Source organism: Streptomyces sp. NPDC102467 (assembly GCF_044765445.1).
GTDB lineage: Bacteria > Actinomycetota > Actinomycetes > Streptomycetales > Streptomycetaceae > Streptomyces.
Window position 1 is genome coordinate 22,586 of record NZ_JBIWKA010000025.1, and the last position, 55,712, is coordinate 78,297.

General features: G+C 71.6%; 52 protein-coding genes (1 of these 52 cut by a window edge). 28 read left to right on the forward strand and 24 right to left on the reverse strand.

Going from position 1 to position 55,712, the window contains the following annotated elements; genetic code table 11:
* Nucleotides 1–144 precede the first annotated feature (144 nt).
* The 7 genes from ACIREE_RS37995 to fabF all read right to left on the reverse strand — a co-directional run bounded on the left by ACIREE_RS37995 (nucleotide 145) and on the right by fabF (nucleotide 8,181).
* Complete coding sequence (locus ACIREE_RS37995; RefSeq protein ID WP_404163110.1) at nucleotides 145–2,031, reverse strand: anthranilate synthase family protein; 1,887 nt, start codon at nucleotides 2,029–2,031, stop codon at nucleotides 145–147.
* Nucleotides 2,028–2,684, reverse strand: coding sequence for an isochorismatase family protein (locus ACIREE_RS38000; RefSeq protein WP_404163113.1), 657 nt, complete (start codon nucleotides 2,682–2,684; stop codon nucleotides 2,028–2,030). Before ACIREE_RS38000 ends, ACIREE_RS37995 begins: the two co-directional genes overlap by 4 nt.
* A gap of 31 nt (nucleotides 2,685–2,715) precedes the next feature.
* Nucleotides 2,716–3,501 (reverse strand): 2,3-dihydro-2,3-dihydroxybenzoate dehydrogenase, encoded by a 786-nt coding sequence (locus ACIREE_RS38005; RefSeq protein ID WP_404163116.1) that lies wholly within the window; start codon nucleotides 3,499–3,501, stop codon nucleotides 2,716–2,718.
* 48 nt (nucleotides 3,502–3,549) lie between these two features.
* Entirely contained in the window at nucleotides 3,550–4,764 is a 1,215-nt protein-coding gene (locus ACIREE_RS38010; RefSeq protein WP_404163119.1) for a 3-deoxy-7-phosphoheptulonate synthase, read from the reverse strand.
* 249 nt (nucleotides 4,765–5,013) lie between these two features.
* Nucleotides 5,014–5,631 (reverse strand): FMN reductase, encoded by a 618-nt coding sequence (locus ACIREE_RS38015; protein ID WP_404163121.1) that lies wholly within the window; start codon nucleotides 5,629–5,631, stop codon nucleotides 5,014–5,016.
* Nucleotides 5,628–6,716, reverse strand: coding sequence for an LLM class flavin-dependent oxidoreductase (locus tag ACIREE_RS38020; RefSeq protein WP_404163266.1), 1,089 nt, complete (start codon nucleotides 6,714–6,716; stop codon nucleotides 5,628–5,630). Before ACIREE_RS38020 ends, ACIREE_RS38015 begins: the two co-directional genes overlap by 4 nt.
* 226 nt (nucleotides 6,717–6,942) lie before the next feature.
* Complete coding sequence (gene fabF / locus ACIREE_RS38025) at nucleotides 6,943–8,181, reverse strand: beta-ketoacyl-ACP synthase II (RefSeq protein WP_404163124.1); 1,239 nt, start codon at nucleotides 8,179–8,181, stop codon at nucleotides 6,943–6,945.
* Nucleotides 8,182–8,564: 383 nt separating this feature from the next.
* On the opposite strand from fabF, the gene ACIREE_RS38030 reads away from it, so the two are divergent.
* From ACIREE_RS38030 to ACIREE_RS38045, 4 genes are all read left to right on the forward strand, one after another.
* Nucleotides 8,565–8,822, forward strand: coding sequence for an acyl carrier protein (locus ACIREE_RS38030; RefSeq protein ID WP_404163127.1), 258 nt, complete (start codon nucleotides 8,565–8,567; stop codon nucleotides 8,820–8,822).
* A 20-nt stretch (nucleotides 8,823–8,842) separates the two neighbouring features.
* Complete coding sequence (locus tag ACIREE_RS38035) at nucleotides 8,843–9,559, forward strand: 4'-phosphopantetheinyl transferase family protein (RefSeq protein ID WP_404163129.1); 717 nt, start codon at nucleotides 8,843–8,845, stop codon at nucleotides 9,557–9,559.
* A gap of 177 nt (nucleotides 9,560–9,736) precedes the next feature.
* Nucleotides 9,737–10,273, forward strand: coding sequence for a DUF6879 family protein (locus ACIREE_RS38040; protein WP_404163132.1), 537 nt, complete (start codon nucleotides 9,737–9,739; stop codon nucleotides 10,271–10,273).
* Nucleotides 10,274–10,396: 123 nt separating this feature from the next.
* Complete coding sequence (locus tag ACIREE_RS38045) at nucleotides 10,397–11,065, forward strand: DNA methyltransferase (RefSeq protein WP_404163134.1); 669 nt, start codon at nucleotides 10,397–10,399, stop codon at nucleotides 11,063–11,065.
* Between the two features lie 7 nt (nucleotides 11,066–11,072).
* On the opposite strand, the gene ACIREE_RS38050 is transcribed toward ACIREE_RS38045, so the two are convergent.
* The 3 genes from ACIREE_RS38050 to ACIREE_RS38060 form a co-directional block, all read right to left on the reverse strand.
* The gene (locus ACIREE_RS38050) at nucleotides 11,073–11,804 is read right to left on the reverse strand and encodes a PIG-L deacetylase family protein (RefSeq protein ID WP_404163137.1); all 732 of its coding nucleotides are present in this window, start codon (nucleotides 11,802–11,804) and stop codon (nucleotides 11,073–11,075) included.
* A gap of 28 nt (nucleotides 11,805–11,832) precedes the next feature.
* Nucleotides 11,833–12,732, reverse strand: a complete 900-nt coding sequence (locus ACIREE_RS38055; RefSeq protein ID WP_404163140.1) for an alpha/beta hydrolase — start codon at nucleotides 12,730–12,732, stop codon at nucleotides 11,833–11,835.
* A gap of 77 nt (nucleotides 12,733–12,809) precedes the next feature.
* On the reverse strand, nucleotides 12,810–13,280 hold the full coding sequence (locus ACIREE_RS38060) for a nuclear transport factor 2 family protein (RefSeq protein WP_404163143.1): 471 nt from the start codon (nucleotides 13,278–13,280) through the stop codon (nucleotides 12,810–12,812).
* A gap of 247 nt (nucleotides 13,281–13,527) precedes the next feature.
* Here ACIREE_RS38060 and ACIREE_RS38065 point away from each other — a divergent pair, with 247 nt between their 5' ends.
* The 14 genes from ACIREE_RS38065 (at nucleotide 13,528) to ACIREE_RS38130 (ending at nucleotide 30,537) form a co-directional block, all read left to right on the forward strand.
* A complete protein-coding gene (locus ACIREE_RS38065; protein WP_404163146.1) occupies nucleotides 13,528–15,435 on the forward strand; it encodes a BTAD domain-containing putative transcriptional regulator in 1,908 nt (635 codons plus the stop codon).
* Nucleotides 15,436–15,566: 131 nt separating this feature from the next.
* On the forward strand, nucleotides 15,567–17,210 hold the full coding sequence (locus tag ACIREE_RS38070) for an acyl-CoA carboxylase subunit beta (protein WP_404163150.1): 1,644 nt from the start codon (nucleotides 15,567–15,569) through the stop codon (nucleotides 17,208–17,210).
* On the forward strand, nucleotides 17,207–17,449 hold the full coding sequence (locus ACIREE_RS38075) for an acyl-CoA carboxylase epsilon subunit (RefSeq protein ID WP_404163153.1): 243 nt from the start codon (nucleotides 17,207–17,209) through the stop codon (nucleotides 17,447–17,449). The genes ACIREE_RS38070 and ACIREE_RS38075 overlap by 4 nt, the downstream gene beginning before the upstream one ends.
* The gene (gene fabD, locus ACIREE_RS38080; protein WP_404163156.1) at nucleotides 17,449–18,447 is read left to right on the forward strand and encodes an ACP S-malonyltransferase; all 999 of its coding nucleotides are present in this window, start codon (nucleotides 17,449–17,451) and stop codon (nucleotides 18,445–18,447) included. The genes ACIREE_RS38075 and fabD overlap by 1 nt, the downstream gene beginning before the upstream one ends.
* A gap of 77 nt (nucleotides 18,448–18,524) precedes the next feature.
* Entirely contained in the window at nucleotides 18,525–18,938 is a 414-nt protein-coding gene (locus ACIREE_RS38085) for an acyl carrier protein (protein WP_404163159.1), read from the forward strand.
* Nucleotides 18,910–19,530: a holo-ACP synthase gene (gene acpS / locus ACIREE_RS38090; protein WP_404163162.1), complete on the forward strand. Its 621-nt coding sequence runs from the start codon at nucleotides 18,910–18,912 to the stop codon at nucleotides 19,528–19,530. The genes ACIREE_RS38085 and acpS overlap by 29 nt, the downstream gene beginning before the upstream one ends.
* Nucleotides 19,531–19,591: 61 nt before the next feature.
* Complete coding sequence (locus ACIREE_RS38095; protein ID WP_404163165.1) at nucleotides 19,592–20,881, forward strand: beta-ketoacyl-[acyl-carrier-protein] synthase family protein; 1,290 nt, start codon at nucleotides 19,592–19,594, stop codon at nucleotides 20,879–20,881.
* A 29-nt stretch (nucleotides 20,882–20,910) separates the two neighbouring features.
* The gene (locus tag ACIREE_RS38100) at nucleotides 20,911–22,212 is read left to right on the forward strand and encodes a beta-ketoacyl-[acyl-carrier-protein] synthase family protein (protein ID WP_404163168.1); all 1,302 of its coding nucleotides are present in this window, start codon (nucleotides 20,911–20,913) and stop codon (nucleotides 22,210–22,212) included.
* Nucleotides 22,213–22,250: 38 nt separating this feature from the next.
* Nucleotides 22,251–24,617: a beta-ketoacyl synthase N-terminal-like domain-containing protein gene (locus ACIREE_RS38105; RefSeq protein WP_404163171.1), complete on the forward strand. Its 2,367-nt coding sequence runs from the start codon at nucleotides 22,251–22,253 to the stop codon at nucleotides 24,615–24,617.
* On the forward strand, nucleotides 24,614–25,720 hold the full coding sequence (locus ACIREE_RS38110) for a 3-oxoacyl-ACP synthase III family protein (RefSeq protein WP_404163174.1): 1,107 nt from the start codon (nucleotides 24,614–24,616) through the stop codon (nucleotides 25,718–25,720). Before ACIREE_RS38105 ends, ACIREE_RS38110 begins: the two co-directional genes overlap by 4 nt.
* Before the next feature lie 63 nt (nucleotides 25,721–25,783).
* On the forward strand, nucleotides 25,784–26,788 hold the full coding sequence (locus ACIREE_RS38115) for an aldo/keto reductase (RefSeq protein WP_404163177.1): 1,005 nt from the start codon (nucleotides 25,784–25,786) through the stop codon (nucleotides 26,786–26,788).
* A gap of 48 nt (nucleotides 26,789–26,836) precedes the next feature.
* The gene (locus ACIREE_RS38120; protein ID WP_404163180.1) at nucleotides 26,837–28,045 is read left to right on the forward strand and encodes an FAD-dependent monooxygenase; all 1,209 of its coding nucleotides are present in this window, start codon (nucleotides 26,837–26,839) and stop codon (nucleotides 28,043–28,045) included.
* Nucleotides 28,046–28,086: 41 nt separating this feature from the next.
* A complete protein-coding gene (locus tag ACIREE_RS38125; RefSeq protein ID WP_404163182.1) occupies nucleotides 28,087–28,968 on the forward strand; it encodes an ester cyclase in 882 nt (293 codons plus the stop codon).
* A 363-nt stretch (nucleotides 28,969–29,331) separates the two neighbouring features.
* On the forward strand, nucleotides 29,332–30,537 hold the full coding sequence (locus ACIREE_RS38130; protein WP_404163185.1) for an acyltransferase family protein: 1,206 nt from the start codon (nucleotides 29,332–29,334) through the stop codon (nucleotides 30,535–30,537).
* Nucleotides 30,538–30,630: 93 nt separating this feature from the next.
* Here ACIREE_RS38130 and ACIREE_RS38135 read toward each other — a convergent pair whose 3' ends face one another.
* The 3 genes from ACIREE_RS38135 to ACIREE_RS38145 all read right to left on the reverse strand — a co-directional run bounded on the left by ACIREE_RS38135 (nucleotide 30,631) and on the right by ACIREE_RS38145 (nucleotide 33,120).
* Entirely contained in the window at nucleotides 30,631–31,533 is a 903-nt protein-coding gene (locus ACIREE_RS38135) for a glycosyltransferase (RefSeq protein WP_404163187.1), read from the reverse strand.
* Nucleotides 31,534–31,556: 23 nt separating this feature from the next.
* Complete coding sequence (locus ACIREE_RS38140; protein ID WP_404163190.1) at nucleotides 31,557–32,369, reverse strand: BTAD domain-containing putative transcriptional regulator; 813 nt, start codon at nucleotides 32,367–32,369, stop codon at nucleotides 31,557–31,559.
* 124 nt (nucleotides 32,370–32,493) lie between these two features.
* Complete coding sequence (locus tag ACIREE_RS38145; RefSeq protein ID WP_404163193.1) at nucleotides 32,494–33,120, reverse strand: dTDP-4-dehydrorhamnose 3,5-epimerase family protein; 627 nt, start codon at nucleotides 33,118–33,120, stop codon at nucleotides 32,494–32,496.
* Between the two features lie 339 nt (nucleotides 33,121–33,459).
* Here ACIREE_RS38145 and ACIREE_RS38150 point away from each other — a divergent pair, with 339 nt between their 5' ends.
* The gene (locus ACIREE_RS38150; RefSeq protein WP_404163196.1) at nucleotides 33,460–34,164 is read left to right on the forward strand and encodes a hemerythrin domain-containing protein; all 705 of its coding nucleotides are present in this window, start codon (nucleotides 33,460–33,462) and stop codon (nucleotides 34,162–34,164) included.
* Between the two features lie 63 nt (nucleotides 34,165–34,227).
* On the opposite strand, the gene ACIREE_RS38155 is transcribed toward ACIREE_RS38150, so the two are convergent.
* The 4 genes from ACIREE_RS38155 to ACIREE_RS38170 all read right to left on the reverse strand — a co-directional run bounded on the left by ACIREE_RS38155 (nucleotide 34,228) and on the right by ACIREE_RS38170 (nucleotide 38,254).
* Nucleotides 34,228–35,214, reverse strand: coding sequence for an aldo/keto reductase (locus ACIREE_RS38155; RefSeq protein ID WP_404163199.1), 987 nt, complete (start codon nucleotides 35,212–35,214; stop codon nucleotides 34,228–34,230).
* Between the two features lie 56 nt (nucleotides 35,215–35,270).
* Nucleotides 35,271–36,275, reverse strand: coding sequence for an NAD-dependent epimerase/dehydratase family protein (locus ACIREE_RS38160; RefSeq protein ID WP_404163202.1), 1,005 nt, complete (start codon nucleotides 36,273–36,275; stop codon nucleotides 35,271–35,273).
* A 65-nt stretch (nucleotides 36,276–36,340) separates the two neighbouring features.
* On the reverse strand, nucleotides 36,341–37,738 hold the full coding sequence (locus tag ACIREE_RS38165) for an NDP-hexose 2,3-dehydratase family protein (RefSeq protein WP_404163205.1): 1,398 nt from the start codon (nucleotides 37,736–37,738) through the stop codon (nucleotides 36,341–36,343).
* A 45-nt stretch (nucleotides 37,739–37,783) separates the two neighbouring features.
* On the reverse strand, nucleotides 37,784–38,254 hold the full coding sequence (locus ACIREE_RS38170) for a nuclear transport factor 2 family protein (RefSeq protein WP_404163143.1): 471 nt from the start codon (nucleotides 38,252–38,254) through the stop codon (nucleotides 37,784–37,786).
* A gap of 201 nt (nucleotides 38,255–38,455) precedes the next feature.
* Between ACIREE_RS38170 and ACIREE_RS38175 the strand changes: the two genes are divergently transcribed.
* The gene (locus tag ACIREE_RS38175; protein ID WP_404163208.1) at nucleotides 38,456–38,875 is read left to right on the forward strand and encodes an ester cyclase; all 420 of its coding nucleotides are present in this window, start codon (nucleotides 38,456–38,458) and stop codon (nucleotides 38,873–38,875) included.
* A 75-nt stretch (nucleotides 38,876–38,950) separates the two neighbouring features.
* On the opposite strand, the gene ACIREE_RS38180 is transcribed toward ACIREE_RS38175, so the two are convergent.
* Complete coding sequence (locus ACIREE_RS38180; protein WP_404163211.1) at nucleotides 38,951–40,120, reverse strand: glycosyltransferase; 1,170 nt, start codon at nucleotides 40,118–40,120, stop codon at nucleotides 38,951–38,953.
* A gap of 105 nt (nucleotides 40,121–40,225) precedes the next feature.
* Complete coding sequence (locus tag ACIREE_RS38185) at nucleotides 40,226–41,698, reverse strand: DHA2 family efflux MFS transporter permease subunit (protein WP_404163214.1); 1,473 nt, start codon at nucleotides 41,696–41,698, stop codon at nucleotides 40,226–40,228.
* 328 nt (nucleotides 41,699–42,026) lie between these two features.
* Here ACIREE_RS38185 and rfbA point away from each other — a divergent pair, with 328 nt between their 5' ends.
* The 6 genes from rfbA to ACIREE_RS38215 all read left to right on the forward strand — a co-directional run bounded on the left by rfbA (nucleotide 42,027) and on the right by ACIREE_RS38215 (nucleotide 48,852).
* The gene (rfbA, locus tag ACIREE_RS38190; protein WP_404163217.1) at nucleotides 42,027–42,923 is read left to right on the forward strand and encodes a glucose-1-phosphate thymidylyltransferase RfbA; all 897 of its coding nucleotides are present in this window, start codon (nucleotides 42,027–42,029) and stop codon (nucleotides 42,921–42,923) included.
* A gap of 32 nt (nucleotides 42,924–42,955) precedes the next feature.
* Nucleotides 42,956–43,957, forward strand: coding sequence for a dTDP-glucose 4,6-dehydratase (gene rfbB / locus ACIREE_RS38195; protein ID WP_404163220.1), 1,002 nt, complete (start codon nucleotides 42,956–42,958; stop codon nucleotides 43,955–43,957).
* 149 nt (nucleotides 43,958–44,106) lie between these two features.
* Nucleotides 44,107–44,460 carry a hypothetical protein gene (locus ACIREE_RS38200; protein ID WP_404163222.1) on the forward strand — a complete coding sequence of 118 codons (354 nt, stop codon included), beginning with the start codon at nucleotides 44,107–44,109 and terminating at the stop codon, nucleotides 44,458–44,460.
* The gene (locus ACIREE_RS38205) at nucleotides 44,457–46,754 is read left to right on the forward strand and encodes a TOMM precursor leader peptide-binding protein (protein ID WP_404163225.1); all 2,298 of its coding nucleotides are present in this window, start codon (nucleotides 44,457–44,459) and stop codon (nucleotides 46,752–46,754) included. The genes ACIREE_RS38200 and ACIREE_RS38205 overlap by 4 nt, the downstream gene beginning before the upstream one ends.
* Nucleotides 46,755–46,948: 194 nt before the next feature.
* Nucleotides 46,949–48,139: a sensor histidine kinase gene (locus tag ACIREE_RS38210; RefSeq protein ID WP_404163228.1), complete on the forward strand. Its 1,191-nt coding sequence runs from the start codon at nucleotides 46,949–46,951 to the stop codon at nucleotides 48,137–48,139.
* Between the two features lie 104 nt (nucleotides 48,140–48,243).
* On the forward strand, nucleotides 48,244–48,852 hold the full coding sequence (locus ACIREE_RS38215; RefSeq protein ID WP_404163231.1) for a DNA-binding response regulator: 609 nt from the start codon (nucleotides 48,244–48,246) through the stop codon (nucleotides 48,850–48,852).
* 40 nt (nucleotides 48,853–48,892) lie between these two features.
* On the opposite strand, the gene ACIREE_RS38220 is transcribed toward ACIREE_RS38215, so the two are convergent.
* A complete protein-coding gene (locus ACIREE_RS38220) occupies nucleotides 48,893–49,522 on the reverse strand; it encodes an NADH oxidase (protein ID WP_404163234.1) in 630 nt (209 codons plus the stop codon).
* Nucleotides 49,523–49,773: 251 nt separating this feature from the next.
* Between ACIREE_RS38220 and ACIREE_RS38225 the strand changes: the two genes are divergently transcribed.
* The gene (locus tag ACIREE_RS38225; protein WP_404163236.1) at nucleotides 49,774–50,712 is read left to right on the forward strand and encodes an MBL fold metallo-hydrolase; all 939 of its coding nucleotides are present in this window, start codon (nucleotides 49,774–49,776) and stop codon (nucleotides 50,710–50,712) included.
* 45 nt (nucleotides 50,713–50,757) lie between these two features.
* Here the strand turns inward: ACIREE_RS38225 and ACIREE_RS38230 are convergent, their stop codons facing one another.
* A complete protein-coding gene (locus tag ACIREE_RS38230) occupies nucleotides 50,758–52,011 on the reverse strand; it encodes an MFS transporter (protein ID WP_404163239.1) in 1,254 nt (417 codons plus the stop codon).
* Between the two features lie 107 nt (nucleotides 52,012–52,118).
* Between ACIREE_RS38230 and ACIREE_RS38235 the strand changes: the two genes are divergently transcribed.
* On the forward strand, nucleotides 52,119–52,571 hold the full coding sequence (locus tag ACIREE_RS38235; RefSeq protein ID WP_404163242.1) for an SAM-dependent methyltransferase: 453 nt from the start codon (nucleotides 52,119–52,121) through the stop codon (nucleotides 52,569–52,571).
* Nucleotides 52,572–52,621: 50 nt separating this feature from the next.
* Here the strand turns inward: ACIREE_RS38235 and ACIREE_RS38240 are convergent, their stop codons facing one another.
* The 3 genes in view from ACIREE_RS38240 to ACIREE_RS38250 are tightly spaced (at most 21 nt apart) and all read right to left on the reverse strand, a layout consistent with a single transcriptional unit that may run on beyond the window.
* Entirely contained in the window at nucleotides 52,622–54,103 is a 1,482-nt protein-coding gene (locus ACIREE_RS38240) for an FAD-dependent monooxygenase (RefSeq protein ID WP_404163246.1), read from the reverse strand.
* On the reverse strand, nucleotides 54,100–54,633 hold the full coding sequence (locus ACIREE_RS38245; RefSeq protein ID WP_404163249.1) for a truncated hemoglobin: 534 nt from the start codon (nucleotides 54,631–54,633) through the stop codon (nucleotides 54,100–54,102). The genes ACIREE_RS38240 and ACIREE_RS38245 overlap by 4 nt, the downstream gene beginning before the upstream one ends.
* 21 nt (nucleotides 54,634–54,654) lie before the next feature.
* On the reverse strand, nucleotides 54,655–55,712 hold the 3' portion of the coding sequence (locus tag ACIREE_RS38250) for a GNAT family N-acetyltransferase (RefSeq protein WP_404163252.1). It continues 34 nt past the right edge of the window; the window shows 1,058 of its 1,092 coding nt (coding positions 35–1,092); the start codon falls outside the window, past its right edge; the stop codon is at nucleotides 54,655–54,657.

Sequence of the window (55,712 nt, forward strand, 5' to 3'; positions counted from 1 at the left end):
CCCCAACCGGCACCCGACCACCGGCACTCACCCCCCGCCCCCCCCCCCCCCCCCCCCCCCCCCCCCCCCCGCCCGCGCCCCCCCCCCCCCCCCCCCCCCCCCCCCCCCCCCCCCCCGCGACCGGTTCAAGAGGGCCGCTGGGCGTCAGCCGGCCGGCAGGGACGCGAGCAGGGAGCGCAGAATGCTCACGCCGTCCTCGGTGAGGATGGACTCGGGGTGGAACTGGACCGAGGCGAAGCCGGGCCCGCGCAGCCCGTGCACCTCGCCGGTGGCCGGGTCGCGGCTGACCCGCACGGCGGCGGGCACTCCCTCGGCGGTGAACTCGTCGGTGTCGCTCCGCGCGGCGAAGGTGTTGTAGAAGCCCACCTGCTCGGCGGCGCCGAACAGGTCGATCTTCTTCTGGACGCCCTGGTTGGGCCGTTCCTTGCGGCGCAGTTCGAGACCGAGCAGCGAGCTGAGCACCTGGTGGCTCAGGCACACCGACAGGAACGGGGTGCCGCGCTCCAGCAACTGCCGGGTCGCCGCCCGCAGATGGGCGATCTTGGGGTGGTCCGCCTCGCGCGGGTCGCCGGGCCCCGGCCCGAGCACGACCAGGTCGTACCCGTCGTCGAAGGAGTACTCCGCGTCGAAGCGGCGCACCGTCACATCGAGCCCGAGCGAGCGCAGTTGGTGGTCGAGCATCGCGGTGAAGGTGTCCTCCGCGTCGACCACGAGCACCCGCCGCCCGGCCAGTGCGGGAATCTCCTGCCCCCGCTCGGCGGTGTCGCGCAGCCAGTAGCCGGAGATCGACTCGTTGCGCTGCGCGAGGGCCGCGCACACCTGGGGGTGGGCGGCGAACGAGTTCTCCGCGGCGCCGAGCGCGGCGAGCAGCCCGGCCGCCTTGGCCCGGGTCTCGGCCACCTCGGCCTCGGGCCTCGAGTCCCGTACGAGGGTGGCGCCCACGCCGATCCGTACCTGCCCGGTGGCGGAGATCTCGGCCGTGCGGATCAGGATGGACGAGTCCAGGGTCGGGCCGCCGCCGGCATCGCGGCCGATCAGGGCGACCACCCCGCTGTAGTAGCCGCGCCCGGCGGGCTCGTACTTGGCGATGACCTTGGCCGCGCTCTCCAGCGGGCTGCCGGTCACGGTGGGCGCGAACATCGTCTCGCGCAGGATGTCGCGCGCGTCGCGGGTGCTGTGGCCCTCGATGAAGTACTCGGTGTGCGCGAGGCGCGCCATCTCCTTGAGGTGCGGGCCGGTCACCCGGCCGCCGCTCTCGCAGATCCGCGCCATCATCTTGAGCTCTTCGTCGACGACCATGTACAGCTCGTCGGCCTCCTTGGGGTCGGCCAGGAAGGCGGAGACGCCGGCCAGGGTCGGCCCGGAGTCCGGGTAACGGTAGGTGCCGCTGATGGGGTTCATCACGGCGCGGCCGTCGAAGAGGCTGACGTGGCGCTCGGGTGTCGCGCCGACGAAGGTGCGCTCGCCGGTGGACAGGACGAACGTCCAGTAGGCGCCGCGTTCGCGTTCGAGCAGACGCCGGAAGAAGGTGAGCGCCGAGGCGAGCGAGTAGTCGGTGATGTCGGCGACGAAGGAGCGCTTGATGACGAAGTTGGCGCCCTCGCCGTTGCCGATCTCGTCGGCGAGTATCTGCCCGACGACCTCCGCGTAGGCGCTGTCGTCGACGTCGAAGTGCCCGTCGGCCAGGTCGATGTGCACGTCGGGCAGCCGGTCGAGGACCTCCCGCAGCGGCACCGCGTCCTGGTCCCGTACCGCGAGGGTGATCAGCGGCGCCCCGTCGTCCGCGGCGGCGAAGCCGCGCTCGGCGAGCTGCCGGTAGGGCACGACGGCGAGCACCTCGTGCTCGGCGCGGCCGGTGCCGGCCCGTGCGGCCGTGCCGCTGGTGGGCAGCTCGGCCAGGGTCTCGGCGTGCGCCGACTCGCCGATCAGTACGTCGATGATTCCCGCGCCCGCCGCCTCCGGCCGGTACAGCAGGGCGAACGGCGGCGGGTCGGCGGCCAGGACCCGGTCGAGGGCGGCTTCCTGGGTCATCGCGCCCCCTCCCGCGCCGGGGTGAGCGTCTCCAGCACCGACTTGGTGGTGACCGTCATGGCGGTGCGCTCTGCCGCGTAGGTGAGGGCGAGGCGGTGGTACTCGAGGGAGAAGTCGGCGATGGCGTCGCCGACGAGGAACGGCTGGATGTCGTTGGTGAACGCGTCCGCCGTCGTCATGAGGACGCCCACGTGCGCGTACACACCGCACACGATGAGCTGGTCGCGGCCCGACTCCCGCATCTGCTCCAGGAGTTCGGTACGGAAGAACGCGCTGTAGCGCCATTTGGTGAGGACCGTGTCGCCCTCGGCGGGCGCCACCTCGGCGCACACCTTCTTGTGCTCGGGCGACACGGACATCCCCGGGCCCCAGAAGTCCTTGAGCAGACCGCGGTCGGTCTGGCTCATGTCGCCCGGCTGGGCCGTGTAGACGACCGGGATGCCCAGCTGTGCGCAGCGCTCGCGCAGGGCCGCGGTGTTGGCGACCAGCGGGACCAGGGGCGACTCGTCCTGGGGGAACGGGGCGAGGAAGTACTCCTGCATGTCGTGGATCAGCAGTACCGCACGGTGGGGGTCCACCGTCCACTGCGCGGTGTTGTGCGGCAGATCCCCCTCGCCGGGCATCGGGTAGGGCGTGATGGTGGGCAGAGCCATCTGTGGGCTCCTCTCTCTGTGTCGTCCGGTGTCAGCGGCCGAGCGTGGCGCCGCCGTCGACCGTCAGGTCGTGCATGGTGATGTGGGAGGCGCGGTCGGAGAGCAGGAACAGCACGGCGTCCGCGATGTGCGTGGGGGCGGCGATGCGGCCGAGCGGGATGCCGACGCGGAAGGCGCCGGGCGCTCCCTCGACGGACATCCGCTCGGCGCTCTCGTCGTCCCACAGCGAGGTCAGCATCGGGGTGGCCGTGGAGCCCGGGGCCACCACGTTGCAGCGGATCCCGTACCGGGCGACCTCCAGGCCGAGGACCTTGGTGAACATGCTGGAGGCCGCCTTGGAGGCGGAGTACGCCGACATGTCGACCCGCGCGGTGCCCGCGGCGTTCGAGGCGATGGTCACGATCGCACCGGCGCCGCGCGGCACCATCCGGTTGACCGCCGCACGGGAGACGAAGAAGACGCCGGTGGTGTTCACCGCGAACGTGGTGGCCCAGTCGTCGTCGCTGAGCGACTTGGCCGGCCCGAGGCGGAGCACGCCCGCCCCGTTCACCAGGTAGCGCACCGGGCCGAGCTGCTCCTCGACGGCGTCGATCGCGGCTTCGACCTCCGCGGAGTCGGTCACGTCCGCCGGGAACGCCTCGGCCTCGGCACCCGCCGCGCGCAACTCCTTGGCCAGCATTTCGAGCCGCTCGCCGTCCCGGTCGATCAGAGCCACCGGTGTCCGCTGCGCCACCAGGGCGCGCACCACGGCCTCGCCTATTCCTCCGGCCGCACCGGTGACGAGCGCGACCCTCTTTTCCGTCTCATCGACATTCATGGGGATTCCAAATCTCGGGGCTGCGGACAATGTGCGGTGTCGGCCCGGCTAAATACGCCAGGACGCGGCGACCTCGAGCGCCTGGCCCGAGTTGAGACGGGGGTCGCAGAAACTGATGTATTTCTCGCCGCACTGCCCCATTTGCGCGACGTCGTCCACGCATTCGGTGACATCGTGCGGCGTGGTTTCCAGATGCAGTCCGCCGGCCGCGCCGCCTCCTTCGAGCACCGCTTTCTGGAAGAGTTCGACCTCGCGCAGAACGGTCGTCACCAGACGGGTCTTGAGACCGCCCGGCGCGGTGACGGTGTTGCCGTGCATCGGGTCGGTCAGCCAGATCACCGGGTGCCCGGCCTCGCGCACGGCCCTTACCAGGCCGGGCAGGACGTCGGACACGTTGTCCGCGCCCATCCGCGCGATGAGCGTGAGCCGACCGGGCGTGCGCCGCGGGTCGAGCTTCGCGCACAGGGCGAGCAGTTCGGCGTGGCGCATGCCGGGGCCGACCTTGCAGGCGACCGGGTTGGCGACAGAGGCGAGCAGTTCGACGTGCGCGCCGTCCACCTGCCGGGTGCGCTCGCCGATCCAGGGCCAGTGCGTCGAGGTGAGCAGCAGCTCTCCGCGGTCGTCGCGGCGTACCAGCGGCAGCTCGTAGTCGAGGACGAGCGCTTCGTGGCTCGTCCACACCGGCGCGTCGACCGGGGTCGCCGCGCGGGTGCGCAGTGCGTCCATGGCCATGAACGCGGCGTCGTAGCCGAGCAGCAGCCGCAGCGGGTCGGCGCGGCGGGCCTGCCGGGTGGGCTCCGGACGGTTGACCAGATGCCCGCGGTAGACGGGCAGTTCGACGCCGTCGACAATCTCGGTCGGCTTGGAGCGCGGCTTGCCGAACTGGCCCGCCAGTCGGCCGACCTGGATCACCGGACGCGTCGACGACAGCGACATGATGCCGGACACCGCGTCGAGCAGGGCGGCCTTGCGCAGGATGTGCTCGGCGGAGCACTCCTCGAAGTCCTCGGCGCAGTCGCCCGCCTGGATCACCTGGAGGGAGCCGGCGGCCACCTCGGCGAGCAGGCGGCTCAGGGTCCGTACGTCGTTGGGGTAGACCAGCGGCGGTCGCTGGCCGAGTTCATTGCGCGCCTTGTCGAGGAGTTCGGGGGCGTCCCACACGGGCTGCTGCAGCGCCGTGCGGCCCCGTATTCGGCGCAGTTCTGTTTCCGAAAGACCCTCGCCGAGCCCGGCCGGGTGTGCCGGGATCGCATTGATCGTCACCCAGGACCTCCTAGTGAATAAGACTTCCGGTTCTGCTCTTCGAGTCTGGGTGCTCTCTAATGCTCGGGCAAAGGCGGGAGTCGCACTTCGTCACGTGCCGCCGTTAAATTCCGCGTACCGGAGCAGGGAATGGGAATACGACAAAGTAAGGCGGCGAAAATGTCATATGGGGAAGGGGTCCTTTTCGGGAACAAGACGAAGCGGCCCGGCCCCCGTCAGGGGGGCCGGGCCGCTTCAGAAGTCCGTGGGTCAGGGGCGTTCGAGACCCGCCAACTGCTCGGCGAACGGGATGAATTCCGCCTGCGCCGCTGCCCGGCCGGGCCCGCCGCTCAGCAGCCGGCCGGCCAGTTCGGCGCCCGCGCGGGCGATCCGCACCGGCAGTGTGTCGGTCAGCGCGTCACCGGTGCCTCCCCAGTCCTCGGACGCGGCGAACACGGCGGTGGGCACGGGCTCGGCGCGCAGGAACGTGAAGAGCGGCCGCAGCGCGTGGTCGAGGACCATGGAGTGGCGGGCCGTGCCGCCGGCCGCCGCGAGCAGTACGGGCGTACCGGTGAGGGTGTCGGGTTCGAGCACGTCGAAGAAGGACTTGAACAGGCCGCTGTAGGACGCGGAGAACACCGGGGTGACCGCGATCAGCGCGTCGGCGCGGGCCACGCTGTCCAGGGCCTCGGCGAGCGCCGGGGAGGGGAACGCGGAGACGAGGCGGGCGGCGATGTCCTGGGCGAGGGAGCGCAGTTCGATCACCTCGACCGTCGATCCGGTCCCCGCGTCGGTGAGTCGGGAGCGCGTCGCCTCGGTGAGCCGGTCGGCGAGCAGCCGGGTGGAGGACGGGGTGCTCAGTCCCGCCGATACGACGGTGAGCCTCATCCCTGCTTCTCCTGGTGTGCGGCGGTGACCCGGGCGGCGTGCGTGGGCCCGTCGGCGACACCGGGCGGGCGGCGGTTGGCGAACTCCTTGCGCAGCTCGGGCAGGACGTACTCGCCCAGCAGGTCGAGCTGCTCCAGGACGGTCTTCAGCGGCAGGCCGCCCGCGTCGACGTTGAACAGCTGGCGCTGGTAGTCGCCGTAGTACTCGCGGAACCGCAGCGTCTTCTCGATGACCTGCTGCGGCGAGCCCACGGAGAGGGGGGTCTGGTCGACGTAGGCCTCCAGGGAGGGCCCGCCGCCCATCACCGGCGAGTTGTCGAAGTAGGGGCGGTACTCGCGGATCGCGTCCTGGGAGCGCGGCCGGATGTAGGTCTGGCCGCCGAGCCCGACGATCGCCTGCTCCTGGGTGCCGTGCCCGTAGTGGGCGTACCGCTCCCGGTACAGCGAGATCAGCTGCTTGTAGTGGCCGTTGGGCCAGAAGATGTTGTTGGCGAAGAAGCCGTCCCCGTAGTACGCGGCCTGCTCCGCGATCTCCGTGGAGCGGATCGAGCCGTGCCACACGAAGGGCGCAACTCCCTGCAGTGGCCGGGGCGTTGACGTGAAGCCCTGCAGCGGGGTGCGGAAGCGGCCCTCCCAGTCGACGACCCGCTCGCGCCACAGGCGGTGCAGCAGCGCGTAGTTCTCGATGGCGAGCGGCAGGCCCTGGCGGATGTCCTGGCCGAACCAGGGGTAGACGGGGCCGGTGTTGCCGCGGCCCATCATCAGGTCGACCCGGCCGTCCGCCAGGTGCTGGAGCATCGCGTAGTCCTCGGCGATCTTCACCGGGTCGTTGGTGGTGATCAGCGTCGTGGACGTGGACAGGATGATCCGCTCGGTGCGGGCGGCGATGTAGCCCAGCATGGTCGTCGGCGAGGACGGTACGAACGGCGGGTTGTGGTGCTCGCCGGTCGCGAAGACGTCGAAGCCCACCTCCTCGGCCTTGACCGCGATGGCCACCATCGCCTTGATCCGCTCGTACTCGGACGGGGCACGTCCCGCCACCGGGTCCTTGTGGTTGTCGCCCACGCTGAAGACGCCGAACTGCATCACTGCCACTCTCTCTTCTGTGTGTTCTGCTCAGCGCACTCGGCCCCGGATACTCGGGGCTCCTCTCGCAACGGCCGCTCGCGGGTCGGGGGTCATCGACGACTCTGCGGGGGCGGCTGCGCGGAAAACAACGTGTGCCCGGCAACCTCGTCAGCTGCCGGGCACTTCGTCACCTCTGCCGTGGCTCGGGTCCTTCGCGGTCCCTTGCCGGGTGGACAGGAACTCCTCAGGCGGCCTCGGGGGCGCTGAACACCGCGACGCAGTTCTGGCCGCCGAACCCGAAGGCGTTCGCCATCGCGGTGCGCACGGGCATCCGCCGCGCGACGTTGGCCACATGGTCCAGGTCGCACTCGGGGTCGACCGAGTCCAGATTGATCGTGGGCGGCACGACGCCGTCCCGGATGGCCATGGCGCACACCATCGCGCCCAGGGCGCCCGCGCCACCGACCAGATGGCCGACGCTCGACTTCGGGCTGCTCACGGCGATCCGGTCCGTCGCCGGGCCGAGCGCCGCGCGAATGGCCGCCGACTCGGTGCGGTCGTTGGCCTTGGTGGACGTGCCGTGGGCGCAGATGTAGTCGAGGTCGTCGGGCGTGATCCCGGCCCGCTGGACGGCGGTCCTGATCGCGGCGGTGGCGTACTCGCCCGTCGGGTTCGGGGCGGTGACGTGGAAGGCGTCGCAGGTCAGCGCTCCACCGCTGACGGCGGCGTACGCGGTGGCTCCGCGCCGGCGGGCGTGCTCGGCGGACTCCAGGACCATGACCACCGCCCCTTCGCCCAGCACGAAGCCCTCCCTGTCCACGTCGAAGGGACGGCTCGCCCGGGTGGGGTCGTCGTTGCGCCGGGAGAGGGCTCCCAGGGTGGACAGGCCGTTCATGAAGGACCGCGTGATCCCCGCGTCGGTGCCGCCGCAGACGACCACGTCCGCCTCACCGGAGAGGATCAGGCGCCGCGCGTCCAGCAGCGCGTACAGGCCGCTCGCACAGGCCAGCGCGTTGGCGTTGACCGGGCCGTGGATGCCGAGGTCGATCGCCACCTCGCAACTGGGCATGTTCGTCAGCGAGTAGGGCACGAAGTAGGAGCTCGGCACCTTGCCGTCGACCAGCAGCCGGGTGGCCGCCTCGATGGTGTCGAAGCCCGCCACCCCGGCGTTCACCACGACCGACACCCGGTCCCGGTTGTCGTCGTCGATGTCCAGCTTCGCGTCGGCCACCGCCTCGCGCGCCGCGACCACGGCGAACGCCGTGAACCGGGAGATGCGCCGGGTACGTTTGGCGTCAAAATGGTCGGAAGTCCGGAACGACTTCACTTCGGCGGCGATCTGCGTGTCAAGACCCGTGGGATCGAAAGCGGTGATGGGCCCGACACCCGACCGGCCCGCCACGATCGCTTCCCAGCTGCTCTCCCGGTCATTTCCGAGTGGAGTCAGCGCACCTATGCCTGTGATTACGACGTCATCATGCATTGCACGGACAATACGCGGACCGATCGGCGTAGACAATACTCTCCCGGCGGCTTCTTTCCGGTGGGCCGACCCGGATCTGGACATCGTGACGAGCCGGGTGCCACAGTGGTAAATCGTGCATCTCAGAGAAAAGGTCTGCCGAGTGTCGTAATCCGGAGTTCCGGCCGCCTCACGGCTCTGAACAGGGCATACGCTCTGCACTCCGCGGGCGAAGCGTGCTTTCTCTCCCTCCGGTCGCGTACGCAATTCAAGGGCCGCTCGGGAATTCCTCAAGCCTTCTTCCAGTTCGATTCAAGGATTTATCGAGTCTGACTGGAGAGAGTGTGAAAGCGCACCCAGATCGCCTGCGGCTCGCTTTCCGCGCAACCATGAGGAGAAACTCCATGTCCCAGTCCACTGAGGTGACTGCGGAGTCCGTGCACGGGCTGATCCGCACCGAACTCGTCGCCCTCGGAATTCCGGAGGAGGACACCTCCACGGAGACCGTCATCGACACCCTGGAGATCGATTCGCTCGATCTCGCCGACCTTCTGGTCACGGTGCAACGTGAGTACGGCGTGAACATCCGGCGCGCCGAGCTGGCCGGCCACACCGTCGGCGAGCTGGTGAACCGGGTCCTGGCCGGCGCCGACGGCCGCTGACGGCGACCCGCGCCGTGAGGATGGCTGACACGGGCGGTCCGGTGGCCGTGGCCGCGGGCACCGACGAGGTGCTGCGGCATCCCGCGGCGGGGGCACATCTGCTGAACGACCGTGAGCGGGGGCGCCTCGCGCGGTTCCGCCGGGAGCAGGGCCGCCGGGACTTCCTCGCCGCGCACGTCCTGGTCCGGTTCTGCGCGGGGCGGCTGCTGGGCATCGCCCCGGCCGAGGTGTCCTTCGCCCAGCACTGCCCGACGTGCCACGGGAGTGACCACGGCAGGCCGCTGCTCGCGGGCCGTCCCGACGTGCATCTGAGCCTCTCCCATACCGACGGCGTGGTGGCGGCGGCCGCCGGTCGGGTCCCGGTGGGCATCGACGTGGAGCGGCTGGGGCGCACCCACGGTCCCGGGGCCATGGACCGTGCGCTCACCGCCGCCGAGCGTGCCCTGGTGACCGCGGCCGCGGACCCCGGCCGCGCCTTCCTGCGTCAGTGGGTGCGCAAGGAGGCGCTGATCAAGATCGGCAGGACGGATCTGGACGCGCTCGGCCGTCTCGACCTCTCGGGGCTTCCGCTCGGCGACCGGGCGGACGGGGCACCTCTGCGCTTCGAGGATCTCTACGTCACGGACCTGACGGATTCCCGCCTGGGCGCCCTGGTCGCGGCGGTGGGCACCGAACCGGTCCGCCTGGACGCCGCGTTGCCGTCGGCCGCCCTGTCGCCGCCCGGACCGGTCCTCTAGCCCGGTTCGAGGACGGAGCTGTCAACTTGGCGCAAGGCCGGGGGCCCGCCGCACAGCGGGCGCCGGCGAAGGGCGGTGTATTCGGATGACCGCGCCCCTGAAGTCCAGCAGGCGACCGACCGCGTACAAGGGGCCGGTGCGGCCTCACCCCGGTACGACCTTGGATTGGAGATCCGCATGTCGAGCAACTTCCCGGCCTTCGCCGAGCTGATCGCGCAGACCGAGCACTCCGCCCTTCACCTGGAGATGCGGGACGTCTACACGCCGCAGGGCCCGGTCTTCGTCGACTGGCAGAAGGGCATCCCGATCGAGTACGACCGGCACAACGACTGGGTCGACCTGGTGCAGGACGCGACGGTGAAGCGGGGCATCGACTGGCGTCGGGCGCGCATCGTGTCCGAGCCGGTGACCGACTTCATCCAGTACGAGTGGGAGACCACCTCGATCGTCAACGTGCCCGCCGGCGAGAAGGTGCGCTGGCTGCCGCGGCAGAACGCTTCGGACCTGCTGCTGCCGGGCAACGACTTCTGGGTGTTCGACGACCGCCTGCTGCGCTGGACCACCTTCCACGGGGACGGCTCGTGGGGCCCGCACGCGTTCTCCGAGGACCCGAAGCTGATCCGGCAGTGCAAGGAGGCGTTCGAGTCGGTGTGGGAACGCGCCATCGACCACGCCGACTACACACCGGCGCGCAAGGAGCAGGCCGCGGCCTGAGGCGGCACCCACGACGACCTCTCTCCCGCCCCGCGGGCCTCGTCCGCGGGGCGGGAGGCGGGTCGTCTTCTTCGTCTTCTTCGGCGTACGAGCACAGAACGCGCGGGAGCGCGGGAGGACTTCATGACGGCAGACCGACTGCTCCGCCTGGACAGCGCGGACAAGGCACGGGAGCGGCCGCCGGGCGCGCGGAACGACATCCACTTCACCGAGGCGCAGATCCGGCCGGTCGTGGAGGCGTTCAGCCCGCCCGGCGGCGCGGTGCTCGACCCGTTCTCCGGCTACGGGACCACCGTCGTCGTCGCCGACCGGCTCGGCCGCGTCGGCACGGGGATCGAACTGCAGGAGCAGCGCGTCGAGTCGAGCAACGCCCGGCTGCCCGCCGGTTCACCGAGCCGCTTCCTCGCGGGCGACGTGCGCGAGTGGGACCGGCTCGGACTCGGCGAGTTCGACCTGTGCCTGACCAGCCCGCCCTACATGGCGCGGCACGATCACCCGGAGAATCCGCTGACCGCGTTCCGCACCATGGACGGCTCGTACCGCCGCTACCTCGACGAGCTGGCGGACGTCTTCCGCACCATCGGCGGGCATCTGCGCCCGGGCGGCCGGATCGCCGTCTGCGTCGGCAACTTCCGTGATTCCAGCGGCAAGGTGACCCCGCTCGCCTTCGACGTGGGGCACACGCTGTCCGAGGTGCTCGACTTCGAGGGCGAGATCTACTTCGAGTGGAGCACGCCCTCGGAGAGCCTCACCGGCGACTACTGCCTGCTGTTCTCCGCCGCCGGCTCCTGACGCCGCCTCAGATGCCGATGATCTCGAACGGCATCGTCGGCACGCCGTGGAAGCGTTCGCCGAAGCGCTTGTGCTTGGTGGTGAGGTACGCGGCGACGTCGCCCATCGGGTTGTCCGGCGGCAGCGACGCCAGGTAACCGGCGTGCGCGGCCAGCGCCTCGATGCCGGCGTCCATCCCCTCGGTGACGTCCACCGCGTGCCCCGACGCGGGGGAACCGGCGACCGCCACGCAGCGCACACCGGCCCACGGCGGGAAGCCCTCGTCGGCCAGTTCGGGGAAGACCCAGGGATTGCCGGCGTCGGTCGCCGCGTCGAGCAGGGCGACGCCGACGTTGCGGTGGTCGGGGGTGTTCCAGTCGCCGCTGCGCCAGCGTTCGTAGAAGTTGATGGTGACCAGCACGTCCGGGCGGTACCTGCGGATCGAGCGCGCCAGGTCGCGGCGGAGCGGCAGGCCGTACTCGATCGTGCCGTCCGGGTGGTCGAGGAACTCCACGTCCCGCACGCCCACCGCGGCCGCGGCGCGCACCTGCTCCCCGCTGCGCATCGCGGCGGTGGCCTGCGGGTCCATGGTGGCTATCCCGGCCCCCCCGCGGCTCACCAGGGTGTAGGCGACGAACTTGCCCTGCGCGGTCCACCGGGCGACCGCGCTCGCGGGCCCGTACTCCAGGTCGTCGGGGTGCGCGGCGACACACAGCGCGCGCTGCCAGTCCTCCGGCATCGGTTCGTACGGCTCGGTCATGTCGCCTCTTCGGGGTGGGCGTTCGGGTTCACGGACGGGTCTCCGCGGCGGACTGCAGGCACTCCTCGAAGAAGGCGAACGCGCTCAGGTGGTAGGAGCGCGCGGCCAGGCCGAGGCTGATGTTGTGGCCGGCGCGGGGCTGGTGCCCGATCCGGAGCACGGGCGCCTTGGACAGCCGGGAGGCCAGATGGTCGAGGTCCTGCTCCTCGTGCACCCACCAGCCCTCGTGCTCGGCGAAGGTCAGCCGCAGCGGGATGTCGACCCGGGGGGCCAGTTCCTCGAACATCTCGGGCCACAGGTCCACTTCGGAGGCCTCACGCTCGGGCATGGGGGCGACCAGGGCTTCTGCCGCGCGGAAGGTGCCCGCCGGGTACAGGCCGAGCGGGCCCCAGTTGCGCTCCCAGTCGAGGTTGCGGCGGAGCCGCCGGCCGGTGGGCGCGACGCTGAAACGGTGGCCGACGCCGGAGGCGTCGAGGGCGAGCAGGCCGGGGGTGTCCGCGACGGTCGTGAGGGCGAGCTTGCCGCCGTAGGAGTGGGCGAGCAGCAGAAAGCCCTGTCCGACGGCATGGTGTGCGGCGAAGGCGTCGAGCGCCGCGGAGATTACGGCGGACTGCTCGCCGAGGGTCATGCCGGCGGGGATCTGCTGCGCGGATCTTCCGTAGCCGGGCCGGTCGAGGGCGAGCACGGTGAAGCCGAGGCGGGCGCCGAGGGTGAGCAGGGACAGGTCGGGGTGGGCCTGTCCGTCGAAGTAGCCCGCGAGCATGCCGCCGCCGTGCACGGCGACGACGGTGGCCCGCGGCGGGCCGTCGGCCGGCTCGGCCAGCAGGCCGGACAGGGTGAGGCCCGCGGCCTCGAGGAGGATCGGGCGCACTCCGGCCGAGTGGGTCGGCAGCGGCTTCTTCTTCCGGTCTGTCCTGGACACGCTCATGGGTGGTCCTTGTCGGTCGGCGGTGGGGCGGGGCCCGGGCCTCCGGGGCGCCTGGGGGCGCCCCGGGTGCGCGAGGGTCAGGCGAGCTGCCGGGCGAAGGTGGCCATGTCGAAGTAGAGGGTTTCGTCGATGAGCACGTCGCCGTCGAAGTGGAAGAAGATCGCCACGGGTGCGTCCACGGTCTTGCCGTGGTTGGGGATGCCGCGCCAGTCCGCTTCCTGCTTGGCCCGGAACTGTGCCTCCACGATCACCGCGGTCGGCGTGTGGTGGACGTGGAACAGGCTGTGGTCGGCGACCGGGAACGCCTTCTGCAGCTCGGCGAAGTAGCCCTTCTTGATGGCCTCTTCACCGATCAGCGGGGACTCCTCGAACGGGATGACCCGGTACACGCCGCCGCGCGGGAACGTCGCTATCACTCCGTCGATGTCCCAGGCGCCCTCGGCGACGGTGTGCTCGATGACGACCGCCTCACGCCGCTTGCGCAGGTCCTCGTCGGGCTGCGGCAGGTCCGCGCCGGGCAGAGTGAACGCGTGCTCCTCGGTGGCCATGAAAACTCCTTCAGGCAGTGGCTGGTTCGGTTCGAAAACCGACGCTAAGCCGCCCCCCTCGCCTGTCCCTCGCGCTCCGCTGGAGCGCACACGCGGCGCGCGCACCGCCCGTGAACGGCGCAGGTCCGACGGGCCCGGACCGGCGGCCAAGCGGAACGGACCGCTCCGTCGGGGCAGAGCAGGAATCGAGGAGCACTGCACCGGCCGGCGTTAGTTTTTCGGCCACTGAAGGGACGGGTGGTCTTCGATGGAGCTCCGGATACTGGGATCGATAGAACTGTGGACGGGCAACGCCCTGGCCGACATCGGCCCCGCACGGCAACGCAGCGTCCTCGGCGCCCTGCTGGTCGATCCCGAGCGGCCGGTGCCGCTGGAGTCCCTCGTCGACCGCGTGTGGGGGGACCGGCCGCCCGCCGGGGTCCGCAACGTCGTCCACACCTACGTCACCCGGCTGCGCCGTGCGCTCGCCCTCGCCTCGGCGGAGCTGCCCGAGCCGATCGGCCTGGTCAGGTCGCCTGCCGGGTACCTGGTCTCGACGGATCCCGGCGCGGTGGACCTGGTGCGGTTCCGCCGCCTGCTCAAGGACGCCCAGCAGGAGACCCTCGGCGACCAGGAACGCAGCGTGCTGCTCCAGCGGGCCCTGACCCTGTGGCGGGGCGACGCGCTGGGCGGCATGCACAGCGACTGGGCGGCCCGGGCCCGGGAGACGCTGCGGCAGCTGCACCACGAGGCGCTCAGCCAGTGGGCGGACACCGAGATCCGGCTGGAGCGCCCCGCCGCCGTCCTCGCGGAGCTGCGCGCCGCGCTGCTCACCGACCCGCTCTCCGAGCAGCTCGGCGAACGCCTGATGCTCGCCCTGTATCTGGAGGGGCGCAGCGTCGACGCCCTCGAGCACTACCAGTCGATGCGCGAGCTGATCGCCAAGGAACTCGGCACCGACCCCTCGCGGCGGGTGCAGCAGCTCTACGAGACGATCCTGCGCGGCGAGACGGCCGCTCCCGCGCCGACGTTCGAGCGGAGCACGGAGCCGTACGGCGGCGGGACGCATTCCGTCCCCGTCCCGGCGGCCGCTCTCGTAAGGCCACCGTCCGCCGCACCGCACATGCTGCCGGTGGACCTGCCCGACTTCACCGGCCGCGAGCGCGAACTCGACCTGGTCCAGCGGACCCTGACGCACCCTTCGGCCACGAGTCCGCCCGCCGTGGTCGTCGTCGGCGGCGGCGGGGTCGGCAAGACCGCGCTGGCCGTGCGGCTGGGCCACCGGCTCCGGTCCGCCTTCCCGGAAGGGCAGTTGTACGCGGCGCTGCGCGGCAGCGGCGCACGTCCCGCGGATCCGCACGCGGTCCTGGGGCGGCTGCTGCGCGCGCTCGGGACGGACCCGGACGAGATCCCGGCCGATCCCGACGAGCGCGCCGAGGTCTACCGGCTCGCCCTCGCCGGGCGCCGGCTGCTGATCACGCTCGACGACGCCTTCGACGACGAGCAGGTGCAGCCGCTGCTGCCGGGCAGCGGGGACTCCGCGGTGCTGCTCACCAGCAGAGGGCGGCTGAGCACGCCGCTCGGCGCCCGCGTCGTGCACCTCGCCGATCTGCCGCACGGGCACAGCGTGCGGCTCCTGGCCCGGCTGCTGGGCAGCGAGCGGATCACCCAGGAGCCGGCCGCGGCCGCCGCGATCGCCCGGTACTGCGGCGGGCTGCCGCTCGCCCTGCGCGCCGCCGCCGTACGGCTCAACGCCCGGCCCCACTGGTCGCTGCGCCGCTACGCGGACCGGCTGAGCGACGAGGGGCGGCGGCTCGACGAGCTGGCCCACAGCTCGCTGAGCGTGCGTGCCAGCTTCACCGCGTCCTACAACGCGCTGCCCGAGGACGCCCGTGAAGTGCTGCGCTGCCTGGCCGACCTGACGGTGTCCGAGTTCGACGCCCATCTGGCGTGCCCGGTGATGGGCAAGGACTTCGCCACGGTCGAGGACGCCTGCGAGCAGCTGGTCGAGGCCCATTTCCTGACCGTGGCCGAGCCCGCCGTGGCCGATCTGCCCACCCGCTACCGGCTGGAGGGCTTGCAGCGCAGCTTCGCGCACGGGCTCAGGACGGGCCATGCCGAAGAGGCGGCCGAGGCGTCCAGCCCTCCGCCCAGGGCCCCGGTCCATCAGCGCTGACCTGGGATTACACCCCCGGTCAAGAGGCGCTCCAGTTTCGTCAAGAGGCGCTCAAGGTCCGCGCCCATCCCCGTGTTCGAGGGTTGCTGCGAAGGCCCCGAAGCGACAGGGCAGGACAGAGAGGGACCGCAATGGCTCTTCCGGACGCTCCCCAGGCCGTGCTGCCTGACCTCGACGAGACCGACCTCGACAGCACGCCGGCGGCACCCGCACGCACCGCGACGATGACGGATCTGACCGACGAGCTCACCGCCCGCCGGGCGGAGGCCCACTTCGGCCACGACCCGGAGGCCGACGCCCGTCATCTCTCCAAGGGCAAGCTGCTGGCCCGTCAGCGCATCGACACGCTGCTCGACCCGGGCACGTTCACCGAACTCGGCCTGTTCGCCGAGCACCGGGCGACGGGCTTCGGCATGGAGGACTCCCACCCCGAGGGCGACGGAGTGGTCACCGGCTGGGGCGAGGTCGACGGCCGTACGGTCTTCGTCTTCGCCCATGACGCCCGGGTCCGCGGCGGCGCGCTCGGCGCGACGTTCGCCGCGAAGATCCACCAGCTCCTCGACCTCGCCGACTCCGTGGGCGCCCCGGTCATCGGGCTCAACGACGGCGGCGGCGCCCGCATCCAGGAGGGCATCGACGCCCTGGCGGGCTTCGGCAAGCTCTTCGCCCGCAACGTCCGCGCATCGGGCGTGGTGCCGCAGATCAGCGTCGTGCTCGGGTCCTGCGCGGGTGGCGCGGTCTACTCCCCCGCGCTCACCGACTACACGTTCATGGTCGAGGGCATGGCCAACATGTTCATCACCGGGCCCGACGTGGTGCAGGCCGTGACCGGCGAGAAGATCACGCAGGAGGAGCTCGGCGGCGCCTACACCCACGGCACGCGAACCGGCGTGGCGAGCTTCGTCGCCCCGGACGAGGAGTCCTGCTTCGAGGGCGTCAGGGAGCTGCTCTCCTACCTGCCGTCGAACAACGCCGAGACGGCCCCGTACACCAGGCCCCTGGACGAACCGGACCGGCGCTGCGAGGAGCTGCTGCGCCTGGTGCCGGTCGACGACCGCACGCCGTACGACATCAGGACGGTCATCGGCCACATCGTCGACGACGGCGACTACCTGGAGGTCCAGGAGAGGTGGGCGCCGAACATCGTGTGCGCCCTGGCCCGTCTCGACGGCCACACGGTGGGCATCGTCGGCAACCAGCCCGCCGCCATGGCGGGGGTGCTCGACATCGACTCGTCGGAGAAGGCCGCACGGTTCGTGCGCACCTGCGACGCGTTCAACATCCCGCTCGTGACGTTGGTCGACGTGCCGGGGTTCATGCCCGGGACCGAACAGGAACACAACGCGATCATCCGACGCGGCGCGAAGCTGCTGTACGCGTACTGCGAGGCGACGGTGCCGCGCGTGCAGGTGATCCTGCGCAAGGCGTTCGGCGGCGCGTACATCGTCATGGACTCCAAGTCGATCGGCTCCGACCTGTCGTTCGCCTGGCCGTCCAACCAGACGGCCGTGATGGGCGCCGACGGCGCCGCCAACATCATCTTCCGCCGGCAGATCAACGCGGCGGCGGAACCGGACAGGGCGAAGGTGCGCCGCGAGCTGGTCGCCGAGTACACCGAGCAGCTGATGAATCCCTTCGTCGCCGCCCGGCGCGGTCACGTGGACGACGTCATCGACCCGGCGGACACCCGGCGGGTGCTGATCAAGTCCCTGGACATGCTGCGCACCAAGCGGGCCAGGCAGCCGCTGCGCAAGCACGGGAACGAGCCGCTGTGAGCACCCGACCGGGCCCCTCGCTGTCGGTGCTGCGGGGCAACCCGACGCCGGAGGAACTGGCCGCGCTGCTGGTCGCGCTCACCGCGATGCGCCGTGCCCCCGGCCCGCTGGAGATGCCGCAGGCCGCCGGCCTCGGCTGGGGCAGGCCGGCCGCCTGGAACCGGCCCGAGCCGGCCACCGCGCCCGACGCGGCCGGCTGGCAGCGCACCCCCGCATCCACCCATGGAAGGAGTACCTGATGACCGGTCGGACCGGCTTCGACGGCCACGGCACGCTGACCGGCTGCCTGGCCATGTTCCCCGGGCAGGGATCGCAACGGCCCGGCATGGCCGCGCACCTGCTCGACAGCTATCCCTCGGCCCGGCGGCTGTTCGCCCGTGCCGAGGAGATTCTGGACCTGCCGCTGGCGCAGATCTGCTCGACAGGAAGCGCCGCGGAACTCGCCCGCACCGAGATCACCCAGCCCGCGATCGCCACGACCAGCCTCGCCGTGTGGGAGCTGCTGCGGACGGCCGGCTACCGGCCAGAGGCGGCCGCGGGCCACAGCCTCGGCGAGTACCCGGCCCTGGTGGCCGCGGGCGTGCTGTCCCTCGAATCGGCCCTGGAACTGGTGCAGTTGCGCGGCCGGCTGATGGGCGAGGTGGCCGCCGAGGTGCCCGGCGCGATGGCGGCCGTCCTCGGCCTGCCCGCGGACAAGGTGCTGGCCGCCTGCGCCGACGCCGACGGCTTCGGCCTGGTCCAGGTCGCGAACTACAACGAGCCGCTGCAGACCGTCATCTCGGGGCACGCCCGCGCCGTCGAGGAGGCCGGCCGGGTCGCGCTGGACGTCGGCGCCGAGCGGGTCGTGCCGCTGAAGGTGAGCGCCCCCTTCCACTGCTCGCTGATGCAGGCGGTGGAGGAGGAGTTCACCGAGGCGCTCGCCGCCCGGCCGTTCGCCGATCCGGTCCTGCCGGTGATCAGCTCGGTCTCCGGCACCTACGTCCGCTCGGGCGAGGAGGCCAGGGAACTGCTGCGGCGCCAGCTCACCGGCCCGGTCCGCTGGGTCGAGGTGCTGCGCACGGCCGCCCGGCACCCGGTGAGCGCGTACACCGAGATCGGCCCCGGCCGGGTGCTCAGCGGGCTCGCCCGCCTGACGCTCGACGAGGTCGTCACCCGCTCCAGCGGGGACCCGCGCCGCCTGACGGCGCTCTACTCCTCGCTGGGCTCGCAGGCCTGGCAGGAGCAGGTGGCGTCCTGACACCTCGACAGCCGCCCGCCCTGCGCACCATCCCGGCCCGTCCATCAGCAACAACTGTTCACGAAGGGTAAGAACACATGTCGTACGCGGGGAAAGACTTCTCCACCATCGTCCAGGAAGCCGTCGCCGACGCGCTGGGCATCGACCTCGATGAGGTCGTGCCCGAGGCCACCCTGCTGGGTGACCTGGACGCCGAGTCCATCGACCTGCTCGACGTCCTGTTCCGCATCGAGCGGGCCGCGGACGTGAAGATCAAGGTCGCGGACATCGCCGAACTGCTCCAGGGCGGTATCCCCGACGAGGAGTTCGCCGACGAGGACGACATCATCAACGAGGTCGGCCTGGCGCAGCTCAAGAAGTCCCTGCCCCAGATCGACGTGCAGGAACTCGCCGGAAAGCTCACGGCGGACGAGGTACTGACCCTGTTCACCGTGCAGAACCTGACGGACCTGGTGGCCGAGCGTGCCTCACTCGCCGCAGCCGCTGCGTGAGCCGGGCGCGGGGCGGTCTCCCGGCCGCCCCGGCCCGCCACCCGTGCAGGTGCGCACCGGCATGGACCTGACCGAGGTGGCCCGGGTGGAGGACCTGATGGCCTCGCAACCCGGCCTGCGGGAGCAGGTGTTCACCCCGCGCGAGCTGGCCTACTGCGACCGCCGCAAACGGACCGGCGAGCACCTCGCGGGCCGCTGGGCCGTCAAGGAGGCCGTCATCAAGTGCCTCGGGACCGGGATGACCTCGCGCATGGAGTGGACGGACATCGAGGTCGTCAACGACCGCGCCGGGCGCCCCCGGGTACGGCTGCACGGCGAGGTGGAGTCCGTCGCCCAGGCCCTCGGCATGCACCAGATCGACATCTCCCTGAGCCACAGCGGAGGTCTCGCCGTGGCCCAGGCCGTCGTGGTGTGCCTGTGCCTCGGGGACCCGCCCGACACGGCCTCCGACTCCGCGCCGCCCACCCTCACGACGCCGGACACGGCACCCGCCACAGCACACACACTGCAGAAGGAGACGATCGGCATGAGGCTTGACGGCCGGACCCCGCAGCTCGGCCTGGGGCGGTCCACGACCGAGGGAGACCGATGATGCGGTCCCACCTGATCGACCGTGCCGGCAGCCGGCCGATGCCGGGGACGGAGGCGCTGCGATGAACCGCAGAGTGGTCGTCACCGGCATGGGCGCCGTCACGCCGCTCGGCAACGACGCCGAGAGCACCTGGCAGGGCCTGGCCGAAGGACGCAGCGGTGTAGGGCAGTTGACCTCGATCGACACCACCGGCCACGACGTGACCATCGCCGGTGAGGTCAAGGACTTCGACCTCGCCGACGCCGTGCCCGCCTCGGTCGGCCTGCGGCATCTGCTGCGGCCCGGCACCTTCGGCGTGGGCGCGGCCTGGGAGGCGCTGCGCGACGCGGGCGTCGACAAGGACACGTACGACGGCGCGGACATGGGCGTGGCCATGGGCGGCAGCTGTGACCGCCCGAACCTCCAGTGGCTGGTGGACGTCGGGGCGCTGCGCGAGGAGACCGGCCGCAGCGACGCGTTCTTCCCGTACGCGCCTTCGGACGCGCTGTCGTACAGCCAGAGCATCCCCACCGCCGCGATGGCCAGGATGCTGGACGCGACCGGCCCGATGCTGGGCGTGTCCACCGCCTGCTCGGGGTCCGCGCACGCCATCGGTGAGGCCTTCCGCACCCTTCAGGAGGGCGACGCGACCCTCATGCTCGCGGGCGGCTACGACTCGTTGACGTCCTGGCTCGACCTGGTGGGCTTCAGCCTGCTGGGGGCCCTGACCAAGGAGTACAACGACGACCCCACGCGGGCCAGCCGCCCCTTCGACGGGAAGCGGTCGGGGTTCGTCCTCGGCGAGGGCGGCGTCGCCTTCGTCCTGGAGGACCTGGAGTCGGCCCGCGCCCGCGGGGCGCACATCTTCGCCGAGATCCTGGGGTACGGCACCAGCCTCAACGCCTGGCGGGTCACCGACTCGCCGCCGGACGGCAGCGGGGCCATCGAGTCCATGCAGTCCGCGATCGCGGACGCCGGTCTCGAACCGGCCGACATCGACTACGTCGCGGCACACGGCACCAGCACCCACGGGAACGACCTGTCGGAGACCACGGCGATCAAGAAGGTGTTCGGCGACGACGCCCAGCGGCTGCTGGTCAGCTCGCCCAAGTCGATGGCCGGTCACCTCACCTCGGCGGGCGCCGCGTTGAGCGTGTTCGCCTCGATCGGGGCGATCAACCACGGTCTCGTGCCGCCGACCATCAACCAGGAGACCCCCGACCGCAAGCTCGGCCTCGACTACGTACCCAACACGGCGCGCAAGCAGGACGTGCGGCACGCCCTCATCAACGCCTTCGCGTTCGGCGGCACCAACGTCGGCCTGGTCGTGGGGCGTTACGAGGACGAGCGCGCCGAGAAGGCGGAGCGATGACCATCCCACGAGGAGACGGAGGAGCACCGATGAGCGGCACCGGACGCCAGGTCGTCGTCAGCGGCATCGGCCTGCTGACCGCCCTGGGGGAGGGCCCTGAGGCCAACTGGAAGGCGATGGTCGCGGGCGAGTCGGGGATCGGCCCGATCCGGGCCTACGACCCGTCGCCGCTGCAGACCCGGCTGGGCGGCGAGATACCCGACTTCGACGCCACCCGGTTCGCCAGCAAGCGCCAGCTGCGCACCATCAACCGCGGCGACCGCCTCGCGCTGGCCGCCGCCCGGCTCGCCCTCGACGACGCGGGCCTGCCGCACAACCAGGCCGGGGGCGATGAGCTCGGCCACCGGGCCGGCCTCTATCTCGGGGGCAACAAGTCGATCGGCCGCATGGACCAGCTGATCGAGGAGCTGAAGGTCATCCGCCGCCCGGACGGCCGGGCCGACCTGGCGCACCTCGGCCGGCACGCGGACGTCATCATGCCGCCGCTCTTCTTCGTCGAAGGACTGCAGCCCGGCGCGGTGTTCAACATCTCGCAGACGTACGGCATCCGCGGCGCCAGCGCGTTCTTCGCGGGTGGCGCCGACGCGGGGGCCACCGCGATCGGCCGGGGCATGCGCGCGGTGCGCCGCGGGGACGCGGACATGGTGATCGCGGGCGGCTACGAGGACGCCACCGACTGGTGGGCGATGACGCTGCTCGACCGGCTCGGCGTGCTGACCACGCGCAACGAACTCGGGCAGGCGGCGTACCGGCCCTTCGACCGCAAGCGCAGCGGAGCGGTCCCCGGCGAGGGAGCCGCACTGCTGGTACTGGAGGAGAAGCAGGCGGCGCTGCGCCGCGGCGCCCGTATCTACGCGGAGCTGACCGGCTTCGGCGCCGGCCACGACAGCGGTACGCCCCCGACGCCCGACCCCCAGGGCCGGGGCCTGTCCCGGGCGGTGCGGCACGCGCTGCGGGACGCCCGGCTCTCCGCGGACGACCTCGGTTACATCGCGGCCGACGGCTCGGGCACCCGGCTCGGTGACGCCTCGGAGAGCACGGGACTGCGCACCGCGCTCGGCGCGGCCGCCGCGTCCGTGCCGGTGAGCACCGTGAAACCGCAGACGGGTCACCTCGTCGGCGGCGCCGGTGCGCTGAACGCCGCCGTGTGCGCGCTGGCCCTGCACAACGGGGCGCTGCCCGCGACGCTCAACCTCGACAACCCCGACCTGGCGTGCGCTCTGGACCATGTCCGCGGCAGCGCCCGGGAGGTCAGGCCAGCCCACGCGATGGCGCTGGCCCGGGGCATCGAGGGCCAGGCCGTGGCCCTCAGCCTGTCCAGGCCCGCGTGAGCGGCCCAACAGGCCTATCCAGAAAGGGAAGCAGAGGCATGAGTGTCGTTCCTGACCAGGCCGTCCGCGTCGTGATCGCCGCCGTCGGCGCGATCACCTCGCAGGGCGGTTCTGCCGAGGCCCTGTGGGAGGGGGTGCGCGCGGGGCGGATCGCGATCTCGCCCGTGCGCGGCCTGCCCATGGACGGCTATCAGACCACCGTGGGCGGCGAGATCACCGAACGCCCCTCCCCCGCCTACGACTACGCCCCGGGCTCCGATGTCCGTGACTCCTCCGTGGACTTCGCGCTGACCGCCGCGGAGGAGGCCATGGCCGCCTCGGGCCTGACGGTCGGCGCGGACATCCCGGCCGAGCGCTGGGGCGTCTCGTACGGCACCTGCCACGGCGGCTGGCGCAGCGCCGAACTCGCCCTGCGCGCGGTCCAGGAGGGCCGCACTCCCGACTGGCGCCGGTACACGTTCGTACCGCCGCAGGCCGCCGCGGAGGCGCTGTCGGCCGCGTTCGGCCTCAAGGGTCCGGTGCTCAGCGCCAATACGGCCTGCGCGTCCAGCGCGCACGCGCTGGCCCACGCCCTGGACGTGATCAGGGCGGGCCGCGCGGACGCGATGCTCGTGGGCGGCAGCGACGCCTTCACCGAGTCGGCGTTCGCCGGGTTCAGCAGCCTGGAGTCGCTCTCCGTGCAGCCTGCCGCCCCTTACTCCAAGGGCCGGTCGGGCCTGTCGCTCGGCGAGGGCAGCGGCATGCTCGTGCTGCTGTCGCAGGAGGCGGCCGAGCGGACCGGCGCCCCGGTCGTCGCCGAGGTGCTGGGTTACGGCCTGTCCGCGGACGGCCACCACCCGACGGCGCCGCACCCCGAGGGGGAGGGCGCGGCGCGGGCGATCCGGGCGGCGCTCTCGTCCTCGGGCCTGACCCCCGACGACGTCCGGTACGTCAACGGGCACGGCACCGGCACGCAGAAGAACGATGCGGCGGAGAGCAACGCGGTGCGTGCCGCGTTCGGCGACGCCGCCGAGAAGACCTCGCTGTCCAGCACCAAGTCACTGATCGGCCATCTGCTCGGCGGTGCCGGTGCGGTGGAGGGCATCGTCACGGTCCTCGCGCTGCGCGACCAGGTGGCGCCGCCCACCGCCTCCTTCGCCGGGGAGGATCCGCAGTGCGGTCTCGACCCGGTGGCGGGGGCGGGCCGCCCGATGGTGTTGGACACCGCACTGTCCAACAACTTCGGGTTCGCCGGGGCCAACGCCACGGTCGCCTTCGCCCGCCCCGGCGGGCCCGCCGTGCCGGCTCCCGACTCCGGTCCCGACGACGTCGTGGTCACCGGCTTCGGTGTGATCACCTCGGCGGGCGAGGGCGCCGAGGCGCTCTGGGACGCGTACGCGGCCGGGCAACAGCAGGGTGTTCCCGAGGACGGACTGCGCCTGGCCCGGGTCGAGTTCGATCCGTCGGCCGCGGGCACCGCCCGGGAGCGCCGGCGCATGGACCGGGTCTCCCAGCTCGCCGTCGCCGCGTGCAGGGCCGCCCTGGAAAGCGCGGACGCGCACGGCGACGCGGCCGCCACGGCCGCCACCGGCGTGGTGGTCGGCACCGGGATCGGGCCGATGGAGAGCAGCGAGCGGTTCACCGCGCCGGTGCTGTCCGGGGGCGCGCAGGCCGCGAACCCGGCCGTGTTCCCGGCCACCGTGTACAACGGTGCGGCCGGTCAGGTCGCCATGGCCCTCGGAACCAAGGGGCCGACGTCGACGCTGACCTCGGGCCACGCGGCGGGCGCCGCCGCGCTGGGCGCCGCGTACGACATGCTGCGCACCGGTCGCGCGACGCGCATCCTCGTACCCGCGGTGGAGGCCTTCTCGCCGGGCACGCTGGACGCGTACCGCGGCATCCCGCTGTTCGGTACGGCGGCCGGGCGCCGGTACACGCTCGCCGAGGCCGGCATCACGCTGGTCCTGGAGCGCCGGGAGAGCGCCGAGCGGCGCGGTGCCCCGATCCATGCCGTGGTCCTGGGCCACGCGACCGTCTCGGACGCCTGCGGCGTCGGCCGCTGGGACCCGTCGGGCGAGGGTGTGGAGCGGGCGATGCGCGCGGCGCTCGACGGCGCCGGGCTGCGCCCCGACGACGTCGGGGCCGTCTGGGCGAACGCGGCGGGTCTCGCCGCCGCCGACCGTCCCGAACGGGCCGCCGTGGAGCGGGTGTTCGACCTGGACCGGGTACGCCTGGAGACCCCGAAGCGGGTGCTCGGCGAGCCGGCCGGCGCGGGCGCCCACCTGTCCGCGGTCCTCGCCGTCGGCGCCTGGCGCGACGGCCGCACCCACCGCCCCGTCGTGGTCAACAGCTCGTCCCTCGGCGGCACCCACACCTCGCTCGTCCTGTCCCCCGCCCCCCTGCACGCAACGGAGTCCGGCCGATGACCACCGCGTACGACGTGAAGATCCTCTCCACCGGCGGCTACGTGCCCGGTGAACCGCTGGACAACGCCGCGCTGGAGAAGTACGTCGGGCCGCTGCCCGACGACGTCCTCGAGGGAATCCAGGTCAAGACCCGGTACTGGATGATCGACCCGGCCACCGGCGAGCACGTCATCAACAACAGCCGGATGGCCGAGCGGGCCTCCCGCCAGGCCCTGGAACGGGCCGGTCTGGAGCCCGGCGACGTCGACCTGATCGTGGTGTGCACGGCGACGCCGGAGTACACGCTGCCCAATGTCGCCACCACCCTGCAGCACTATCTGGGTCTGGAGAGCGCCGCCGCGATCGAGATCCGCGGGGCCTGCGCGGGCTGGGTGCAGGCACTCGACCTGGCCAGGCGGCAGCTGTCCGACGGGACGGCGCGCACCGCCCTCGTGGTGGGCAGCGAGTCCGTCTCGCCGCTGATGGCGCCGCTCTTCCTGGGCAAGGACGCGGCACGCGTGCGGATGCGGGACCGGCTGACGCTGTACACGTTCGGCGACGGCGCGGGAGCCGTGGTGCTGCGGGCCGAGGCCACGGACGACTCCACCGGCGCACAAGCGGACCCGTCCACCTTCGTCAATGCCTGTGTGGGCGGCCTGCGCAAGCCGGGGATGGAGATCATCGGCGGCGGTACGGACGTGTCGCAGGCGGAGCAGCTGCGCCGCCGCCAGCTGATCCAGATGAAGATCGACGTGCCGGGCACCTCGTCGTTCGGGCCGCAGGTGTTCGTCCGCGCGATCCAGGAGCTGACGCGCAAGGAGGGCCGCCCGCTCGACGAGTTCGACGCGATCGTGCTGCCGGAGGGCAACGCCGACTACTTCGCCGGCGAGTACGAGAGCGCCGGTCTGACCGCCGAGGAGAACCAGGCGCTCACCGGGCGGATCGTCGAGAACCTGGCCGACGTGGGGGCCACCGGTTCCGCCGCGGTGCCGCTGTCCCTGGACGCGGGCTGGACCTCGGGGCGCATCCGCCCCGGCCACCGCGTCGTGCTGCTCGGCATCGAGGCCAGCCGGTACGTCTACACCGGCCTCTCGGTGACCTGGCAGGCACCGGCCCCGGCCTGAACGGTTCCCCAGCACGTCGCAGCCCATTCAGACGTAATGCTTGATTCCAAGGAGACACATCGCATGGCAATCGGATACCGCACGCTGGGAAAGCCCGGCCTCGACGTCTCCGCCCAGGGGCTCGGCTGCATGGGCATGACGATCGGCTACGGCGAAGCGGACACGACGGAAGCACTCGCCACCATCCACCGGGCGCTGGAGCTCGGCGTCACCCTGCTCGACACCGCCGACATGTACGGCCCGTTCGGCAACGAGGAGTTGATCGGCCGTGCCGTGGCCGGGCGCCGCGACGAGGTCGTGCTCTCCTCCAAGGTGGGCAGCGAGATCGACGAGAACGGCCAGCTGACGTGGCGGGCCAACGGGCGCCCCGACTACATCCGCCGGGCGATCGAGGGCACTCTGCGCCGCCTGGGCACCGACCACCTCGACCTCTACTACCTGCACCGGGTCGACCCCGAGGTCCCCGTCGAGGAGTCCTTCGGCGCGCTCGCCGAGCTCGTCGAGGCCGGACTCGTCCGCCACCTCGGGGTCTCCGAGGCGAGCCCCGAGAGCATCCGGCGGGCCCACGCGGTGCATCCGCTGACCGCCGTACAGACCGAGTACTCGCTGTTCACCCGCGACGTCGAGGAGAACGGCGTGCTGGAGACCACGCGCGAGCTGGGCATCGGCTTCGTGGCCTACAGCCCGCTCGGCCGCGGCTTCCTGACCGGCACCATCCGCGACACCACCGACATCCCCGACGGCGGCTTCGACTTCCGGCGCATCGCGCCCCGCTTCGAGGGCGAGAACATCCGCCGGAACCTGCCCGTGGTCGACCAGCTCAGCGATCTCGCCGCCGCGTCCGGCACCACCGTGACCCGCCTGGCGCTCGCCTGGGTGCTCTCCCGCGGCCAGGACGTGGTCGCCATCCCCGGCACCAAGCGCCGCACCTATCTGGAGGAGAACGTCTCCGCGAGCGACGTACGGCTCACCGACGACGTCCTGGCGGCGATCGACTCCATCGCCCCGTACGGCATCACGGCCGGCGAGCGCTACCCGGCCAAGGAGATGCCCACGCTGAACCGCTGACGCCCCGTCTCCACGCAAGCCATCCGCCCCCACTCCCGGGAGAAAGACATGTCCGCACAAGCACCCCGGCCCATCCGCCGGGTCCTGATCGCCGGCGGCGGGCTCGGCGGCATCGCCACCGCTCTGGCCCTCCAGCAACAGGGCATCGAGTCCGTCGTCTTCGAGCGCGCGCCCGAACTGCGCGACGGCGGCGCGGGACTGCACATCTTCACCAACGGCATGCTCGCCCTGGCCCACCTCGGACTCGCCGAGCAGGTCACCGCGATCGCCCCCGTCCAGTCCGTGTGCCGCTTCTCGACCTCGTCCGGCCGGGCCATCGGCACGTATCCGGTGGGCGAGTTCATCGAGCGCTACGGGCAGCCCACGGTCGCCATCGGCCGCTCCGACCTGCACGGCATCCTGCGCGACGCCGTGGACGCGCCCATCGTCACCGGCGCCGAGGTCACCGGGTACACCGAGCACGCCGACGGGGTGAGCCTGCACTTCGCCGACGGCACCTCCGAGGAAGGGGACCTGCTGATCGGCGCCGACGGCGTCCACTCCGCCGTACGCGCCGGCCTGCTCGGCTCCCAGCCGCCCGACTACACCGGCTACATCGCCTGGCGCGGTCACGCGAAGATGAGCCCCGAGGAGTTCGAACCCGGCAGCTTCCAGGCCCTGTTCGGCCCCGGCACCCGCTTCACGTACTACGACATCGCCCCCGGCGTCGTGCACTGGATGAGCGTCGCCAACGGCCCCGCGGGCGGACGCGACAAGGGCACCCCCGAGCAGACCCTGGACATGCTGCGTGCCCGGCACGCCGGCTGGGTCGACCCGGTGCGGCGGATCCTCGACGCCACCGTGCCGGAGAGCATCCTGCGCGGCGACGTGGTGGACCGCAAGCCCGACCCGGTCTGGGGACGGGGCCGGGTCACCCTGCTCGGCGACGCCGCGCACGCCGTCAGCTTCAACATCGGGCAGGGCGCCTGCTTGGCCGTCGAGGACGCCCTCGTGCTGGCCGAGCACCTCGCCGCGCCCGGGGCCACCGTCACCGAGGCGCTGCGCGGCTACGAGGCCGAGCGGCAGCAGCGCACCCGACCGATGCAGCTGCTCGCCCACCGCATCGGTGTGATGGGCGCGTTGCAGAACCCGGCCGCCATCTGGCTCCGCGACCGGGTGCTGAAACTCGGCTGGTCCCGCACCTTGCACACCACGGAGAACGAACACGTCGCCTATGCCACGCGGTGGGCCCCGAACGCCGCGCGCACCGCGGCGTGAGCGCGCTCCTAGACGCCCAGGACGATGAGAGGACTGCTGCTGTGACCACTGCGACCACCACGAACCCCGCGCTGCTGGCGTGGGAGAGCACCGAGGAACGCAACAAGGCGAGCATCCGGCGCGTCTTCGCCGAGTTCGTCAACCAGGGCGACTTCTCGGTCGTGGAAGAGCTCTACCGGCCGGACGTCGTCGACCACGAGGGCCTGCCCGGCGCGCCCCAGGGCGCCGAGGGGGTGAAGTACACCATCGGCGGACTGCGGGAAGCGTTCCCCGACTTCCACGTCACCATCGAGGACATCAGCGCGCACGGCGACATGGTCGTCATCCACAACACCTGGCGCGGCACCCACCTCGGCGACCTGCTGGGCGTCGCGCCCACCGGCCGCTCGTTCGTCTCCGTCGGCATCGTCCTCTGGCGGTTCGACGAGGAGGGCAAGATCGCCGAACGCTGGGCGCACGGAGTGTCGTCCAACCTGTTCTCCGCGCTCGGCCTGCGGATGCTGGCGCCCCGCAAGGGCGGCCGGCGCAGCGCTCAGGGCACCCGGTCCGTGGTGCGCACCGTGCCGCTGCGCAACGGCAAGCCCATGGCCTGGCACCGGCTCACCCAGGAGCTGCAGGGGCCGCGGCTGCGCGAGTACGAGGCCTCCCGGCGGCGGCTCGGCATCACCCACGAGGCGCTGCGCATCGACCCGCGGCCCCACCGGGACTACGTGATCGTGGAGTTCGAGACCGCGGACCCGGAGCGGACCAGGAAGCGCTGGGCGGAGTCGAAGGACCCCTTCGACCTGTGGCTGCGCGAGCAGATCCTCGACATCCACGGCGAGGACCCCTGGGCCGGGCCTTCCACTCCCTGCGAGTCGATCGGCCTCACCTGGACGGCGCCGCAGCGTCTTGTCCCGGAGCGCCCCGACGGGCCCCGCTGAGCGGGGCCCGGTCCGCCGACCGGCGTTCGAGCCGTTTTCCAGAGCCGACCGGCAGACTGGGGTCCTTCCCCGGCCGCCCGGACAGAGGTCTCCTGCCCACCGCGCCGGCGACGGTCGCAGGCCAGGGAGGCCCGCCCGCAGCAGGGCATCCGGACCGACGGGTCCGCGCCGCACATCCCCCGACGGCGCGGGCCCGTCGCACTGTTTTCCCCACAAAAAAAGCGATGGTGCTCCCGGTCGAGGAGAAGCCCCGATGACAGGCGTGAACGTCCCGCCCGGTCACCGTGGTCGCCCGACGGCGCCAGCCCCGTCCCGCCCCGCAGGACAGACCACCGCAGGACCTCACCCGAGAACGGAAGTCCCATGGCCGTTGACCACGTACTGACCGGCTCCGCGCCCGCCGGAGAACGCAGCCCGGGTCCCCGGGCCGCCGAAGCCGCCGAGCCGAAGCGTGCCCAGATCTCCCGGCTGCCGTCCCTGACCGGCCTGCGCTTCCTCGCCGCGCTGGCCGTGTTCGCCGCACACGCCTTCATACCGATTCCGTCGTTGCGGCTGCTGGCCGACGACCGTACCGAGTTCCGGCTGTTCCACTGGTTCGACCAGGCCGGCGGACCCGCCGTGTCGTTCTTCTTCGTGCTCAGCGGATTCGTACTGACCTGGTCCGCGCGGGACAAGGACACCACGACGGGGTTCTGGCGGCGGAGATTCGTCAAGATCTACCCGACCTACGTGGTCGCCTGGGTGCTCGCGATGATGCTCTTCGCCGGTGACTCCACTTCCACCGGGAACGCCGTCGCCAACTTCTTCATGGTCCAGGTGTGGGTGCCCGAGTACTACACCAACTTCAGTGTGGACCCGCCGAGTTGGTCGCTGGGCGTGGAGGCGGTCTTCTACCTGAGCTTCCCGCTGCTGCTGGCCGCGTTCCGGCGCGTCCCGCCCCGTCACCTGAAGTACTGGATCACCGGAGCGATCGCTGTGGTGTGGGCCACCCCGGTGGTGGCGTACACGGCGTTCCCGAAGGCCCCGCTGGTGCCCAGTGGCCAGGACCTCGCCGCCACCGCGTACTGGTTCAACTATGTGCTGCCCCCGGTCCGCGTGGTCGACTTCGCCCTCGGCATCCTGGTCGCGCTCGCGGTCAAGCACGGGCGCTGGCGCAACATCGGCATGATCCCGTCGTTCGTGCTGCTGGCCGGCGGGTACTGGCTCACGTTCCACCTGCCCGCCTTCTACGGGCAGCGCGCCACCATGATCATCCCGATCGTGCTGCTGATCGCGGCCGCGGCGACCGCGGACATCGAGGGCCGCTTCACCCTGTTCCGCAACCGCACGATGGTCTGGCTGGGCGAGGTCTCCTTCGCCTTCTACCTGCTGCACTACATCGTGCTGGCCCGGCTCCGCAAGGAGCTCGGCACGGAGTTGTACTCCACCACGGAGGGCTTCGCCCTGCTGGCCGGCGCGGCCGTCGGCGCGGTGCTGCTGTCCTGGCTGCTCCACCGGCTGGTCGAGACTCCGCTCGTGCGCCGGTTCGGCAGCTCGCGGCGCGGAGCGCGGGCGAAGGCGGCCGCCTGACCCCGCGTCAGCCACCGCGGCCGCACGGCGGCGGCGTGCCACTCCCACGGAGTGCCGCGCCGCCGCCGTCCGCCGTTCCGCGAGCCCTGCGTGTCAGCGCATCAGCGCCTCGATGTCCGGGACGAGGTCCTCGGGCCGCGGCATGCGGGCGACGGACAGGCCGAGACGGGCCGCCTCGGGCAGCACCCGGCCGCCGTTGACCAGCTCGGCGAGGTGGAAGCGCAGCCGCAGCATGCTGGGGTCGCCCGCCAGCTCGTCGGCGGAGAGACAGCGGCCGATGCCGGCCTCCTCCAGGCGCGCTCCGGCCCGCCGCTCGTTCTCCCCCGCGGGCAGCACCAGTTGGGAGATGCCGAACCGGGCCGCCGCGTACACGACCCCCTCGTCGCCGCCGTGCACGACCGCGACGCAGCCGGGCAGCAGCAGGCTCCAGGGATGGTCGTCGCCGGTCAGTTCGAGGAGTTGCAGGCCGAGGCTCTCGACGCCCTCGGCGACCCGCCGGAAGAGCCGCGCCCGGCGCCGGTCCTCCGGCCGGGACCCGACCGGCACCCCGGTGATGCAGACGCGCGGTATCAGCGCAGAGCCCGTGAGCCGGTGCGCCGGCCTGCGCGGCAGCTCGTAGGCGTCGCAGCGCACCGGCCAGGCGCCGGGCTGCGGCCGCTCCCGCAGCGGCGGCGGGCAGGGGTCGATCCAGACGGTCGGCCGCGGCGCCAACGGCGGGTGGGCGTACGGAAGGTAGCCGATCGTGGGCACCCCGGACAGGGCCGCCATGGCGGTCGACTCGGGGCACAGCGGATCGTGCACCACCAGGTCGGGCCGCCAGGCCCGGCGGAACTGCTGCGGGGTGGCCAGGACCGGTACGAGTCCGGCCCGGGCCACACGGTGGCGGGCCCGGGCCGGACAACAGAAGCGGACCTCGTGGCCGGCCGCCTGGACCGCCCTGGCGAGCAGGACGAGTCGCAGTACGGCCGGCATGCCGAGGCCTCCTGAGAACAGCACGCGCACGGTTCCTCCTTGCGGAGTCACCCGGTGAAGGTGTCGAGCACCCGCCCGGTACCGGGGTCGATGTCCAGCGCCGGATCGCCGCCGAGCACGGCCCGTTGCAGACGCTGCAGACGCTGTGAGGGTTCGATGCCCAGCTCCTCCACCAGGTGGCCGCGCAGGTTCTGGAAGACCTCCAGGGCGGCGGAGGCCCGCCCCGCCCGGTAGAAGGCCACCATGGACTGGGCGTGCAGACCCTCGTGGAAGGGATGCCGGGCGGTCAGCGCGGTGAGTTCGGTGAGCAGTTCGGCGTGGCGGCCGAGCCGCAGCTCGACGTCGTTGCGCCGCTCCAGCACCCCGAGGCGGCTCTCCTCCAGCCGCATCGCCTCGATCTCGAGCAGCGGCCCGGTCCGCACGTCGACCAGAGCGGGACCCCGCCAGAGGCCGAGGGCCTCCCGGAAGAGCTCCGCGGCCTTCTGGTTGTCGTCGCGGTCGTAGGCGCGCTGGCCGAGGGAGGACAGCCGGTCGTACTCGTGGACGTCGATGCTGCCGGGCTCCGCGTGCAGGAGGTAGCCCCCCTGCCGGGTGAGCAGCACTTCCTTGGAGCCGCCGGGTTCGCCCTGCAGCGCGTTCTCCATGCAGCGGCGGAGCTGGAGGATGTACGTCTGCAGCGTGGTGAGCGCGCTGCGCGGCGGGGCGTCCCCCCAGATCTCCTCCATCAGTGCGGAGACCGGCAGGACCTGATTGGCGTAGATGGCGAGCAGTGTCAGGATCTGCCGCGGCTTCGCCGCCGTGGGCAGGATCGGAACGCCCCTGAGCTCGGCGTCCAAAGACCCCAGAACGGAGATTCGCATGCGGCCCCCTTGTCTCTGTCGTAGGACCTCGAACTTCCCATGTGGCCCATTCGACGGACAGTGCGTCACTCCTCCTCTTCCGGGTGTCTTCGTCCCGCACTCGGTATGAACGATTCACACGCCGTCAGGAGGAGGTGGCGAGCGGGGGGCGGCCGTACAGCGCGAGGCAGTCCTCGTAGGCCGGCAACAGCCCCTTGGCCAGCGCTTCCTGGACGGTGGGCGCGGCCAGGTCGGCGTCGGTCATGACGGGCGCCTCGGTGAGCCCCCAGGGCAGGGCGAGTTCCGGGTCGAGCGCGCTGACGGTGTAGGCGGAGGCCGCCGCGTACGGCCGGGAGCTGTGACAGGCGAGGACCGTGTCGTCCTGGAGGGCGAGCCAGGCATGGCCGAAGCCCTCGGGGACGAACACCCCGGCCACGTTGTGGTGGTCGAGCCAGACCGTGTCGTGCCGGCCGAAGTCCGGGGAGCCGACCCGCAGGTCCACCACGGCGTGCACGGCGGCGCCCCGCACGCAGCCGAACAGCCTGGCGCAGCTGTCCGGGCCCGCGCTTCCGTGGACGCCGCGCAGCACCCGGCGCCGGGCGACCGACAGTTCGCTGTAGTGGATCGCGAAGGGCCGTCCGACCGCCTCCTCGACCTGGTCCTGGCGGAACGCCTCGTAGCGCACGCCGGCCTCGTCCTCGACGGCCAGGGCCGAGATCAGGAACACGTCCGGGAGGGCGAGTTCGCTGATTTCCGGGCCGCTGAGATCCATGGCGACAACGGTAGAACGTGCTGCTCAAGACCGGGTGGAGCGGGTGCGGGCACGCTTTATCGGCCTGCCTCGGGGGCCTCTCCCGTCGCAGGCCGCCCCAGGGCGGCCGGGCGGCCGGTCGCCGTCCGGTCCGCAGCGGTGGGAGCGGTGGAGTCCGGTTCCTTCGCAGGCGCAACCGGAACACCGCGAAGTACCCGCGGATTTCGGCCAGGTGATGGCCCTGCGACGCCGTTCAGCAGGCCCGTCACCGGCCGCTCAAGCAGAATTCGAGTGGCAACGGGTCAAGCTGGAGATGATCCGACTCCCGAGTCCGGTGACCCCCACGAGAGGAACACGCTCATGACCTCGTCCACGCACGGCCCGTCCCCGGCTCCCGGGAGCGACTCCGGGTACGGCGGATTCAACGCCCAGGAGATGGCGATCGTCCACCGTGCCTTCCGGCGGGAACTCAGGCTGCTCGGCGAGATGATCGCCGTGGTTCCCCCGGGGGACGTCAAGCGTGCCGAGGTCCTCGCCGAGCACTTCGCGGACCTGCGCATCGGGCTGACCAACCACCACCAGGGCGAGGACGAGTTGCTGTGGCCGCTGATGCTCGACCGGGTCGGGCCGGCCGAACGCGAGGTCATCCTGCGCATGGAGGACGAGCACGGGCAGATCGTCGAGACCCTCGACGAGGTCGCCGAGCTGGTCGCCAAGTGGACGCCCACCGCGGACGCGCAGATCCGCGACCGTCTCGTGGCCGCGGTCGAGAAGCACCGCACGGTACTGGTCGAGCACCTCGACGACGAGGAGGCACACCTGCTGCCCCTCGCCGAACGGTTCATGACCGCCAAGGAGTTCGACGCGCTGGGCGACCACTTCGCGCAGCACACCCCCAAGACCAAGCTGTTCAAGTTCTTCGGGATGGTCATGGAGGACGCCGACGAGCGCGAACGCGCGGTCATGCTCGGCAGTGTGCCCGGACCCGTCGGCCTGCTGTGGCGCCTGCTGGGCCCGCCGCTGTACGCCCGCACCCTGCGCCGCGTCCGCGGCACCGCCGCCTGAGAGCCTGTCTTTGCTGCCCCGCCGCGCATCGGCTCGGCGGGGCAGCGGCGACAGGTTCAGGGCTCAGCTCAACCAGCAGTCGGGGGCGGGACCGCCCTGGCCGAGGGGCGGGAAGAGTACGTCGAGCTCGGCCAGCACGGACTCCGGCAGCTCACACTCCAGGGCTTCGAGCGCACCCTCGACGTGCTGCTCCGTCCTCGGCCCGATCACCACGGACGTCACACCGGGGCGGGACAGCGTCCAGGCCATACCGACCACCGCCGGGTCCAGGCCGCAGTCGGCGCAGAGCTTCTCGTAGGCCGCGATGGTGTCGTGCTGCGCGTCCAGGGCTTCCGCCGCGCGGCCCTGCGCGGACTTGACCGCGGAGTTCGTGCGCATCTTGCGGAGCACGCCGCCGAGCAGGCCGCCGTGCAGCGGTGACCAGACCAGCAGGCCGAGTCCGTGTGCCTGGGCCGCGGGCATGACCTCGAGCTCCGTGTACCGCGTGACCAGGTTGTAGACGCACTGCTCCGAGACCAGGCCGAGGGAGTTCCTGCGCTCCGCGACCGCCTGCGCGGACGCGATGTCCCAGCCGGCGAAGTTGGACGAGCCGACGTAGCGCACCTTGCCCTGGGAGACCAGGAGGTCCATGGCCTGCCAGACCTCTTCCCAGCCGACGGACCGGTCGAGGTGGTGCATCTGGTAGAGGTCGATCCAGTCCGTGCCCAGCCGCTTGAGCGATGCCTCGCAGGCCGCGACGATGTTGCGGGCCGACAGGCCGTGATCGTTCAGGCCCTCGCTCATCGGGTCGCCCACCTTGGTGGCCAGGACGACCTGGTCGCGGCGGGCGGAGCTCTTGCCGAGCCACCGGCCGATGACCTCCTCGGTGTGGCCCTTGTGGACGCGCCAGCCGTAGGTGTTGGCGGTGTCGACCAGATTGATGCCCCGCTCCAGGGAGTGATCCATGAGGCGGTGCGCCTCCGGCTCCTCCACCCGGCCACCGAAGTTGACGGTGCCCAGAGCCAGCCTGCTGACCCGCAGACCGGTACGGCCCAGCTGTGTGTAGATCACGCGACCTTCTCCTCCTTCAGGGTCTTTCAGGGATGCATGCTTACGCGGCAACAGGCTCAGGACAGTTCCGCGTCACGGCCGCTGGAGCAGAACTCTGTCGTCAGGCGCAGGCCCTCCTCGAGGGACACCTGCGGTGTCCAGGCGGTGGCGGCCCGGAACGCGGAGGAGTCGACGGTCACACTCCGGAAGTCGCTGACCTCGGCGTACTCCGGCGGCTCCACGGAGACCACCGGCACCGGATCCTTGCCCGTCTGTTCGGCGACCAGCGCGGAGACCGTGGCGAACACCTCCCCGAGCGGGGCCCCTTGGCCGGTGCCGAGCAGCCAGCGCTTTCCCGCGAGGACGTCCATGCGGGGGATGGCGGCCCAGAAGGCGCGGGCGGCGTCGTCGACGTGGAGCAGGTCCCGGCGGACCGTTCCGTCGTGCCACATGGTCAGGGGCTCGTCGGCCACCGCGCGGCGCGTCATCGTGGTGACGATGCCCTTGTCCCGGGCGGTGGACCCGGCGCTGTAGCCGTACAGCGTGGTGAGGCGCAGGCAGGCGCCGCGCACCGTGCCCGCCGCGTCGGCCGCCAGCAGCAGTCGCTCCGCCTCGAGTTTCAGCCGTTCGTAATAGCCCTTGGGCCGGTCGGGTTCGGTGCCGTCCAGGACTTCCTTGTCCGTGGAGCCGGCCGCCGTGACCGATCCCGTGAACAGGACGATCGGGGGCGCCTGGGAATCGGGTCGGTCGGCGAGGGCGCGCAGCAGGTCCTGCATCAGGCCGACATGAACGCGTTCGGCGCCCGCGTCGCCGTCGGCGATGCGCCAGGTGGACGCCCCCGCGATGTACGCCAGTGAGTGGATGACGACATCGGCGCCGGCGACGGCCGCGGCCAGCTGTCCGGGCTCGGTCAGATCCGCGGAGACCACCTCGATCTCGGCGCGGGCGTCCTCGGGGACCGGGCACTTCCTGCGGGAGACGGCCCGGACACGGACCGGGTGCTGTGCCAGCTCGCGGAACACGGCGGATCCGACGAAGCCTGCGGCGCCCAGCACCACGATGAGCGGGGGGTCCACGGTCACAGCGCTGCCTCCAGCATCCGGGCGGGGTTCGGTTCCGGCGGGTCGGTCGGGGTGGCCGCCGGTGGTCAGAGAAGACATGCGGCCAGACTCCGGGCCTCGACGTTGACGTGGTATCCGAAATGAGTCAGGCGGTTGAGTTGCGCGAGCGTCATCCACCGGTAGTTGTCCGGCGCCTCGATCTCGTGGTCCTCGGGGAGCTGGACGACCTGGTGGAGCGTGTCCGCCGCGGAGAAGCGGCCGCCGTCCTCCGACTGGACGGCCTTCAGCCGGATCCAGGACTCGGGTGCGTCGAGGTACTGCGTCAGCGGCGGGAAGTCCTGGGGGCCGCGGTGGTAGCCCGGGGAGAACTGCACGGTGGGCGCGAGTTCGAGACGGTCCGTCAGGCCGGGCTGGACCATGGCCTGGACGAGGAACTGCAGGACGCCGGCCCGTCGTTGGCAGATCAGGGCCACGATGTTTCCGGCGCGGGGCTCGAGCATGGGCTGGTACCAGGTGCCGACCTCCCGGCTCGTCGCCCGGACCGACATGCCGATGATGTCGAAGATGCGGCCGTCGCGGTGGCGGATGCTGTCGTCGTCGCAGATCCAGTCGTCCATGTCCCGCAGGCTGATCCGCCTGACGTCCAGACTGAACTTCGCCTTCTGGTCGAAGAGCCAGGTCAGCGCGGAGGAGAGGTCGGCGGCCGAGGTAGGCGTCCGGTGCGACTCCATGAGCTCGCCGTGGAATCCGTCGGGCTCCTCGGCGAGCAGCGGGCTGTCGCTGCCGGCAGTGCCGTAGGCGATTCCGGAGAGCACGGTACGGGCGTTCATGTTGACGCCGTTGCCCTGGACGAGCTGCTGGCGTATCTGGCCCAGGGTGAGCCAGGTGAAGTCGTCCTCGACGGGTACGTCCTCGTCCTCGGGCACCTCGACGATCATGTTGCGGTTCCGCTTGTACAGGTACCAGAAGCCGTGCTCGGAGAGGAGTTGGTCGAACAGGACACGTCGCCGCGTGCCCTCCAGGAAGTAGTCGAGATACGGGGTGGCCCTGCCGCCGTGGACGCGCTTGTAGTTGCTCTGGGTCGCCTGGACGGTCGCCGCGTACTGGACGAAGGTGGTGTTCCCCGGCTCCATCTTCGCCTGCATGAGGAAGTGGAGCACGCCGTCGAACCGCTTGGCGAGGATCCCCAGGATGCCGATCTCCGACTGGACGATGATCGGCTGGGTCCACTGCGGCACGGGCCCGAAATCCGTCCGTACGGAGAGCCCTTCCACGGTGAAGAACTTGCCGTCCTCGCGACTGAGCCGGTCACCGAGGTGCCAGTTCGGGAGCGTGGCAAGCGGCACCCGTTCGACCTCGTACGAGGCGGACTTCTCCCGTTCCCTGAGGAAGGCGTCCGCGTCGGGGGTCAGCGGGGTCTTCGCCACCATCGCCGACGCCAGGAAGTCCTCGGTACCGTTCACCTCGGGCTGCATCCTGCTCATTCCTTTCAACGTTGCGTGCCATGACGGGCGAGCCGGCTTCGAGGGTCAGGCGAGCTGCCGGGCGAAGGTGGCCATGTCGAAGTAGAGGGTTTCGTCGATGAGGACGTCGCCGTCGAAGTGGAAGAAGATCGCCACGGGTGCGTCCACGGTCTTGCCGTGGTTGGGGATGCCGCGCCAGTCCGCTTCCTGCTTGGCCCGGAACTGCGCCTCCACGATCACCGCGGTCGGCGTGTGGTGGACATGGAACAGGCTGTGGTCGGCGACCGGGAACGCCTTCTGCAGCTCGGCGAAGTAGCCCTTCTTGATGGCCTCTTCACCGATCAGCGGGGACTCCTCGAACGGGATGACCCGGTACACGCCGCCGCGCGGGAACGTCGCTATCACTCCGTCGATGTCCCAGGCGCCCTCGGCGACGGTGTGCTCGATGACGACCGCCTCACGCCGCTTGCGCAGGTCCTCGTCGGGCTGCGGCAGGTCCGCGCCGGGCAGAGTGAACGCGTGCTCCTCGGTGGCCATGAAAACTCCTTCAGGCAGTGGCTGGTTCGGTTCGAAAACCGACGCTAAGCCGCCCCCCTCGCCTGTCCCTCGCGCTCCGCTGGAGCGCACACGCGGCGCGCGCACCGCCCGTGAACGGGCGCCTGCTCCAGGGGGATTCGACCGCGCGTGGGGATGCTTCGGCTTCACCGTTCTTCTCCCACCCCGCCTAGAGAGGCCGGCATGTCGAGGAATCACCACGCTCTCATCCAGAGCTTCGTGGACATGATCAACAGCCATGACATCAGCACCATGCCGGAGCACACCGCGTCCGGACACATCGACCACAACCCCGTGGTGGCCGACGGCATCGAGGCCAACCAGGCTTTCTGGGTCCAGGTGTTCACCGCCTTCCCGGATCTGAAGGGCGTGCTGCACGACGTCATCGTGGAAGGGGACCGGGTGGCCGCGCGCCTGGAGTACACCGCGACCCACCAGGGCACGTTCCTCGGCATACCGGCGACCGGACGCTCGGTGAACTTCCAGTCCATCGACATCTGGAGGGTGGAGGACGGGCTGCTCGCCGAGCACTGGGACCAGCTGAACATGGACGACATCTTCCGGCAGCTGGGTGTCGACCCGGCGGCGCTCGGGCAGTCCTGAACGAGCCGCGAGCCCCGCTACGCACTGTGCCCCACGCTCGGCATGAGCGTGGGGCACAGTGCGTAGCGGGGCCGTTCAGCCGACGAACTCGGAGAACCTCGCGACCGTGTCGGCCTGCCCGGGCAGGGCCGCGATCCCGTCGGCCACCCGGCGCGCCGCCTCCCGGTGCGCTCCGTCGGTCAGCAGGGCGCGCACCTCGGCCTCCACCGCCTCGGCGGACACGTCCTCGGCGAGCAGCAGGCGGCCCGCTCCGGTCGCGCGCACCGCGGGCGCGTTGCCGAGGCCGTCGCTCTCCCGCGGCAGGATCAGCTGGGGCAGCCCCGCGGCCAGCGAGGCCAGCGTGGTGCCGTGGCCGCCGTGGTGGATGACGACGGTGGCGTGCCGCAGCGCCTCGGCCTGCGGCACCCAGGGAAGCGCGACGACCCGGTCCGGCAGCTCGCCCAGTTCGGCCGGGTCCACCAGGGCGCTCGTCGCGACGAGGACCCGTACGTTCAACGGCAGCAGGCCGTCGATCGCGGTGCGCAGCAGCTCCGCGGAGCCGACCACGGTGCCGAAGCTCAGGTAGACCAGCGGGCCCTCCCCCTGGGTGACGCTCGCGGGCAGTTCGCCCGGCTCGCTGAAGGAGACGGGCCGCTGCGGGATCACCTGGACGCCCGAGGCCAGGAACTCCTGGTTCTGCACGACAGAAGGGCAGATGTCGATGTACGGGTTGCCCAGGGTCGGGTCCGGGGCGATTCTGTCGGCCACCCCCAGGTCGCTCGCCGTGGCGAACAGCTCCTGCGGGATCAGCGGGTCGGACGAGATCCGGCCGATGCTCTGGGACACGGCGGGCACGCCCGCCGCCGCGGCCGCGAAGGCGGCGCCGGGGTTGAGGCTCTCGTAGACGACCAGGTCCGGCCGGACGGAGTCGATGACCGGGGTGAGGTCCGCGAACACACTGCGCGGCAGCACCGAGCCGAACGCCTTCACCGCCAGGACCGCCAGCACCTCGGGCGGCACGTCACTGGCCTGTACGTCACCGCCGTTGGCCTCCAGGAAGGCCTGGCCGCCGGCTGCCTCTATGAACGCCTCGGGGACGGTGAGCCCGCTGGCGACCGGTCGCAGCCCCGCCTTCTCGACGATCGGGTGGAACTGCTCGTGGGTGGCGAACCAGACGTCGTGCCCGGCCTCGTGCGCCGCCTGGGCGAGCGGGACCAGGGGGAACACGTGTCCGTAGTTTCCGAGGCTTGCGAAGAGAACCTTCATGTCTCGCACGGCCTTTCTGCCGGTGGCGTAGGGGAGTTGACGTGCTGCCGACCCGCGGCCCGGCACGATGTCGTCGTGCCGGGCCGCGGGTCGGCGTACGCAATATCAGCGGGTGCCCGAGGTGGCCGGTGCGACCGCGTCCAGGACCGGTTCGACACTGAGCTGCTGCTCCTGCGCACCGGCGGGCCGGGTGGAGAAGAGCATCACGACCGCGGCGACCGCCATGGCCGCCGCGCCGACCCACAGTGCGGGTACGAAGCCGTCGACGAAGTTCTGGCCCGACGCGTAGCCGCCGTTGTGGGTGAAGACGGTGGTGAGGACGGTCACGCCGAGCGGTGCGCCCAGCTCACGGGCGGCCGAGTTCGCGCCGGACGCGATGCCCTGCTCCGAGACGTCGACGGAGCCCATCGTCAGGGTGAACAGCGGGGCGAAGAAGCAGGCGACGCCCACGCCGCCCAGGAGGAAGCCGGGCAGCTGCTCGACGTAGGACGAGTCCGGGCCCAGCACCAGTGCCCAGTAGGCGAATCCGGCGGCGAGCATCGCGAGTCCGAAGACCGCCACAGGACGGCCGCCGATCTTGTCCGACATCATGCCCGCGACGGGCGCCACCACGATCGGCATCGCCGTCCACGCCAGCATCCGCACGCCCGCCTCCGTCGGCGTCATGTGCTGGATGTTCTGCATGTACTGCGTGATGAGGAAGACCACTCCGTACATGCCGAAGGCCATCAGCAGGGCGCCGCCGTTGACGGCACTGAAGGCCCGGTTGCGGAACATGCGCATGGGCAGCATCGGCGCCTTGCTGCGCAGCTCCCACTGGACGAACGCGATGACCAGCACGGCGCCGGCCACCAGCGGGCCGAGGACCTCCGGGGAGCCCCAGCCGTCGTCGCCCGCCCGGATCAGGCCGTAGACGAGACCGAGGATGCCGAGGCTGATCAAGGCCGTGCCCGGCAGGTCGAGGCGGTTGTTCGGGCCGCGGCTCTCCTCCAGCCCGCGCCAGGCGAGCGGGGCGAGCAGCAGGCCCACCGGCACATTGATCCAGAAGATCCAGTGCCAGGAGATGTGCTGGGTGACGATTCCGCCCACCAGCGGGCCGCCGGCGATGGACAGGCCGCTGACCGCGCTGTAGATGCCGAGGGCCGCGCCCCGCTTCGCCGCGGGAACGGCATGGGTGAGCAGGGTGAGGGAGAGCGGCATGATGATGGCGGCGCCGACACCCTGGACCACGCGGGCGGCGATCAGTTCGCCGATGCCCGGTGCCAGAGCGGCCGCGGCCGACGCGGCGGTGAACAGCAGCAGACCGGTGATGAACATCCGGCGGCGCCCGAACCTGTCACCCAGGGCCGCACCGAACATCATCAGCACGGCGAACGACAGCGTGTAGGCGTTCACCGTCCATTCCAGGTCCTTCAGGCTGCCGCCGAGCTCGTCCCTGATGGTGGGCAGAGCGATGAGGACCACCAGATTGTCGAGCCCCGCCATGAAGGCGGTCAGACCCGTGATCAATGTGGCCATGCCCGGGGATTTCCCGGCCCCAGCCGTATTGCCGCCGGCGGCGACCTTGTCAGTACTCATTCAGGGATTTCCTTCCGACTTCACCCATGGGGGACAACGGTTTCGTCGCGGGGTCGGTGACAGAGCGCCGGCTCGATACGGGCGGCGCAGAACATCGCACCCGAGGCTAGGGAGCCCGACTCAAGTGCTGGTGGAGTCGCGGCCCGCGGCCGCACGGGCCCCCGCCGCGGTCGTCGCCGCCTCAAGCGCTTCTCCGCCCGCGCCCGATCGGACGGCAGCAGCATCGGGCCAGCGGGATCCGCACCGGCCGGGAAGGCCGCGGAACAGGGCCCGCTGCCGCGGTACGAGGAGAGCACCCGGCTCGAACAACAGTGAAAGGTGATCTGAGATGAAGGGCATCATCCTCGCCGGCGGCAGCGGCACACGCCTGCGTCCGCTCACCGGAGCCTTGTCCAAGCAGATCCTGCCCGTCTACGACAAGCCGATGATCTACTACCCGCTCTCCGTGCTGATGCTGGCGGGCATCCGGGACATCCTGCTGATCTCGTCCAAGGACCACTCGGACAGCTTCCGCACGCTCATCGGGGACGGTTCCCGGCTCGGCCTGAACATCTCCTACGCCGAGCAGGACCAGCCCCGCGGTATCGCCGAAGCGCTGGTCATCGGCGCCGACTTCATCGACGGCGACCAGGTCGCGCTCGTCCTCGGCGACAACATCTTCCACGGGCCACGGTTCGGGCTGCTCCTCGACGACGCGGTGCGCAAGCTCGACGGCGCGGCGCTCTTCGGCTACCAGGTACGCGACCCGCAGCGCTACGGGATCGGGGAGATCGACGAGAGGGGCCGACTGCTGTCACTGGAGGAGAAGCCGCGCCGCCCGCGCTCCAACCTCGCGGTGACCGGCCTGTACCTCTACGACAGCGATGTGGTCGGGATCGCCAAGAACCTCTCCCCCTCGGCGCGGGGCGAGTTGGAGATCACCGACGTCAACCGGGCCTACCTGGCACAGGACCGGGCCCGGCTCATCCCGCTCGGCCGCGGCTTCGCCTGGCTGGACATGGGCACCCACGACTCCCTGCTGCAGGCGGCACAGTACGTCCAGCTGATCGAGCAGCGGCAGGGCGAGTTCATCGCGTGCATCGAGGAACTGGCGCTCAACCGCGGCTTCATCACCCCCGAGCAGTGCCTGCGCCTCGGCGAGGAGATGCGGGGCACGGAGTACGGCGCCCATGTCACCGAGGTGGCGTCCCGCCGCATGCCGCAGCCGGCCGTCCGCGCCGCCTGACCTGTCCCCCGCCGACCGAGGAGTTCCGACCCATGCACCCGACCCGACCGGCCGCCCCGGCCACGACCCGCATCCTGGTGACGGGCGGCGCCGGCTTCATCGGCTCCCACTACGTGCGCACACTGCTCGGCCCCGAGGGTCCGGGCGACGTCTCGGTCACCGTCCTGGACAAGCTGACGTACGCGGGCAATCCCGCCAACCTCGACGAGGTACGGGCGCACCCGCGGTTCTCCTTCGTGGAGGGGGACATCTGCTCCCCCGAGCTGGTCGGGAAGCTGATGGCCGAGCACGACCAGGTGGTGCACTTCGCCGCCGAGTCGCACGTCGACCGGTCGATCGACGGGGGCGCCGAGTTCGTGCACACGAACGTGGTCGGCACGCACACGCTCGTCGACGCGGCGCACCTGGCCGGCATCGAGGTCTTCGTGCACATCTCCACCGACGAGGTGTACGGCTCGATCGACGAGGGCTCCTGGCCCGAGAGCCACCCGCTGCAGCCCAACTCGCCGTACTCGTCGGCGAAGGCCTCCAGCGACCTGATCGCGCTGTCGTACCACCGCACCCACGGTCTCGACGTCCGGGTGACCCGCTGTTCCAACAATTACGGCCACCACCAGTTCCCCGAGAAGGTCATCCCGCTGTTCGTGACCAGCCTCCTCGACGGCGGGAAGGTCCCGCTGTACGGCGACGGCGGCAACGTCCGCGACTGGCTGCACATCGACGACCACGTCCAGGGCATCGAACTGGTCCGCACCAGGGGCCGCGCGGGCGAGGTCTACAACATCGGAGGCGGCACCGAACTCTCCAACAAGGAGCTGACCGGCGCGCTGCTCGCCGCATGCGGCGCCACCTGGGAGGAGAGCGTCGAACGCGTGGAGGACCGCAAGGGACACGACCGCCGCTACTCCGTCGACTGCACGAAGATCAGGGAGGAGCTCGGCTACGCACCCCGCAGGAGCTTCGAGGAGGGCCTGGCCGAAACGGTGCGCTGGTACCGCGAGCAACGGAGCTGGTGGGAGCCGCTCAAGCGGTGACGGACCGGTGACGGACGGAGCTGTGGCCTCCACTTGAGTGAGAACTTCATCTGACACCGGTGAACGGGACACTGTCCGTGAGGTCTTCGACTCACGAAGAATTCCGGCCATTGGAGCACCAGCCACCACGTCAGTGAGGACCCACTCCGATGAGCCACGCCAGTGCCGCCCCCGTCATCATCCACTCGGCGCGCGTCGCCGAGGCAGCTCCCCCACGTCCGCTCTTCGTGATCGAGACCCTCGACCACTCCGCCGGCTCCACCGCGCTGTTCACCTTCTGCGCCCAGGCCCCCCAGGCCGGCAGCGTCCAGCTCACCTATACCTACGCCAGCGAAGCCACTGCGACCGACCACTCCGCCCAGTTCACCTTCTGCGCCCAGCCCGTCCCGACCGATGCCCAGTTCACCTTCTGCGCCCAGCCCGTCCCCGCCGATGCCTTCGGCGCGGGGACCGCGGCTCTCGTGGCCGTCGAGGGTGACGCGGTCGGGGGGGCCTGGATATGACTTCCGGCTCACCGCACCCCTGGAGATCCGGACCGGCCGTTCTACAGGACGGCTCAACCATCGTGGGGTTCAGACACCACCTGCGTCCCGCGATCGTCCCCGGCGAGGCGACCTACCTGGTCTCTCGCCGGGGCGTAACCACCCTGCACGGCGCCCTGGTCGACGTACTCGTTCCCCTGCTCGACGGCACCCGCTCGCTCACCGAGATCCTGCACGCCACCGCGCCCGCGCTGACCGCCGAGGAGACACAGGGCGGGCTGCAACTGCTCAGCGAGGCCGGGCTGCTCCGCTTCGAGCGCCCCGCCCCGGCCGTGACGGCCACCGACCGGGTCGCCGAGGCCTACTGGGACCTGGCCGGACTGGACGGCGCCCGGGCGGCGGCGGGCCTTGCCGGTTCCCGGCTCCGCGTCCTGCCGCTCGCCGGTGTGGACGCCGGGCCGGTGCTCGCCGCGGGCGCCGGGTCGGGCGTCACGGTGACCGAGGGGGACGCGGACCTCACGCTGGTCCTGTGCGACGACTACCTCTCCCCGGAGCTGAAGCGGGTCGACGTCGAGCACCGTGCGGCGGGCAAGCCGTGGCTGCTCGCCCGGCTGTGCGGCTACGAACCGTGGATCGGCCCGTTCTTCCGGCCGGACGAGGGCCCTTGCTGGTCGTGTCTGGCCACCCGGCTCGCCCAGCACCGCGGGTACGAGGGGCCGCTCCAGCAGGCGCTGGGGCTCGAGGGCCCGCTCGGCCGGCCGGAAGCGTCACTGCCCGCCGGTCGCGTCATGGCCGCGCAGAGCGTGGTCCTCGAAGCCGCCAAGTGGCTGGCCGGACTGCGCTACGGCGACCAGGGCTCCGTCCGTACGGTCGACACCCTGCACCTGCGGACCCGGGTCCACGCCGTGTCCCGCGTCCCCCAGTGCGCCTCCTGCGGGGACCCCGGACTGACGGCGCGGCGCGTGTCCGCCCCCTTCGTCCCCGTGTCGCGGCCCAAGTCGGGCCAGGGCGGCGGCGGTCACCGGGCGCTCAGCCCCGACCAGCTGCTGAAGCGGTACGAGCACCTGGTGAGCCCGGTCACCGGCATCGTGCCGGTCCTCGAACCCGCCCCCGGCGCACCGGAGTTCGCCACCACCTACGTGTCGGGGCGCAATCTCGCGATGCGGGAGAACGGCCTGGCCGGGCTGCGCTCCCTGAGCGGCGGCAAGGGCCTGACCGACGCCGAGGCCCGCACCAGCGCGCTGTGCGAGTCGGTGGAGCGCTACAGCGGCACCCGGCACGGCGACGAACCGGTCGTGGTGGACACCCTGCGCGCGCTCGGCGACGCGGCCCTCCACCCCAACTCCTGCCAGCTGTACGCGGACCGGCAGTTCCGTGAGCGGGACCGCTGGAACCGTTCGGGATCGCCCTTCCACCACGTGCCCGAGCCCTTCGACGAGAACCGGCCGGTGGAGTGGACCCCCGTGTGGTCCCTGACCGAGCGGCGCCGCCGGCTGCTCCCCACGTCGATGCTGTACTTCCCGTCCGGTACCCCGGCCCCGCACGGGCCCTACGCCGACTCCAACGGCAACGCGGCGGGCAGCAGTCCCGAGGACGCCCTGCTGCAGGGTTTCCTGGAGCTGGTGGAGCGGGACGCCGTGGCCCTGTGGTGGTACAACCGCACCCGGCAGCCGGCGGTCGACCTGGACGCGTTCGACGAGCCCTACATCGGGCGGCTGCGCGACGGATACCGCAAGCTGGGCCGGGAGTTGTGGGCGCTGGACCTCACCTCGGACTTCGGCATCCCCGCGATGGTGGCTCTCTCCCGGCGTACCGACGGACCGGCCGAGGACATCGTCTTCGGCTTCGGCGCCCACTTCGACCCGGCCATCGCGCTGCGCAGGGCGCTCACCGAGATGGGGCAGCTGCTGCCGGCCGTGGGCGCGGGCCGTCCCGGCGGGGAGTACGGCATCACGGACCCTCTGCCGGTCCGCTGGTGGCGCGAGGCGACGCTCGCCAACCAGCCGTATCTGACGCCCGATCCGGCCACCCGGCCGCGCACGCCCGGCCACTGGAACTATGTGGTGCGCACCGACCTGCTCGACGACGTCCTGGCCGTCACCGAACTCGTCCGCGCCAAGGGCCTGGAGCTGCTCGTCCTCGACCAGACCCGGCCGGACATCGGGATGCCGGTGGTCAAAGTGCTGGTGCCGGGGCTCAGGCACTTCTGGGCCCGGTACGCGCCGGGCAGGCTCTTCGACGTACCGGTCACGCTCGGACGCCTCTCCCGCCCGACACCGTACGAGCAGCTGAACCCGATCCCGCTCTTCGTGTGACCGTCGATTTTCGGACAGTTGAACGAGAACCGAGTGGACAGAATGAGCCAGCCCCCAACCGTGTTCTGCCTAGAATGACGCCGGTTCCATCCGAACCGCAACCGAAGACGGTGGGGGGGCTCGGACGAGAGATGGACGGTACGGATCCGAACGGGCATGCACTGCATTCCGGTCAATCACAGGGTCAGAAGTGCGTGGCCACAAGAACCGCCCGCGGCATTCTGATGGCCGCGCTCGTGTGTTATCTGGGCATCACCTTCCTCAACATCTTGTCCCAACACCTCGGTCCGTACGGTCTGGTCCTCGCCGTCGTCTGCCTGATCCTGGTCTTCCTGCTGCAACTCGTGCACTCCGCGCCCGACTTCGCCGCGGCACGGCCGCGCACCAAGCTGCTCACCCTGGCCGCGCAGGGCGTCCTCTCGTACCTGCCGCTGGTCTGGTTCGGGGTGTCCTGGGGCGCGATGGCGGGCTTCTTCGCCGGATCCCTGCTGCTGCTCCTGCCGGCCAGAGCGGCCTGGACGCTCTACGGACTGACGACGCTCAGCCTGCTCGTCCCCGGCATCCTGCACGAGATGGCCGTCGTCGACCTGGTGTACATGTGCCAGACCACCGCGCTCACCGGCCTCGTGGTGTACGGCCTGAGCCGGCTGACCGGCCTGGTCGAACAGGTCCACAGGGCCCGCGCCGATGTCGCCCGACTCGCCGTCAGCAACGAGCAGTTGAGGTTCTCCAGGGACCTGCACGATCTGCTCGGGTACAGCCTCTCCGCGATCACCCTCAAGAACGAGCTGATCCACCGCCTCATCCTGGCCAACCCCCGCAGGGCCCGCGAGGAGGTCGACGAGGTGCTCGTCGTCTCCCGCCAGGCACTGGCCGATGTACGCCGGGTCGCCCGCGGTTACCGGGAGATGTACCTCAACTCCGAACTCCCCTCCGCCGAGTCGGTGCTGGCCGCCGCCGGGGTCTCGGTCAGCGTCGAGACCCATGACGAGATCGAGCGGCTGGCCCCGGCGACGTCCACCGTGCTGGCCACGGTGCTGCGGGAGGGCGTCACCAACCTGCTGCGGCACTCCAAGGCCTCGCACTGCCGGATCTCCGCGCGCATCGAGGACGGTCTGGTCCGCCTCACGATCGTCAACGACGGTCTGGTCAGCGCTCACCAGGTCCCCTCGCCGCACAGCGGCAGCGGCCTGGGCAACCTCCAGCGGCGGCTGGAGGACATCGGAGGCCGGCTGATCGTGCGACGCTTCCTAGACGATGCCGGCACCGACGTCTTCCGGATCACCGCCGAGGCACCGCTCCAGGAGGCACGTACCGGCGAGCCGTACGCGGCTGAGAGCACCGCCGACAAGGACACCTACGGCAGGTCCGACAGCGTCGCGTGACAGACCTGGCTCGATCTTGGCGTATTTGACGGAAAAACGACGGCGGATGCGCTTGGGTGGCATCCAGCGAATGCAGTCAGCAGGGGGAACGGGGAAAAGCGACGATGATACGGATCCTCCTGGCCGAGGACATGCACATGGTCCGCGGCGCGTTGGTGGCTCTGCTCGATCTGGAGGACGATCTGAAGGTGGTCGCCGAGCTCGAACGCGGTGACGAGATCCTGGGCGCGGCGCGCGAACACCGGCCGGACGTGGCCATCATCGACATCGACCTGCCCGGCCTCGACGGCCTCAGCGCGGCCGAGCTCCTGCACCAGCGACTTCCCGAGTGCCGGGCCCTGATCCTCACCAGCCTGGGCCGCCCCGGCACCCTGCGCCGGGCGATGTCCGCGCACGTCGCGGGGTTCCTCCTCAAGGACGCCCCGCCCAGCGAACTCGCCCAGGCCGTCCGCCGTGTCGTCGCCGGGCAGCGGGTGATCGATCCCCAACTGGCCCTGGCCGCCTGGGGCGGCGCGGAGAGCCCGCTGACCTCCCGCGAGACCGAGGTGCTGCAACTGGCCGCGCAGGGCACGGAACCGCAGGAGATCGCCGCGCGGCTCCGGCTCTCCGTGGGCACGGTGCGCAACTACCTCACCACCACCGTGACCAAGCTCAACGCGCGTAACCGGGTCGACGCGATCCGCATCGCCCGCGACTCGGGCTGGCTGCTGTGACCGGCCCCGCCGCATCGCCGCACGTCCCGCGGCGGTGCGGTCAGGCCGCGGACTCCGTCAGCCCGGCCCCCGCCAGATAGCCGAGGATCTCCAGGGTCAGCTCGGCGGGCAGCGGCAGCACGTCGACCATCGCCTCCGGCGTCATGGGCCAGGCCAGCAGCGACACCACCCACATCGCCTCCGGGCGGTGGATCTCCACCCGGTGCCCCAGGGTGTGGCACTCCACCAGGAAGGTGCTCCCGCGCACGGTGATCGTCGCGGTGGGCCGCAGCCGCACCCTGCGCCACGCCGGCAGCCGGACAGCGGCGAAGCGGGCGTCCCGGTCCAGGGGCACCACGGAGAGCACCGGCCCTCTGAGATCGTCGAGGGACAGCGTCCTGATCACCACGTGGGAGATGGCCCGGAGCACCGACAGGACCAGCGTGAAGGTCTCGTGCCCAGGGGCCGCCCGGCCCTCCGGCGGCGGCAGGTTGGCGAGCAGCACAGGACCGAGTTCCATCCGGCGCAGCGCTTCGGCCACCGCCGGACCGGGGTCCTCGACCCGCTCCGTGCCCTGCGGACCGCTGAGCACCAGTGTCCGCCCTTCCTCGTCCCAGTCGACCACCGTGTCCTCGCGCAAAGACCACAGGTGGTGGATGCGCAGGGGGGCGTCTTCCGCGTGGGGAGCCACGGTCAACCACCTCCTCGGGCAGCGGTACCGGCAGAGATGCGGCACAGCCCGCCGGCCCACTCGCGTCCTTGAGTATGGGACCGCGTACGGCGGTCCCGGCAGCGAACAGATCACACCGAAAACATGAGGAAATCACGGGTCTTCACCGCACCCGCCCGAGATGTGCTCCGACTCCCGCGATCCAGCCGTCGTCGAGACCGCCACGAGCGCCACCGGACAGAGTCGGTCAACTCACCTCTCTGGGAGCAACCATGACCGCAGCCCTCTCGACCGAGGCCTCCGTCCACCTCGCGCCACCCGTCATGGCGGAGGTCGCCGACCGGGTGTACGCCTACCTCCAGCCGCCGGGCGGCTGGTGCCTCAACAACGCCGGTCTCGTGGTCGGCAACGATGCCACGGTCCTGGTGGACACCGCGGCCACCGAGTACCGGGCGCGTGCCCTGCGCGCGACGGTGCAGCGCCTGGTCCCCGACGGCCCCGACTACGTGGTCAACACGCACTTCCACGGCGACCACGTCTTCGGCAACGGCCTCTTCCTGCCGCGCGCCACGATCGTCGCGAACGAGCGGACCCGCGCCGACGCCGCGACCGCCGGCCTCGCCCTGTGCGGTCTGTGGCCGGACGTCGACTGGGGCTACCTCGTACCGGCCCTGCCCACCCTGACCTTCCGCGATGCGCTCACGCTGCGCGCGGGCGGGCTGACCGTGGAGCTGCTGCGGCTGGGCCCCGCGCACACGGCGGGCGACGTGGTCGCCTGGATCCCGCAGCGGCGCGTGGTGTTCACCGGCGACCTGGTGTGGTCGGGCGTCACCCCGTACGTGCTGATGGGCTCGGTGGAGGGCTCGCTGCGCGCCCTGGACGAGCTGCGTGCGCTGGGTGCCACGACAGTGGTTCCGGGGCACGGCGCCCCGGGCGGCCCCGAGTTGTTCGACCGGACCGAGGAGTACCTGCGGTGGGTGCGCGACCTCGCGGTGCGCGGCGTGGCCGAGGGGCTCTCGCCGCTCCAGGTGGCCCGCCGGGCCGACCTGGGCCGCTTCGCGCACCTCCTCGACAGCGAGCGCCTGGTGGGCAATCTGCACCGCGCCCACGCCGAGTTGGCGGGATTGCCGCCGGGCGAGCCGCTGGACATCGCGGCGGCGTTCCAGGAGATGGTCGACTTCCACGGCTCGCTGCCCACCTGTTACCTGTAGGCCCCTCGGTCGGCGCCGGGTCACGGCACCGGCGCCGACCGCGGGTCACGCCTTGACGGTCTGCGGGACGCCGTCCGTCTCGGCCTCCGGTACGCGGGTCCTCTCCGCCCAGCGGACGGCGGGCCCGCCCGCGGCCAGCACGCCGAGGAAGAGGACGGCGATCAGCAGCCAGCCGGGGCCGCCGAACTGGTTGGGCACGGAGGTGACCAGCGCGGGGCCGGCGATCAGGGCGAAGGCGTCGCCCGTCGCGAAGGCCCCCAGGTACTGTCCCTGCGCGTTCGCCGGGGCCAGTTCGTACCGCAGCCCCCACCGGGCGGCCTCGCCCCAGATCTCACCGAAGGTGAAGAGGACCGAGGCGGCCAGGAGCACGGCGGTGGCGGCCCAGCCGGACAGCGAGCCGGTCACCGCGGTGACCGCGCAGGCGACGACGAGGACCACGGCGGTGAGTTTCTGCAGGCGTGCCGCCCCCCGTACGGTGTCCGCGTCGCGCGCCATCCGTACCTGGAGGAACACCACCAGCACCGTGTTGACCAGCATGATCCATGCCGCCAGGGCCCGCGGCGCGTCGGTGTGCACCACCAGCCACAGCGGCACTCCCACCGCCAGCGCGGTCGGGCCGATCCGGATGATCCCGGAGACCTGGGCGACCAGCAGGTAGGGGAGGTCCCGTACGGCGCCGCGCGGTTGCTCGCCGCGGGGTGCGGGCGGGATGCCGGGCACCGTGGGCAGTCGCATGTAGAGCGCGGCCACCAGCACCATGGAGAGGGCGTTGGCCCAGAACAGGGCGAGATAGGCGGTCGTCGAGTCGGTCGCGATGACCAGGCCCGCCGCCAGCGAGGCCAGCGAGAACCCGGCGTTGAACACGCTGCGCATGTACGCGGAGAGCCGCACCCGGCCCTCGCGGCCCATCACCCCTGTCACCAGCGCGCCCCGGGCGATGTTGCCGCTCTGCTCGGCGAGTCCGAGGACCACGGCCATCACCAGATAGGCGGTGAAGGAGTGCACGAAGGCCGCCGCGGACAGCGCCACCGCCTTGCCGAGCGCGAACACCGCGGTGGTCCCCCGCGGCCCGATCCGGTCGGCGAGCTTCCCCGCGGGCACCCCCAGGAGGAGACCCAGGATGCCGGCGAGCGACATGCCGAGGCCGACCTGGCTCGCCGACAGGCCCACGACATGGACGAAGTAGACGGCGCCGCCGGTGACGTAGAGGCCGTTCCCGAGGCTGGCCACGGCGGTGCACAGGACCAGCACCCGGCCGGGTCCCGGGTCGGGAAGCAGGCGGGACATCAGGCGGGACATGGCTGGTACCTCGCTCGGTGGGGTGCGGTTGACTCCGCGGTGGAGGGGCGGAGATGCTGCGCGGGTCCGGGACGATCAGGACCCACGGGACAGAAAGCGGGACCGGGATGCATCCGATCAGCCCCATCGGTGTCGTGCGCGGCGGGCGCGAACAGGTCCACGAGGACGGATGGGGAACGGTGGTCTCCCATGTCGACCTGGATCCGGCGGTGTTCGAGGTCTCGGCGACCTCCGGCCTTGACGCCTACTCGCACGTCGAGGTGATCTTCGCGTTCCATCTGGCGAAGCGGACCTGCACCGGGACCCAGCACCCGCGGGGCAACACCGACTGGCCGGTCTCCGGCATCCTGGCGCAGCGCGCGCCCAACCGGCCCAACCACCTCGGGGTGACCGTGTGCGCGCTGGCGGCCGTCGAGGGACTGACACTCACGGTGCACGGCCTCGACGCGCTCGCCGGCTCCCCCGTGTTCGACGTCAAGCCGTATCTGCCCGAGTTCGCCCCGCGCGGTGAGGTGCGGGGGCCGGCCTATGCCGCCGAGCTGATGCGCGGCTACTTCTGAGCCCGTCCCTACCGAGCCGACCGCTTCCGAGCCCGGGCAGCCGCCGCGGCTCATGGCACCGCCACCAGGTCCGTACGCGCCGCTGCGATCAGGGTGTTGGCCTCGTCCCTGGGCAGCTGCTCGTCGACGAGCAACGCGATCGGCAGCGCCGCCTTGCCGCGGATCCGCGCGGCGGGGGCGCTCCGGGACACCCGGCCGCCCTCGGACCCGGCCCGGACCGCGAGGAAGTCGATCCCCTCCAGCGGCAGTTCGGGGGCCCGGTCCACGACGAGACCCACCGCCCGGGCGCCGTCCGCGCCGTGCAGCACACACCGGCCGTCCCGGCGCTCCACGTCCACCAGCCGGTGGTCCAGGCGCACTTGACCCACCGTCAGCGGTACGTCGACGGGCTCCGCGTCGGTGGGATGACCCGCCAGCCGCGCCACGGTGCGCGCCACGAACTCCGGGTCCCGTTCCCGTAGCCGGCTGAAGGTGTTGGCCTCCCGGCGGCTGCGCAGCGCGAACACCGTCTGGTGCCCCTCGAGCCGCTCCCCGCGGCACAGTTGCTCGAACCACGCGGTGCTCTCCGCCGCCTCCGTACGCATCTGTTCGGCGACCGGCCGCCGGATGCTCTCGTACGCGGCCACCGCCTGGAGCGGGTCGTCGTGTGCCGCGACGCACCGGGCGAGGCTCAGCGCGTCGTCGATGGCCAGCATGGTTCCCGAGCCGGTCGAGAAGTGCACGGTGTGCGCGGCGTCCCCGGCCAGCACCGTGCGCCCGTCGGACCAGCGGCGGTTGGCGACGGTACGGAACGGCTGCCAGCCCGCCGTCCGGGCGGCCAGTGGGGCGCCGCCCAGCTCGTCGCGGAACAGTTCGGCGAGCCGCAGCTCCGACTCGGCCACCGGCAGGCCGAGCAGCCCGAGGGCGGACAGCGTGTCCGGATCGGCCTCGACGATGAAGGTGCTCTCGCCGGCCGCGTGCGGATAGGCGTGCACCACCAGGGGGCCGGGGCCCATGTCCTTGAGAAGGAAGCACGGTTCGAGGACCGAGGGGGTGCTCATCCACAGATACCGGGTGCGGCCCGGCGAGACGGAGGTGCCGAAACGGTCGGCGCGCTCCCGGCGCAGCTCGCTGCCCGCGCCGTCGGCCAGCACCACCAGATCCGCCCGGGGCGGCTCGGTGACGGTGCGTCTGATCAGCCGCACCCGGGGGCTCCGCGCCGCCAGTGCGCGGACCTGCGCGTGGAAGACCTGCCGGGAGATCCCCGACATGCCGAAGGCGCCCGACGGGATGCGTTCGCCGTCGATCATCGTGATCGTCTCGTCCCAGGTGGCGTACGCGGACTCGGGCAGCCGCAGCACCTCGGGGTGGACGGCCCGGATCCGCTCGGCGAACTCGTGCGTCAGCACGATGCCCGCGCCCGGCCCCCGGTCCTCCCGGTCGTAGAGGTCGACGGCCGTGTCCGGCAGCAGCCGGGCCAGCTCCAGGGCGCAGAAGGCCCCGGCGGGGCCACCGCCCACCACGGCCACGGTACGGACGGGGGTGCCGCTCATGCGGGGGTCCCGTCCCAGTGGAACCGGTCGCCGCGGGCCAGCGCGGCTCCCCGCGACACCGCGGTCATCTCGCCGCTCGCGATCTTCATGATGGTCAGGAACTCGGTGAAGTGCGGTTCTGCCGCTTCCAGTTGGGTGCCCGCCTCCTTCATCAGGGCGAGCCAGCGCAGCCGTTGTTCCCGGGTGATGAGGAAGTGGGCGTGCGCCTGGTGCATCTTCGGGTCCCAGGCCGCGGTCAGGTCGTTCTCGCCGTAGATCCGGCGGAAGTGGTCGTAGAGCCGTGCGGCGTGACGGTTCCAGTCGTGGACGGCGAAGAGCGGGGTGAGTACGTCGTCCTGAGAGACCAGCTCGTAGAAGCGGGTGGTGAGGGCCTGGAAGAACTCGGCACCGCCGATGCCGGTCCAGAAGTCGGCGACCTTCCGGTCGACCTGGGTGGGGGTCATCCGCTCGGCGGACTGCAGGCCCTGCTCGGCGACCAGGAGTACCTTCCCGTCGTGCCGGGGGGCCGAGGTGGCGCGGTGGGGTGACAAGGGCGTACTCCTTCAGTCGGATCAGTCGAGCAGCAGGCCCGCGGCCGAGAGCGTGCTGACGGTGCAGCCGCGCAGGCGTTTGGCCTGAACGGTTCCGAGCCCGTAGGCGATCGTGGTGATCCCCTGCGCGGGGGCCAGTTCGGCGGGTCGGTAGAACATCGTGGCGAAGTACGTGAACGAGGAATCGGGGTGCTCGTAGTCGGTGCCGCTCATCAGCGCCGTCCACTGGTCGCCGTCCCGTACCAGCAGCGTGAAGGAGAGCAGGTCGCCTCCCTTGCGGGCCTCGACGATCCAGACGTTCTCCGGGCCGAAGTGGTCCCGCAGGTGCCGGAACGAGTCCGCCTCCCGTTGTGCGTCCGGCACGCCGCCGTACTTGCTCACCAACTGGGCGCGCAGCGGGATGAGGTCGGGTTCGTCGTCGCCGATCGGGCGCTCGCGGATCTCGATGCCGCGGGCCGCGATCTCGCGCAGCTCACGCCGTACCGCGAAGCGCTGGTTGCGTCGCAGTCCCGCGATGTAGCCGTCCAGGTCGTCCCAGGTGACGTCCATGTCGCTGCGGTCCACCATCGGGACCACGGCGAACCCCGCCGACTGCAGCGCTTCGATGAATTCCGGGTAGTCGGGGCGCAGGAACAGCGCCGAGACACTGCGCAGGCCCTGGTCGCGGCACCAGTCGAGCAGGGCCTCCAGGTACGCCCGCAGCACGCGGGGGTCGCGGGAGCCGGGGCCGGCCGGCGCCGACTCGTAGTTGGGGCCCATCAGGATGCAGGACGGGAAGAGCTGCTCGGCGGGGAGTCCCTGCCACGGGTGCGGGCCGTCGGCCACCACGCCGTCGTCGACCGAGCCGCCCGACAGCACCCGCTGCGGGTCGAACCGCACATGCCCGGTGGGGGCGTCCATGACTCCGCCCACCAGGGCCACTTGGTCGCCGTCGGGCCCGGGCAGCCCGAAGGTGCGGGCGCCGCCGGGGATCCGGTTCGCGGCGAGCGAGATCCAGCGCCGGCGCAAGGTGGCCGGGGCTCTGCCGATCCAGCTGTCCCAGCTCTCGGGGATCTCGGTACGCATCTGCAGCCCGGCGG

Excerpts from the sequence above, each read along its gene's own strand:
- rfbB (WP_404163220.1), top strand. The coding sequence starts at position 42,956 with ATGCACCCGACCCGACCGGCCGCCCCGGCCACGACCCGCATCCTGGTG.
- ACIREE_RS38040 (WP_404163132.1), top strand. The coding sequence starts at position 9,737 with ATGTCGAGCAACTTCCCGGCCTTCGCCGAGCTGATCGCGCAGACCGAG.
- ACIREE_RS38235 (WP_404163242.1), top strand. The coding sequence starts at position 52,119 with ATGCATCCGATCAGCCCCATCGGTGTCGTGCGCGGCGGGCGCGAACAG.
- ACIREE_RS38225 (WP_404163236.1), top strand. The coding sequence starts at position 49,774 with ATGACCGCAGCCCTCTCGACCGAGGCCTCCGTCCACCTCGCGCCACCC.
- ACIREE_RS38130 (WP_404163185.1), top strand. The coding sequence starts at position 29,332 with ATGGCCGTTGACCACGTACTGACCGGCTCCGCGCCCGCCGGAGAACGC.
- ACIREE_RS38055 (WP_404163140.1), bottom strand. The coding sequence starts at position 12,732 with ATGAGCGTGTCCAGGACAGACCGGAAGAAGAAGCCGCTGCCGACCCAC.
- ACIREE_RS38030 (WP_404163127.1), top strand. The coding sequence starts at position 8,565 with ATGTCCCAGTCCACTGAGGTGACTGCGGAGTCCGTGCACGGGCTGATC.
- ACIREE_RS38110 (WP_404163174.1), top strand. The coding sequence starts at position 24,614 with ATGACCACCGCGTACGACGTGAAGATCCTCTCCACCGGCGGCTACGTG.
- fabF (WP_404163124.1), bottom strand. The coding sequence starts at position 8,181 with ATGCATGATGACGTCGTAATCACAGGCATAGGTGCGCTGACTCCACTC.
- ACIREE_RS38120 (WP_404163180.1), top strand. The coding sequence starts at position 26,837 with ATGTCCGCACAAGCACCCCGGCCCATCCGCCGGGTCCTGATCGCCGGC.
- ACIREE_RS38005 (WP_404163116.1), bottom strand. The coding sequence starts at position 3,501 with ATGAATGTCGATGAGACGGAAAAGAGGGTCGCGCTCGTCACCGGTGCG.
- ACIREE_RS38115 (WP_404163177.1), top strand. The coding sequence starts at position 25,784 with ATGGCAATCGGATACCGCACGCTGGGAAAGCCCGGCCTCGACGTCTCC.
- ACIREE_RS38185 (WP_404163214.1), bottom strand. The coding sequence starts at position 41,698 with ATGAGTACTGACAAGGTCGCCGCCGGCGGCAATACGGCTGGGGCCGGG.
- ACIREE_RS38020 (WP_404163266.1), bottom strand. The coding sequence starts at position 6,716 with ATGCAGTTCGGCGTCTTCAGCGTGGGCGACAACCACAAGGACCCGGTG.
- ACIREE_RS38175 (WP_404163208.1), top strand. The coding sequence starts at position 38,456 with ATGTCGAGGAATCACCACGCTCTCATCCAGAGCTTCGTGGACATGATC.
- ACIREE_RS38045 (WP_404163134.1), top strand. The coding sequence starts at position 10,397 with ATGACGGCAGACCGACTGCTCCGCCTGGACAGCGCGGACAAGGCACGG.
- ACIREE_RS38100 (WP_404163168.1), top strand. The coding sequence starts at position 20,911 with ATGAGCGGCACCGGACGCCAGGTCGTCGTCAGCGGCATCGGCCTGCTG.
- ACIREE_RS38150 (WP_404163196.1), top strand. The coding sequence starts at position 33,460 with ATGACCTCGTCCACGCACGGCCCGTCCCCGGCTCCCGGGAGCGACTCC.
- ACIREE_RS38140 (WP_404163190.1), bottom strand. The coding sequence starts at position 32,369 with ATGCGAATCTCCGTTCTGGGGTCTTTGGACGCCGAGCTCAGGGGCGTT.
- fabD (WP_404163156.1), top strand. The coding sequence starts at position 17,449 with ATGACCGGTCGGACCGGCTTCGACGGCCACGGCACGCTGACCGGCTGC.
- ACIREE_RS38095 (WP_404163165.1), top strand. The coding sequence starts at position 19,592 with ATGAACCGCAGAGTGGTCGTCACCGGCATGGGCGCCGTCACGCCGCTC.
- ACIREE_RS37995 (WP_404163110.1), bottom strand. The coding sequence starts at position 2,031 with ATGACCCAGGAAGCCGCCCTCGACCGGGTCCTGGCCGCCGACCCGCCG.
- ACIREE_RS38205 (WP_404163225.1), top strand. The coding sequence starts at position 44,457 with ATGACTTCCGGCTCACCGCACCCCTGGAGATCCGGACCGGCCGTTCTA.
- ACIREE_RS38105 (WP_404163171.1), top strand. The coding sequence starts at position 22,251 with ATGAGTGTCGTTCCTGACCAGGCCGTCCGCGTCGTGATCGCCGCCGTC.
- ACIREE_RS38170 (WP_404163143.1), bottom strand. The coding sequence starts at position 38,254 with ATGGCCACCGAGGAGCACGCGTTCACTCTGCCCGGCGCGGACCTGCCG.
- rfbA (WP_404163217.1), top strand. The coding sequence starts at position 42,027 with ATGAAGGGCATCATCCTCGCCGGCGGCAGCGGCACACGCCTGCGTCCG.
- ACIREE_RS38000 (WP_404163113.1), bottom strand. The coding sequence starts at position 2,684 with ATGGCTCTGCCCACCATCACGCCCTACCCGATGCCCGGCGAGGGGGAT.
- ACIREE_RS38035 (WP_404163129.1), top strand. The coding sequence starts at position 8,843 with ATGGCTGACACGGGCGGTCCGGTGGCCGTGGCCGCGGGCACCGACGAG.
- ACIREE_RS38015 (WP_404163121.1), bottom strand. The coding sequence starts at position 5,631 with ATGAGGCTCACCGTCGTATCGGCGGGACTGAGCACCCCGTCCTCCACC.
- ACIREE_RS38200 (WP_404163222.1), top strand. The coding sequence starts at position 44,107 with ATGAGCCACGCCAGTGCCGCCCCCGTCATCATCCACTCGGCGCGCGTC.
- ACIREE_RS38070 (WP_404163150.1), top strand. The coding sequence starts at position 15,567 with ATGGCTCTTCCGGACGCTCCCCAGGCCGTGCTGCCTGACCTCGACGAG.
- ACIREE_RS38230 (WP_404163239.1), bottom strand. The coding sequence starts at position 52,011 with ATGTCCCGCCTGATGTCCCGCCTGCTTCCCGACCCGGGACCCGGCCGG.
- ACIREE_RS38085 (WP_404163159.1), top strand. The coding sequence starts at position 18,525 with ATGTCGTACGCGGGGAAAGACTTCTCCACCATCGTCCAGGAAGCCGTC.
- ACIREE_RS38145 (WP_404163193.1), bottom strand. The coding sequence starts at position 33,120 with ATGGATCTCAGCGGCCCGGAAATCAGCGAACTCGCCCTCCCGGACGTG.
- ACIREE_RS38215 (WP_404163231.1), top strand. The coding sequence starts at position 48,244 with ATGATACGGATCCTCCTGGCCGAGGACATGCACATGGTCCGCGGCGCG.
- ACIREE_RS38165 (WP_404163205.1), bottom strand. The coding sequence starts at position 37,738 with ATGAGCAGGATGCAGCCCGAGGTGAACGGTACCGAGGACTTCCTGGCG.
- ACIREE_RS38060 (WP_404163143.1), bottom strand. The coding sequence starts at position 13,280 with ATGGCCACCGAGGAGCACGCGTTCACTCTGCCCGGCGCGGACCTGCCG.
- ACIREE_RS38065 (WP_404163146.1), top strand. The coding sequence starts at position 13,528 with ATGGAGCTCCGGATACTGGGATCGATAGAACTGTGGACGGGCAACGCC.
- ACIREE_RS38050 (WP_404163137.1), bottom strand. The coding sequence starts at position 11,804 with ATGACCGAGCCGTACGAACCGATGCCGGAGGACTGGCAGCGCGCGCTG.
- ACIREE_RS38180 (WP_404163211.1), bottom strand. The coding sequence starts at position 40,120 with ATGAAGGTTCTCTTCGCAAGCCTCGGAAACTACGGACACGTGTTCCCC.
- ACIREE_RS38240 (WP_404163246.1), bottom strand. The coding sequence starts at position 54,103 with ATGAGCGGCACCCCCGTCCGTACCGTGGCCGTGGTGGGCGGTGGCCCC.